The 57,258-nt window shown below is 38.9% G+C and carries 54 protein-coding genes and 1 pseudogene; 21 read left to right on the forward strand and 34 right to left on the reverse strand.

Features of this window, described 5'->3' with window-relative positions; genetic code table 11:
- Positions 1-357 precede the first annotated feature (357 nt).
- Positions 358-1,044 (forward strand): inovirus Gp2 family protein, encoded by a 687-nt coding sequence (locus MT391_RS14805; protein WP_016786709.1) that lies wholly within the window; start codon positions 358-360, stop codon positions 1,042-1,044.
- A 28-nt stretch (positions 1,045-1,072) separates the two neighbouring features.
- On the opposite strand, the gene MT391_RS14810 is transcribed toward MT391_RS14805, so the two are convergent.
- From MT391_RS14810 to radC, 5 genes are all read right to left on the reverse strand, one after another.
- Positions 1,073-1,564: a lecithin retinol acyltransferase family protein gene (locus tag MT391_RS14810; RefSeq protein WP_028868134.1), complete on the reverse strand. Its 492-nt coding sequence runs from the start codon at positions 1,562-1,564 to the stop codon at positions 1,073-1,075.
- 101 nt (positions 1,565-1,665) lie between these two features.
- Positions 1,666-2,226, reverse strand: coding sequence for a tyrosine-type recombinase/integrase (locus MT391_RS14815; RefSeq protein ID WP_028868135.1), 561 nt, complete (start codon positions 2,224-2,226; stop codon positions 1,666-1,668).
- A 211-nt stretch (positions 2,227-2,437) separates the two neighbouring features.
- On the reverse strand, positions 2,438-2,866 hold the full coding sequence (locus MT391_RS14820) for a DUF2787 family protein (protein ID WP_028868136.1): 429 nt from the start codon (positions 2,864-2,866) through the stop codon (positions 2,438-2,440).
- A gap of 26 nt (positions 2,867-2,892) precedes the next feature.
- Positions 2,893-3,318, reverse strand: a complete 426-nt coding sequence (locus MT391_RS14825; RefSeq protein WP_028868137.1) for a DUF2787 family protein — start codon at positions 3,316-3,318, stop codon at positions 2,893-2,895.
- Positions 3,315-3,791: a RadC family protein gene (gene radC / locus MT391_RS14830; RefSeq protein ID WP_028868138.1), complete on the reverse strand. Its 477-nt coding sequence runs from the start codon at positions 3,789-3,791 to the stop codon at positions 3,315-3,317. The genes MT391_RS14825 and radC overlap by 4 nt, the downstream gene beginning before the upstream one ends.
- 219 nt (positions 3,792-4,010) lie before the next feature.
- On the opposite strand from radC, the gene MT391_RS14835 reads away from it, so the two are divergent.
- From MT391_RS14835 to MT391_RS14850, 4 genes and pseudogenes are all read left to right on the forward strand, one after another.
- Positions 4,011-4,448: an RNase H family protein gene (locus MT391_RS14835; RefSeq protein ID WP_028868139.1), complete on the forward strand. Its 438-nt coding sequence runs from the start codon at positions 4,011-4,013 to the stop codon at positions 4,446-4,448.
- A gap of 606 nt (positions 4,449-5,054) precedes the next feature.
- Positions 5,055-6,347 carry a group II intron reverse transcriptase/maturase gene (ltrA, locus tag MT391_RS14840; RefSeq protein WP_028868141.1) on the forward strand — a complete coding sequence of 431 codons (1,293 nt, stop codon included), beginning with the start codon at positions 5,055-5,057 and terminating at the stop codon, positions 6,345-6,347.
- A 150-nt stretch (positions 6,348-6,497) separates the two neighbouring features.
- Positions 6,498-6,680, forward strand: coding sequence for an AlpA family phage regulatory protein (locus MT391_RS14845; RefSeq protein ID WP_028868142.1), 183 nt, complete (start codon positions 6,498-6,500; stop codon positions 6,678-6,680).
- Positions 6,681-7,072: 392 nt separating this feature from the next.
- Positions 7,073-7,701 (forward strand): annotated as a pseudogene (locus tag MT391_RS14850) (IS5 family transposase); the annotation flags it as partial.
- Between the two features lie 214 nt (positions 7,702-7,915).
- Here MT391_RS14850 and MT391_RS14855 read toward each other — a convergent pair.
- Positions 7,916-8,971 (reverse strand): SDR family oxidoreductase, encoded by a 1,056-nt coding sequence (locus MT391_RS14855; RefSeq protein WP_211235636.1) that lies wholly within the window; start codon positions 8,969-8,971, stop codon positions 7,916-7,918.
- Positions 8,972-9,055: 84 nt separating this feature from the next.
- Positions 9,056-9,811 (reverse strand): SDR family oxidoreductase, encoded by a 756-nt coding sequence (locus tag MT391_RS14860; protein ID WP_025651574.1) that lies wholly within the window; start codon positions 9,809-9,811, stop codon positions 9,056-9,058.
- 99 nt (positions 9,812-9,910) lie between these two features.
- On the opposite strand from MT391_RS14860, the gene MT391_RS14865 reads away from it, so the two are divergent.
- Both MT391_RS14865 and MT391_RS14870 read left to right on the forward strand, forming a co-directional pair.
- Positions 9,911-10,795: a LysR family transcriptional regulator gene (locus tag MT391_RS14865; RefSeq protein ID WP_037071204.1), complete on the forward strand. Its 885-nt coding sequence runs from the start codon at positions 9,911-9,913 to the stop codon at positions 10,793-10,795.
- Between the two features lie 76 nt (positions 10,796-10,871).
- Complete coding sequence (locus MT391_RS14870; RefSeq protein ID WP_028868147.1) at positions 10,872-11,348, forward strand: hypothetical protein; 477 nt, start codon at positions 10,872-10,874, stop codon at positions 11,346-11,348.
- Here MT391_RS14870 and MT391_RS14875 read toward each other — a convergent pair.
- Together MT391_RS14875 and MT391_RS14880 are read right to left on the reverse strand one after the other, a co-directional pair.
- Entirely contained in the window at positions 11,345-12,574 is a 1,230-nt protein-coding gene (locus MT391_RS14875; protein WP_028868148.1) for a tyrosine-type recombinase/integrase, read from the reverse strand. The two genes, MT391_RS14870 and MT391_RS14875, sit on opposite strands and share 4 nt — an antisense overlap.
- A gap of 201 nt (positions 12,575-12,775) precedes the next feature.
- Positions 12,776-13,639, reverse strand: a complete 864-nt coding sequence (locus MT391_RS14880; protein ID WP_028868149.1) for a YicC/YloC family endoribonuclease — start codon at positions 13,637-13,639, stop codon at positions 12,776-12,778.
- Between the two features lie 85 nt (positions 13,640-13,724).
- On the opposite strand from MT391_RS14880, the gene MT391_RS14885 reads away from it, so the two are divergent.
- Entirely contained in the window at positions 13,725-14,300 is a 576-nt protein-coding gene (locus MT391_RS14885) for a GTP-binding protein (protein ID WP_037071205.1), read from the forward strand.
- A gap of 69 nt (positions 14,301-14,369) precedes the next feature.
- On the opposite strand, the gene MT391_RS14890 is transcribed toward MT391_RS14885, so the two are convergent.
- On the reverse strand, positions 14,370-15,200 hold the full coding sequence (locus MT391_RS14890) for an HDOD domain-containing protein (RefSeq protein ID WP_028868150.1): 831 nt from the start codon (positions 15,198-15,200) through the stop codon (positions 14,370-14,372).
- Between the two features lie 217 nt (positions 15,201-15,417).
- Positions 15,418-17,760, reverse strand: coding sequence for a fatty acid cis/trans isomerase (locus tag MT391_RS14895; RefSeq protein ID WP_499498783.1), 2,343 nt, complete (start codon positions 17,758-17,760; stop codon positions 15,418-15,420).
- 201 nt (positions 17,761-17,961) lie between these two features.
- Here MT391_RS14895 and MT391_RS14900 point away from each other — a divergent pair, with 201 nt between their 5' ends.
- From MT391_RS14900 to dapB, 3 genes are read left to right on the forward strand one after another with little or no spacing between them, the layout of a single operon-like run.
- On the forward strand, positions 17,962-18,183 hold the full coding sequence (locus MT391_RS14900; RefSeq protein ID WP_499498785.1) for a DUF1289 domain-containing protein: 222 nt from the start codon (positions 17,962-17,964) through the stop codon (positions 18,181-18,183).
- On the forward strand, positions 18,176-18,502 hold the full coding sequence (locus tag MT391_RS14905; RefSeq protein WP_182690450.1) for a DUF2956 domain-containing protein: 327 nt from the start codon (positions 18,176-18,178) through the stop codon (positions 18,500-18,502). Before MT391_RS14900 ends, MT391_RS14905 begins: the two co-directional genes overlap by 8 nt.
- A 19-nt stretch (positions 18,503-18,521) precedes the next feature.
- Positions 18,522-19,253 carry a 4-hydroxy-tetrahydrodipicolinate reductase gene (gene dapB, locus MT391_RS14910; RefSeq protein ID WP_028868154.1) on the forward strand — a complete coding sequence of 244 codons (732 nt, stop codon included), beginning with the start codon at positions 18,522-18,524 and terminating at the stop codon, positions 19,251-19,253.
- Positions 19,254-19,409: 156 nt separating this feature from the next.
- Here the strand turns inward: dapB and MT391_RS14915 are convergent, their stop codons facing one another.
- From MT391_RS14915 to MT391_RS14960, 10 genes are all read right to left on the reverse strand, one after another.
- On the reverse strand, positions 19,410-21,020 hold the full coding sequence (locus tag MT391_RS14915) for a methyl-accepting chemotaxis protein (protein ID WP_028868155.1): 1,611 nt from the start codon (positions 21,018-21,020) through the stop codon (positions 19,410-19,412).
- Between the two features lie 109 nt (positions 21,021-21,129).
- Positions 21,130-22,311 carry an MFS transporter gene (locus tag MT391_RS14920; protein ID WP_051369059.1) on the reverse strand — a complete coding sequence of 394 codons (1,182 nt, stop codon included), beginning with the start codon at positions 22,309-22,311 and terminating at the stop codon, positions 21,130-21,132.
- Positions 22,312-23,217, reverse strand: coding sequence for a cyanophycin synthetase (locus MT391_RS14925; protein WP_037071207.1), 906 nt, complete (start codon positions 23,215-23,217; stop codon positions 22,312-22,314).
- Positions 23,217-24,065, reverse strand: a complete 849-nt coding sequence (locus MT391_RS14930) for a hypothetical protein (RefSeq protein WP_028868157.1) — start codon at positions 24,063-24,065, stop codon at positions 23,217-23,219. Before MT391_RS14930 ends, MT391_RS14925 begins: the two co-directional genes overlap by 1 nt.
- A gap of 9 nt (positions 24,066-24,074) precedes the next feature.
- On the reverse strand, positions 24,075-24,575 hold the full coding sequence (locus tag MT391_RS14935) for a hypothetical protein (protein WP_037071208.1): 501 nt from the start codon (positions 24,573-24,575) through the stop codon (positions 24,075-24,077).
- Positions 24,576-24,577: 2 nt separating this feature from the next.
- Positions 24,578-25,033: a YHS domain-containing (seleno)protein gene (locus tag MT391_RS14940; RefSeq protein ID WP_028868159.1), complete on the reverse strand. Its 456-nt coding sequence runs from the start codon at positions 25,031-25,033 to the stop codon at positions 24,578-24,580.
- A 292-nt stretch (positions 25,034-25,325) separates the two neighbouring features.
- Positions 25,326-26,819, reverse strand: coding sequence for a sodium/proline symporter PutP (gene putP, locus MT391_RS14945; RefSeq protein ID WP_028868160.1), 1,494 nt, complete (start codon positions 26,817-26,819; stop codon positions 25,326-25,328).
- Between the two features lie 251 nt (positions 26,820-27,070).
- On the reverse strand, positions 27,071-28,063 hold the full coding sequence (locus MT391_RS14950) for a DUF2860 domain-containing protein (protein WP_499498786.1): 993 nt from the start codon (positions 28,061-28,063) through the stop codon (positions 27,071-27,073).
- A gap of 143 nt (positions 28,064-28,206) precedes the next feature.
- On the reverse strand, positions 28,207-28,422 hold the full coding sequence (locus MT391_RS14955) for a DUF3820 family protein (protein WP_028868162.1): 216 nt from the start codon (positions 28,420-28,422) through the stop codon (positions 28,207-28,209).
- A gap of 1 nt (position 28,423) precedes the next feature.
- Positions 28,424-29,824: an aminotransferase-like domain-containing protein gene (locus tag MT391_RS14960; protein ID WP_499498788.1), complete on the reverse strand. Its 1,401-nt coding sequence runs from the start codon at positions 29,822-29,824 to the stop codon at positions 28,424-28,426.
- Positions 29,825-29,928: 104 nt separating this feature from the next.
- Here MT391_RS14960 and MT391_RS14965 point away from each other — a divergent pair, with 104 nt between their 5' ends.
- A complete protein-coding gene (locus MT391_RS14965; protein WP_499498790.1) occupies positions 29,929-30,816 on the forward strand; it encodes an EamA family transporter in 888 nt (295 codons plus the stop codon).
- Positions 30,817-31,187: 371 nt separating this feature from the next.
- Entirely contained in the window at positions 31,188-31,850 is a 663-nt protein-coding gene (locus MT391_RS14970; RefSeq protein WP_499498792.1) for an HAD family hydrolase, read from the forward strand.
- 74 nt (positions 31,851-31,924) lie between these two features.
- On the opposite strand, the gene MT391_RS14975 is transcribed toward MT391_RS14970, so the two are convergent.
- The gene (locus tag MT391_RS14975; protein WP_499498793.1) at positions 31,925-32,452 is read right to left on the reverse strand and encodes a lipocalin family protein; all 528 of its coding nucleotides are present in this window, start codon (positions 32,450-32,452) and stop codon (positions 31,925-31,927) included.
- Between the two features lie 126 nt (positions 32,453-32,578).
- On the reverse strand, positions 32,579-33,574 hold the full coding sequence (locus MT391_RS14980) for a helix-turn-helix transcriptional regulator (RefSeq protein WP_499498794.1): 996 nt from the start codon (positions 33,572-33,574) through the stop codon (positions 32,579-32,581).
- A 204-nt stretch (positions 33,575-33,778) separates the two neighbouring features.
- Here MT391_RS14980 and MT391_RS14985 point away from each other — a divergent pair, with 204 nt between their 5' ends.
- From MT391_RS14985 to MT391_RS15015, 7 genes are all read left to right on the forward strand, one after another.
- A complete protein-coding gene (locus MT391_RS14985; protein WP_499498796.1) occupies positions 33,779-34,357 on the forward strand; it encodes a TetR/AcrR family transcriptional regulator in 579 nt (192 codons plus the stop codon).
- Positions 34,358-34,510: 153 nt separating this feature from the next.
- Positions 34,511-35,491, forward strand: a complete 981-nt coding sequence (trhO, locus tag MT391_RS14990; protein ID WP_499498798.1) for an oxygen-dependent tRNA uridine(34) hydroxylase TrhO — start codon at positions 34,511-34,513, stop codon at positions 35,489-35,491.
- Between the two features lie 539 nt (positions 35,492-36,030).
- Positions 36,031-39,360, forward strand: coding sequence for an MHYT domain-containing protein (locus MT391_RS14995; RefSeq protein ID WP_499498800.1), 3,330 nt, complete (start codon positions 36,031-36,033; stop codon positions 39,358-39,360).
- A 20-nt stretch (positions 39,361-39,380) separates the two neighbouring features.
- Positions 39,381-40,364: a response regulator gene (locus MT391_RS15000; protein WP_028868171.1), complete on the forward strand. Its 984-nt coding sequence runs from the start codon at positions 39,381-39,383 to the stop codon at positions 40,362-40,364.
- A 207-nt stretch (positions 40,365-40,571) separates the two neighbouring features.
- Positions 40,572-41,198: a guanylate kinase gene (gene gmk / locus MT391_RS15005; protein ID WP_028868172.1), complete on the forward strand. Its 627-nt coding sequence runs from the start codon at positions 40,572-40,574 to the stop codon at positions 41,196-41,198.
- A gap of 86 nt (positions 41,199-41,284) precedes the next feature.
- Positions 41,285-41,560, forward strand: a complete 276-nt coding sequence (gene rpoZ, locus MT391_RS15010; protein WP_025563521.1) for a DNA-directed RNA polymerase subunit omega — start codon at positions 41,285-41,287, stop codon at positions 41,558-41,560.
- Positions 41,561-41,818: 258 nt separating this feature from the next.
- Positions 41,819-42,808 (forward strand): calcium/sodium antiporter, encoded by a 990-nt coding sequence (locus tag MT391_RS15015; RefSeq protein WP_499498802.1) that lies wholly within the window; start codon positions 41,819-41,821, stop codon positions 42,806-42,808.
- Positions 42,809-43,444: 636 nt separating this feature from the next.
- Here MT391_RS15015 and MT391_RS15020 read toward each other — a convergent pair.
- The 5 genes from MT391_RS15020 to MT391_RS15040 form a co-directional block, all read right to left on the reverse strand.
- Entirely contained in the window at positions 43,445-44,311 is an 867-nt protein-coding gene (locus tag MT391_RS15020) for a formate/nitrite transporter family protein (RefSeq protein WP_037071212.1), read from the reverse strand.
- A 134-nt stretch (positions 44,312-44,445) separates the two neighbouring features.
- Positions 44,446-44,772, reverse strand: a complete 327-nt coding sequence (gene nirD, locus MT391_RS15025) for a nitrite reductase small subunit NirD (protein WP_028868176.1) — start codon at positions 44,770-44,772, stop codon at positions 44,446-44,448.
- Positions 44,772-47,318 (reverse strand): nitrite reductase large subunit NirB, encoded by a 2,547-nt coding sequence (nirB, locus tag MT391_RS15030; RefSeq protein WP_028868177.1) that lies wholly within the window; start codon positions 47,316-47,318, stop codon positions 44,772-44,774. The genes nirD and nirB overlap by 1 nt, the downstream gene beginning before the upstream one ends.
- Positions 47,319-47,575: 257 nt before the next feature.
- Positions 47,576-48,361, reverse strand: coding sequence for a Rossmann-fold NAD(P)-binding domain-containing protein (locus MT391_RS15035; protein WP_037071214.1), 786 nt, complete (start codon positions 48,359-48,361; stop codon positions 47,576-47,578).
- Positions 48,362-48,410: 49 nt separating this feature from the next.
- Entirely contained in the window at positions 48,411-48,596 is a 186-nt protein-coding gene (locus MT391_RS15040) for a DUF1289 domain-containing protein (protein WP_028868179.1), read from the reverse strand.
- Positions 48,597-48,698: 102 nt separating this feature from the next.
- On the opposite strand from MT391_RS15040, the gene MT391_RS15045 reads away from it, so the two are divergent.
- The gene (locus tag MT391_RS15045) at positions 48,699-49,055 is read left to right on the forward strand and encodes a glutathione S-transferase N-terminal domain-containing protein (RefSeq protein ID WP_028868180.1); all 357 of its coding nucleotides are present in this window, start codon (positions 48,699-48,701) and stop codon (positions 49,053-49,055) included.
- Positions 49,056-49,101: 46 nt separating this feature from the next.
- Here MT391_RS15045 and MT391_RS15050 read toward each other — a convergent pair whose 3' ends face one another.
- The 6 genes from MT391_RS15050 to hemC form a co-directional block, all read right to left on the reverse strand.
- Positions 49,102-51,309, reverse strand: a complete 2,208-nt coding sequence (locus MT391_RS15050) for a permease (protein ID WP_028868181.1) — start codon at positions 51,307-51,309, stop codon at positions 49,102-49,104.
- 80 nt (positions 51,310-51,389) lie between these two features.
- Positions 51,390-51,902 carry a phosphatase domain-containing putative toxin gene (locus MT391_RS15055; protein ID WP_028868182.1) on the reverse strand — a complete coding sequence of 171 codons (513 nt, stop codon included), beginning with the start codon at positions 51,900-51,902 and terminating at the stop codon, positions 51,390-51,392.
- 132 nt (positions 51,903-52,034) lie between these two features.
- Positions 52,035-53,249, reverse strand: coding sequence for a heme biosynthesis HemY N-terminal domain-containing protein (locus tag MT391_RS15060; protein ID WP_051369135.1), 1,215 nt, complete (start codon positions 53,247-53,249; stop codon positions 52,035-52,037).
- 5 nt (positions 53,250-53,254) lie between these two features.
- On the reverse strand, positions 53,255-54,382 hold the full coding sequence (locus tag MT391_RS15065) for a uroporphyrinogen-III C-methyltransferase (protein WP_051369134.1): 1,128 nt from the start codon (positions 54,380-54,382) through the stop codon (positions 53,255-53,257).
- An 18-nt stretch (positions 54,383-54,400) separates the two neighbouring features.
- Positions 54,401-55,159 carry a uroporphyrinogen-III synthase gene (locus tag MT391_RS15070; RefSeq protein ID WP_028868865.1) on the reverse strand — a complete coding sequence of 253 codons (759 nt, stop codon included), beginning with the start codon at positions 55,157-55,159 and terminating at the stop codon, positions 54,401-54,403.
- On the reverse strand, positions 55,156-56,088 hold the full coding sequence (gene hemC, locus MT391_RS15075) for a hydroxymethylbilane synthase (RefSeq protein WP_499498807.1): 933 nt from the start codon (positions 56,086-56,088) through the stop codon (positions 55,156-55,158). Before hemC ends, MT391_RS15070 begins: the two co-directional genes overlap by 4 nt.
- Positions 56,089-57,258: the final 1,170 nt, after the last annotated feature.

Consider the following 57,258-nt stretch of genomic DNA (forward strand, 5'->3'; position numbering starts at 1 on the left):
AAAAAAATACAGTTTTATTGCTTTAAAAGTAATGGTGACTTTTTCGTTGTTTCGAATGCGAATAAGTCATTTGAAGGCGAGCTAGAATGGACAGCTAAAACAACCATTAACTTTCAAGGTACAGGTGTTTCTTGGGAGTTACACAAGTAATATAACTTTACAGTGGTTTTAAAGCACTATTCACATACATGGCGGTGTTTAGCGGTACGTTTTATATTCTGTCTGTTTAATATACCAATATCACATCTCAGTTATTACACCCATTAGGTAGCTAAAACCACTGTAGTCGTTAAGCAATAAATCTATAAAAAATAACCTCAATAGCCTTTCTATGAATCAAACATAGGAAGGCTTAAAGTGCATCATAACCATCAACGTTCTAAACAAAATAAAAACTTAAAACTAACTACTAAAAAAACATTCAGGGGAATGCCTATACTTACAAGCCATGGTGCGCTGTGTATTCCATACTTAGATAAAATCTATAATACGATTGAAATAGCTTTAGATAACTCCCCTAGGTTAATGGCTATACGTGTAGACCTAAGGTTTCCTAAGTTAAAAGCGCATCAAGAGTGGGGTAATGTCATTCAGCTGTTTATCCGCTCGTTACAGTCGCAAATCGATTGCACTACCCGAAGAAAGCAAAGGCTTAGGGAAATGGTTCATCCATGTAAAGTTCGCTATGTATGGGTAAAAGAGCGTTCTACATCGATAGCAGATCATTATCACTTGCTGCTACTTTTGAATAAGGACCGATTTAATTGGATAGGTTCAACCAAAAATAAAAGTAATAACTTGAGTTCATTAATAGTTGAGGCGTGGGCCCGTGTGGTGGGTATTGATTACAACGAAGCTATTGGTCTAGTGTTTTTCTCTAAAGATAAGGAAACGAAAAGTGTTGTTATCCATCGACTTGATAGTAGTTCAAATAGCTTTGATGATGACTTTGAAGAATTGTTTAAACACGTGAGCTATTTGGCAAAAGAAAAAACAAAACACTATGGCGAAGGTAGTCGTTGTTTTGGCGCCAGTATTCGATAAGCACAATAGGGGCCATGAGGCCCCTTACTTATCGTTTAGTTAAATCCCATGCTCGCCACTGACTCGCTTTAATATACTCACGCGCATCACGTTTGAGTTGGACTAAAGTAAAGGTATTGGTATGTATACTCCCTGTAATGCAGTAGCTACAAAACTGATGACAGTTTTTACTTAATACAGAATAAGCTTGTTGAGTACCAAGCAGTGCTTCAGCATCGTTAGCAATATCATCAAATCCAACAGAGGTTCCATTAGCATCACAACTTATATAAATGGTTATGGCACTGGTTCCTGCTAAAAACTGGCACACGGAAACAGTTTCAATTAATCCCTTGGCATTTTTATGGATAATTTTATTGTTGCCTAAGTAAATGCCTGAATGCTCAGCAACACCAAAGGCTAAGTCACAGTACACAATGCTCCCTCTAACAGGACCATCGGTTTTCCAAAATAGGTTATGCGCTAAGCTTTTCGATAAGCTGCCTACAACAAAGCTCCCTATTGCGTGATATGGATTCATGTTATTTACTCTCAAATGTGATGATAACGAAACTCAAAAGGGCTCTGAGCTTAATGTTTATAAGGGATTAGCGGTCCCGCCCCCTGAGTAAATGATTAGGTTTAAAGTTCAAGAGAAACGAAGTCCTTATCAACCTCATCTTGAGTGATACCGATATAGCGAAGCGTCACGCCTTCTGAAGTATGGCGAAGCATTTTCATGACACGGCCTATATCTTTTGTGGATTGATAAAGAAAGTAACCTCGGGTCTTTCTCATCGAATGAGTACCTAAAGCGATATTTAGCTCTTGCCCTACTTGTTGAAACGCCATGGACACAGCGCGTCGCGAGATTGGCTGGGGTGGTTTGTTTTTCAGCTGTTGGCATCGGTGGGATTGAAACAAGTAGATGTGGTCAGGATGTTGCTCTCTCAATCTAACAATGTGCTGCTGCGCTTTGGTATTGAGTTGAATGTTGGCGAGCTTTCCGGTTTTACTCTCACGAATAATGACTCGGTCGCCATGAATGTCTTCAAAGCGAATCGACAACAAATCAGAAATCCTCAGTGCTAGGTTTAATCCGATATGCCATACATCGGCCATTTGTGGATGACAACGAATACTCAATAAGTGACCAACCATACGTATGGTGTCATCGTCTTTAATTGCTTGGACTTCAGCCATAGTCTGCTTCCTTTTTTGTCTGTAGAAGGGTGTTTTGGGAAGCACAGAGCAGACGATATTAAAGAACCCTTATACAGCAAGGGATGGAAGCTTCCCGTTTTAACAATATGGGAAGCAGCCTCGTTTTAGCTCTGTGCTGGTGGTTGTGTTGAATATTTGTAATATGAAGTGGAGCGGGACGGTTAGTGGATAGGGTTGCTACGAGTGATGATTAACTGTACTCAACCTGAACTTGGTCGTAGGCGTTCATGTCTACATAAGCTAGAAAGTTACACTCCCACATCTCATATAGCTCGGTTGTTTCTTGCAGGTACATACCAAGCCATCCGCTGAAACGAGCGAAAGCGACGTTGTTAGCAAAATCAAAAGCCAAGTCAGGAACGAGCTCTGGTGTACCGGTTCCCACATAAACAAGGTCAGTGATTTCAATAAGAGCGATATGGCTATCTTTGATATCTACCGTAATAGAGACAGGGTGAAAGCCGCCGTCTTTCGGGTGGTAATTGGTATCTTGAAAACAGATGGTCATTTTTCCTCGGTAATTAACATCATCAATAGAGCGTTTGATTAGGTCTTTCAGTTGATGTGAAGGCTTAGCTCGCTTGCACGCGAACATAGCCAGATTGGCAGCTTGATTCATAGGGACCTCTTTGAAGTAAGTTAGGATTAACGAACGGATGTGATGTTGATTGAGATAGCAGGTTGCGTGGTGAGAGTGTGAGTGATGGCTTTAAGCCAGCTAGCAAGTAAGGCTTGTACTTCTGGCCGCTGTAAGTTGCACTGCTTAATCTCTGGGTGGTAGAACCAACACCCTGCGAAGTTGAAATACAGCGATAACTCTTTTTGTTGCTTACCAGCAACCATCACATCAAAGGTGGCAATAAAGCGAAGTTGCCAAGGTGTTTTGCTTGATGTTCGCTCTAATTGAATTTCGATTGGTTGAAAGCGACTATTGATATCTTTAGAGCGTATGTTTAACGCTACCCGCTCGACTGTATTCGGGATGACGTTTTCAGACATAAGTGCTTCAAGAAAACAATGCATGGGACTAACGAGTTCATCATTTACCCCTGAAATAACAAACTTATTCATACCCACCCCTTTTCTGCAAATGACACACAAGCCTCACCCACAACGATGTGGTCCAACACTCGGATATCCACCAGCTTGAGAGCATCTACTAAACGCTGTGTAATGCGTCTATCTGCTTGAGAGGGCTCAGAAATACCTGAAGGATGGTTATGAGCAAAAACGACGGCAGCAGCGTTATGGTTTAGTGCTGCTTTGAGTACCTCGCGTGGGTAAATAGAGGCAGCATCGATAGTGCCAAAGAACAACTCTTCAAAACTGATCAATTGATGTTGATTATCAAGAAACATCACGGCGAACACTTCGCGGTCATGAGCCCCTAACTTGAGCTTTAAATATTCCTTAACATTAGTTGGGTTAGTGAACGTGCCTTCTCGCTTGTATTTCGCAGCCAGTGCGTCGGCTGCACGCTCTAGCAGTTCATTTAACTCTGAAGTTTTGAATGGGTAATCGTGTTGGTTGTTGGCGTTACGCATAAGAGCTCCTTGGATTATCTGTTTGGTTATGCGTACTGATGAAATATATCTGAGAGCGTTTTGAATCAGGGTGTGAAGGAGAGTATTTCCAGAGACAGGTAAAAAATAACTCTCTTGCCGTTGTTATGTAGCAATCGCAATAGAGCGACGAATGAACAATCAACACAATCAGCTGGTGCAAAGGATGTATCGGCTTTTTAGTCTCTGGAGAGTATAAAAATGAAAAAAGAAATTTATGTAGAAGCAGCCATCGTAGAGAAGCGAAGAGGACGACTCTCTGCTGGGGTAGGGCAGGTTGTATTCGATGACTATGAAAGAATAGCGGGTGAAGACTGGTTGTTCCTTGATAGCATCGTAGACCGTAATTACGCAGAGTTATCAGCACTTGCTTTTGGGCTAGAGCGTGCTTGTGATGGCGATGTTATTTATTCAAGCAGTGACTATTGCGTTGATGGCTTTAATGAGTGGCTTGATGGTTGGAAACGTCGAAATTGGCGTAAAGCAAATAAAAAGCCGATAGCTCATCAAGACCTTTGGGAGCTAGTGGATAAACGAAGGGCAGACAAGCAAGTTGAGGTGAGGAAAGTCGCTGCTTGCTCCGCAGGAAAAGATGCTGCTTATAGATACGCTCTTGCAGCGGCGAATCGTCAATTGTAATAAGAATGAATCACTTGCTGGTACTGCCAGCAAGTGATTCTGTTTAGTGCGCCGAGCATGGCGTTGATCTAGGAGGTGAAAGTCCTCTACGGGCTCAGTCGAGCGGGAACCGTTAGCCTATGCAAGGGTGTTCATCGTGAGGTGAAATCTGAAGGAAGCAAATGGCAAAACGTGGTGATGACGAACAGAAACCTGATAGTAGGCTATGTCGACTTGGGTAACCTAGCTATAGATAGAATAGCCCAACGACTCGACGGGAAGTGCGACGTAGTAAATCAGGCATGACCACGGGAAAGAGCAACGTCTTACCTCGGGAGATCTTACCGCTTGTCTTCGAAAGACTCAGATCCCAGTGATGAGATCCTAAGAGCAGTAAGAAGTCAGCAGAAGGCATAGTACCTTGAGGAAGTACAACTTAAGGGAAGGCCTGAACTGAATATATCAAGAAGCAGTCACTAGACACTCAATCATGTGGAGTCACAGCAAGATGAAATTTATCTCTCCGTTCCAACAGGCGATACCGCAAGTAAAGCGTGAGGACACGAAGAGTGACAAGCATGGTCGGCGTAGACAGGAGGACGAGTCTTGGTGAATCCAACTCAGTTGATGGAGCAAATCTGCTCACCAACGAACTTGAATCAAGCCCTTAGGCGAGTGAAGAAGAATAAAGGTTGTGCGGGAGTCGACCGGCTCGATATCACCGCGACAATCGAAAAGCTTCGCCACTCCTCGAATGGGTTAGGGCTTCGCCAGAGTCTTCTGGATGAAAGCTATCAACCCCAACCCGTTCTTGGTGTAGAAATCCCGAAAGCGAGTGGAGGAACGAGGCAATTGGGCATCCCAACGGTTCTGGACAGGATAGTGCAACAAGCTATCACTTCAGTACTAACGGAAATCTATGAGCCGAAGTTCTCTGACAGCAGTTACGGGTTTAGGCCGAACCGTAGTGCTCATCATGCCTTATCGGCGGCGAGCCGCTACATAAGAGAAGGACGAGGTTATGTGGTGGATATAGACCTAGCCAAGTACTTCGATACCGTTAATCACGACAGACTGATGTACAGGTTGTCTCAGGATATAGCGGATAAACGAGTGTTGAGGTTAATCAGGTCATATCTCCAGGCAGGACTAATGCGAAACGGTTTAGTGGAGCGCAGACAAAAAGGCACCCCACAGGGGGGGCCTCTGTCTCCTCTGCTATCCAATATCGTGTTAGATGAGCTTGATAAAGAGTTAGATCGTAGAGGGCACAAGTTCTGCCGATATGCAGATGACTGTCAAATCTACGTGAGTAGCGAGGAGGCAGCGGCACGAGTCAAAGACTCGATAACGGAGTTCTTAGAGCAAAAGCTAAAGCTGACGGTAAACCGTGAGAAAAGCGCCGCGACAAGAGTGAAGGAACGCAGCTACCTGAGCCACCGCTTTGAGACAGACGGAAGAATCCGTTTATCAAAGGCAGCACAAACTCAGATGAAGAAGCGCGTGCGCCAGATAACAAAGCGAAACCGAGGAGTAGAGTTAGATATCGTAATACGAGAATTAACGCAATACTTACGAGGTTGGCAACACTACTTCAAACTGGCTCTGCGGAAAGGGATGATGTCGGACTTAGACAGCTGGATAAGGCGGCGTCTGAGAAGCTATCGTCTGAAGCAACGCAAACGGAAATACAGCATAGCGATGTGGCTACGCCAACGAGGTGTGTCAGAGAGTAATGCTTGGAAGTTGGCGATGTCAGATAAAGGTTGGTGGCATCTGGCCCGAACCCCGCAATCAAATCATGCCATGCCGAACGAATGGTTCAAAGAGTTGGGTCTGTACTCGCTATTAGAGGGGTACGAGTCACTAAAAGTATATTCGGAACCGCCGTATGCGACCCACGCTTGTACGGTGGTGTGAGAGGACGGAGGCCGTGAGGCCTCCTCCTACTCGATTGTGCTGTTCTAAATATGTGTTGTTAGTCGTCCCTTCGGAGTAGGCGATCAGGGGAAAGTAAAAAATAACGCAGCGGCCTTTGTTATGAGTTGAACTACATAACAAGGTTTCAAAATGAAATTTCTTAAACTACAACAAGTCATGGACAAAACAACACTTTGCCGTAGCAGCATTTACAACCTAATCAAAGCGGGTGATTTCCCTAAGAACGTGACAGTAATGGGTAAGCGTAAAGCTTGGCTGGAAAGTGAGGTAGAAGATTGGATGGTGAGTAAAATCGAGATCTCAGAACTTTAAATTTACTATAAAGCCAACGCTAAAGATGGATTGACCATCAGTTCGTCATACACAAAGAGTTGTGCCACAAGTCTACAACCCTCCATTATTATTTTCAGAGTGAAGACTTACCTGAGAGCTACCTTCTTGATGCTCATCTTTATTCTCTTTAAGGTTGGTCCGGCTCTCGTTATTTTGTTTTGTTCTAATACCATTCAATTCAAGGGCCGCTGCAAAAGCATGCTTATCAGGCATACTAATATGGTTTTCATTTTCTAATGGCCTATCTCTTTCAGATAAATGAGCAACTGATAACAGTTGATCGTTTTTTTGCTGGTCTTTAGTATTGAAAGTATCTACTAGGGCGTGTCTTCAATTGGATAAGCCCTAAATAATAGTTACAATACCGCATCACAGGGGCGCCTTGGTGTGACATACCTGAAGAATTATGTTCGTGGAAAACAGCCTATAGTCGTTTCAACCGCTGGTCGAAAACTGGCTTATGGGCGGATTTTTTTTTGGCTTACGAAAAGAAGTTGATACGGAATGGGTATTCACAGACGGAAGCTATGTTCGCTGTCATCAGCATGCAAGTGGAGCTCGGCGTGGTGAAGAGCGAGCAATTGGACAAAGCCGTGGCGGAGCAACTACAAAGATACACCTATCCTGTGATGCCGATGGATATCCGCTCCATTTTAAAATCACTGGGGGTGACGTCCACGACAGTCAAATTGCAGGTGAATTGATTGAGATGATTGGACAGGCAGATTACTTTATCGCTGATAAAGGCTATGACTCAGAGTGTATCAGAGACAAAGCTCGCAGCCATAATATGATACCTGTCGTTCCTAAAAGGAAGAATGCCAAACAGCCTAATCCAGAGTTTGATAGCTATTTGTACAAGCTGCGTCATCTTGTTGAAAATATGTTTGCAAGGCTTAAACACTTTCGTAGTATCGCCACTCGCTATGAGAAGTTAGCGCGTAATTTTAAGTCAATGCTTTATCTGGCGTGTACTATCGTTCATTGTAAGATGAATTGAAGACACGCCCTAGAGATTTATTTAACAAAAAACACCCAACCAAGTTGAGTGTTTTTTTATTCATCTCTTTCAGTTACATCAAAGCTTAAAGCGTACTGATAATCTCATTCAGCTTGTGATTAAACGTCTCGTCCGTGACGACACCAGCTTCTTGATACCCAGCAACTTTTTTAATCTAATGATGACTTTCAAAAAAATTTGAGAAAAACAATCATTACATAGTTTGGGGATTGGGAATTAATCCATCTTTTACCATGTTGTCTAAATGCTCAATGATTTCATTATCTGTACGCAAACTCATTTCATTGAATCCAGCCTGACGAGCTTTCGTCACATCAAATATCCCATCGGTTTCGACATGAAAAAGGAAGTCACCAAAACTGCCTTGAGCAATACGATTAATATCAGGCTCTCGCAAGTCATATCGAGTTGCAATATTCTTCCATTCGGAATCTGATGCCTGATTCAAACGTTGCTGAAGATTAATTGGCTGTGGCTCGCCGACATCCAGTCCGAACCATTCCGCCACTTTTGGCCAGAGATACTTCCAGCGACATACATCACCGTTGGTAACGTTATAAGCACCATCCTTTTCGTTGTCGGCCGCCCACACGACCGCCTCACCCAATAAACTCGCAGTCGTAAAGTTGATCAATACACTATAAGCCGCTGCAGAACCCGGAAATTGCATAGCAACGCCAAAGTGTTTACACAACGTACCATAGAGACCAATCAAGTTCCCCATATTCATAGCAGAACCAAGCGAATGACCAATCATGATATCCGGTCGCAAAGCGGTCCACCTGATACCTTTACTCTCTAACGTGCGAGCATAGTCTTCGTGTTCAAAATATAGGTTTGGTGGATAATGACGGCTATCATCCTCTCGAGCTGGCGTTTTATACACACCAAGATGAGCACCATAAACCTTGCCCCCTTGCAGAAATATCACCCGCTTCAAATCCGCCCCAGCGGCTATCACACTTTCGATGATATTCTTAAACATCAAGCTATTTTCTTCCGCTTCTGTCTTTGCATCATCGGAGGGTTTGATTGCTGCATAAAAAATATGAGTCACATGGGCCAGACTGTCTGAATGCTTCTGTAGTGAAGCTCTATCAAGTAAATCAGCAGATAAATGTGCTGTCTCATGGGGAGGCTCAATCGCTCTTGAAAGAGTTGTTACCTTCCACTCAGCATCTTGTAATGCGACAATAGCCCCGTTTCCGGTCACACCTGAACCACCTACGACAAGCATATGAGGTTGCATTATATCTCCTTAGGTAACGTCAACTTTTTTGATAGAAACCAGCCACTAGCAGTGGCTGGTATCAAAAATTAATTGTCTTACAGGTTAGGCGATACGACCACCGCCGTCAACATTGACCACGGTGCCATTAATAAAGCCATTTTCAAGAATAGCCAATGCTGCGTGAGAGAGGTCTTTCGTTTGACCAACTCGTCCAACAGGAAGCGATTGAGCGACATCATTAAAGAGAGCAGCTTTATCTTCATCATTGAGCATATCCCAAGTTGCGCTATCGACGACTCCGGGAGAAATAACATTAAAACGTTTTGGTTTCATTTCAATGGCTAAATTAGCCACAAGGCTTTCTAATGCGATGTTTACAACACCAACAATAGACGAGCCTACTCCTTGTCGATAAGCGGCAAGGCCTGAATAAAATAACACAGATCCTGAATTTGTCAGGTGCTTATCAGCGCTACGCGCTAAGTTGATCGGACCGTAAAGCTTGCTGGCAACCATACTTTGAATCTCCATATCCGACAACTCTAAAAATGGCTTAAACACCAGATCAGCAGCGGTCGATACAATATGATCGTATGGCGCCTGCTCTGCAAGTGCTACATCAACTTGCTTCGCATCACTAATATCTAGCGCATAAGTACCTAATACACTGTCACCCAGTTCTGCTGCAACCTTATCCAACTTATCTTGCTTTCGCCCAGCTAAGGCCACTTTGGCGCCACGAGCGACCGCCATCGTTGCAAGCGACGCCCCCATTCCTGAGCCTGCACCAACAATAAAAATTTTTCTGCCTTTCAGTGAGCCTTGACCATCATTGCTCTGTATCAGTGGTGTTGTCATTTTATTCTGCCTAAATTGTTAATTGGTCTTTATGATACAATATTTAAATCAACTAATAATTAACTATATAAAGAATAGTTTATTCAGGAATATTGAATAATGGACAGACTTGACTTAATGCAGATATATGTGGATATTCACGATATCGGCTCCATGGCTGGAGTAGCCAGACAAAGGAACATCGCTCCCTCAGCAGTCACGCAAGCATTACAAAAATTAGAGCAGTACGTAGGCGTAACACTGATTATGCGTACTACTCGGCGCATGTACTTTACACCGGAGGGAGAGCAGTTTCTGCATCACTGCCGCTCCATACTCGGAAAAATAAAAGAAGCGCTTGATCATGTTAATCAAAATGGACCACTACAAGGAACCATTCGTTTTACAGCAACCAATGATTTTGGTCGTACTCGATTACCATTGATCATTGATGAATTTCTAGAGTTACACCCACAAATAAAAGTGGATCTTCATCTATCGGATGGTGTCGTGGATCTGATCGGTGAACGCTTTGATTTCGCCATTCGAACCGGACCTCTGGTCGATTCAGAGTTCAAAGCACGCCGATTAATGAGTCAAAAGCGCTACGTATGTGCAGCCCCGATTTATTGGGCAAACAACGGGAAGCCCACGCATCCTAGAGAGCTCTTACAGCATAACTGTCTGGTTTTAGCTCGTCCCAACGCTTCGCAATCGGAATGGCACTTTATCGAACAAGGAAAATCATTTGCAGTTAAAATATCCGGCAACAGATTGGCCAATGATGGAGGTGTACTACGCCAATGGGCTATTAATGGTGCAGGTGTGGTTGTAAAAGGTGAATTCGACATTGAGGAAGACCTTAAAGCAGGACGTTTAGAGTGTGTGCTTACTTCTTTTACACATCAGCTGATCAATCTCTATGCGGTCTACCCCGGACATCGCCCATCGCCAAACCGAGTACTGGCGATGATAGATTTTATCGTTGACAGGCTAAAAGTGTAGTGGTCAACTAATTTAGGACAGCTGATAAGTGAGCTATGCTGAAAGAAGGGTATGGTCAACTTCAGGCAGTAGGATAATGATAAATACAAATTTGCAAAAGGCTATTGAATGCCTACGCATATCAGATCTGTATGTTAGAAACTTAGAATCAAAATGTAATGAAGGTTTTGATCCTAAACATTCTGATATGGAAGATTTAATTATTCAAACAAAGCATATGGTAACAAAATCTGAAATTCTTCAGAGTGATGAGGAAGAAAAACTATTCAGGGTTTGTGTTGAAGTAGGAGTTAGGTGGGCTAGAGAAGCTAAAGATACTAGTAATCCACTACTATTCATTGAAGCAGAGTTTGTAGCTGAATATAGTGTTACGGATGATTTACCTGAAGAATGCTTTAACGAATTCGCGTTAAAGAATGTTAGTTATCATGTATGGCCGTATTGGAGAGAACTATTAACGTCTCAATGCGATAGAATGAGGATGCCTCGCCTCCTTCTTCCTATGACACAAGTAGCGCATAATTCCGGTCATGGTGAAAAGATAAATAATTAATTGTTTATCGTTACAATTGAATTAATGTTATTCGCTAGTTCTATTAATGCTTCTCTCCGCTCTTCCAAATAATCATACTGATCATAGATACCTTCAACACCCTTTAACTTGTGATTTAAGCACCTCTCGGCCACATGGCCGGGGGTGCCTTGTTTTGCCAGTAGCGTACGGCAAGTGCGGCGCAGGTCATGTACCGTAAAGTGCGGCATGTCGCCCATCAAGTTAGGCGGTTGTTTCTTCTTACCGGCTTCATGACCAAATAGCTTAGTAATCGCTCTGTTAAGCGTGTCGGGGCCCATATGAGGGCTCTTGCTGGCTCGTCGGCTAGGTAACACGTACTCAGAACCAAAACCTCTTACCTTTAATTCCTCAAGCCACTCCAACACTTCTGGTGCTAATGAAATAGTAAAACCCACATTGGTTTTACTACGCTCCTTTGGTAAGTGCCATAAGCCATTCTCTAGCTCAAATTCTTCCCATTTAGCTTCACACAATTCAGATTTACGCACACCTAAACAAACCAATAATGCACAAGCTAGGTAGTTATCGCGGCTAAAGTTAGTGCTGTTCTCTCTAGCGATACTAAAGAACTGTTTCAATTCATCTTCAGTCAAGAAACGATCTTTACTTTGTTCTATGCCGCCAGCATCCCTCACAGTAAATGCAGAGGCCGGATTACCTTGAAGAAGATCTAGCTTCATCCCGTGATTAAATAACTGTTTACAGTGACCTAGAGCATCATTGGCTATAGTCGGACGACCAGAGTCATTAATCGCAGTGATTGTTGTGCGAATATCACGTGCGGTAATCTTATCGAGATGAATGTCTCCTATGTGTGGTGCTATATCTTTAGTGTAAACACGTTTGGGGATATTAGGGTGTTTAAGGCGCTTAACTAAGGTGGGGTACCAATCTTCGAATAAGTCATTAACGGTTTTAATGCTTTCCTGCTCGGCACGTTTGCGTTGTATGAGGGGATCAAAGCCTTCTCTCACTTGTTTCATTTTAGTGGCGGCTTCGAGGCGAGCGTTAGATAAGGAAAGGTCATTGACCTTACCAAGCGTCATTTCACGGCGCTTTTTATTAGAGGTAAAGCGTAGCATCCAGCTTGCAGTACCTGACGCTGGAACCACTAGGTATAAGCCTTCACCATCAGCATGGCGTTGTGTTCTCTCGCCACCAGCCTTAATGAGCGCTTCTACTTTCTTTACGGACAACTTAGCCATAACTCACCTCTAATCGTACCTGATCTTGGTGAATACTTTCTTACCCACCACCTATCTTGATGGTAAGTCTATCATACCCACCACATTAACCACCAGTTAGTGGTGGTTAATAGTGTATTAAAGAATACAGTGGTAGAAAGTGTTTTTATCTAAGTTGTTGTATTTTAATGATATAAATACAGTTAAATACAAGTGTAACTATTATTCAATATTCTGTACCTGCTCGCGCATTTGTTCAATCAAAACTTTACATTCAACCGCTGCTGCAGTGATGTCTGTGTTGATTGCTTTTGAACCTAGCGTATTGGCTTCACGGTTAAACTCTTGCATCATGAAGTCTAAACGACGGCCTACTGCACCGCCCTTCTTGAGAACATTACGCGCTTCTGATATGTGAGAATCTAAACGGTCTAGTTCTTCTGCTACGTCTGATTTTTGTGCTAATAATACGAGCTCTTGTTCAACACGAGTGCTGTCCAAATCGACTTTAGCATCTTCGAATTTTTTCAGAATACGCGCTTTTTGCCATGCATGTACTGCTGGCATAAATTCACGTACTTTAGCGGCTTGTTCGCTAATACCCACTAAGCGTTGGTCAATAAACACGGCTAAGTTAGCGCCCTCTGCAGCACGAGACTCAACAAATTCATTTAAAGTCGTTTGGAAACCAGCCATTAATTCAGCACTTACTGCATCAACATCTTGCTCTGGTGCTTGCATAACACCAGGCCATTTTAGAATATCAACAGGGTTAACTTGTCCTGAACCCATTTGATCAACAACCCATTGTGCATTTTGCATCAATTGCATTGCTAACTCTTGGTTCATACTTAATGAAGTACTACTCGTTGAATTTGCTTCAAAACGTAAGCTACATTCAATTTTCCCACGCTCTAGACGTTGTCGAAATGTTTCTTTTAATTTTGTTTCTAAACCACGAAATTGTTCAGGTAAACGAAAATATGTTTCAAGATAACGCTGGTTCACTGAGCGAATTTCCCAAACTGCAGTACCCCAATCACCTTTTAATTGTTTGCGTGCAAACGCCGTCATGCTGTAAATCATATTTTCCCCTTTAAATTTGAATCGAGAGTATAACTGACTACGCACTAAACATGCTACGATGTGAGTCAATTTGGAGTCTTTTTTAATGCAACAAAAAATAATTTGTCACTTGATCGCAGGTTTTTTAGGATCTGGAAAAACACATTTAATTCAACAGTTAGTTAGTTACAAGCCGGTTAATGAGCGCTGGGTTATTTTAGTTAATGAGGTAGGGCAACAAGATTATCCAATGGAGCAGCTAAAGGCACACCATGTTGCGGTGAAAACCGTGCTCGGTGGTTGTTTATGCTGTACTGCAGGTATGCCTTTTCGGGTCGCTTTAAACGACATGATTAAACAACATAGACCTGATCGTATTTTTATCGAGCCCGCTGGAGCAGGTCATTTAGATAATATTAAAACATTATTACAAGGGCAGTTTTACCAACCTATTATTCGTATTGCTGCTACGCAATGCTTATTAAATAACAAGCATTTAAACGACCCAAGTTTTGCTGAGCATGAAAATTACTTGCAACTTATCGAGCAGGCTGATGCTTTGTTAGTTTACGCAGGGGAGGCCGTTATTAAGGCGAAAGAGGTGTCTAAACGCTATACCAAGCCATTAACTGTTTTACAGGGTAATAGGCAAGATGCTCATCTGTTAATAGACTCTTATTAGTACTTGGATGATAGCCTCATACTAACAGGCCCTTTTAAATTAAGGGCCCTGTGTAGATGTTGAAGTCGATTAATTAGCGATCAAACGACCTAATTCTTGACCATCTTCAATCATGCCTTGAAACTCTTCAACTAAACCATCTTTATTCAGTTGTATTGCCGCGACTAAAGGTTCAGGAAAGCGACCAACGATCATTTCTGGCGATAAGTTTGCACCCCATGCAAAACCCGCAAATACCGATAAGCGGATTAGAATAGCACCTTCTGACGGGTGTTCGAAAGATAATGGATCTAATTGCTGTTCAATGGCATCACAAAACACTGTTGAGAAGTCCCAATGTTTTGCTAACTCAGCACCCACTTGGGTGTAATCAAAACCAAATATTTCACGCTGTACAGCCAAACGAGGGTCACCAGACTCAACAGCTAGTGCCACCAAGGCACATTCATCAGGTTTTAAAATTTGCAATAATAGTTCACCGATATTATGCATCATTGCGCATGTAAAGGCGGTTTCACTATTTACTTTAGTATGTTTAGCCAACGCTTTTGCAATACTGGCAGTAGTGAAGGTATCAGTCCAAAATTTGTTTTTATCAAACCCTGGAATATCAGGAAAAGTATTAGATAAAGTCGCAGCGACAACAATACTTCTAACTTGATTAAGTCCTAAACGAATAACCGCTTGCTCAATTGATTCTACCTCTTTACCACGACGATAAGCTACAGAGTTAGCCATTCGAATGACTTTTGCACTGATTGATTGATCCATTGCTACTTTTTTAGCAATGTCTTCTACTCTTGCTTCTTGATCAGAAAAACTTTCCATTAACTCAAGTAATAAAACGGGTAAAACAGGTAATTTTTTTGCTTCATTAAAAAGTTGTTTAATTTCGAGCATAAACCACCCTTATATATTGATTGTTAGACTACCAAACATAGTTTGGATTGTTATAAAATCAAATCCTAACAGCTTGTTTCTTAAATTACTTCAAAAGTAATAGTTTTTGAATATTTAGTTTCACATGCTGAGCATCAACAATAGCGACTGCGCACAACTCAAATACCGAGCTCATAATATGAATGATTTTTATTTAATAACAAAAGTTACAAAAAAGTTACTTATTAACCAGTCTATTATAATCAAAAAGACCATATTCAATAGGATCTTGCTGTAAATATAATTGGTGTAATCGGTCACTCACAGACCAGAATGCAGGATTACTTCTACGCACGCCATAACGGGTCATTAACGCTTGAAATTTTTGAATAGTATTAGCTTGAATGAATGCGCTAACAAAATGGCTTTTATCACGTGCTGATACTTTAAAAATTAAACCAGGATAAGTGCCAAGAAAGCCTTTTATTAACTCAGCCGTATCCTGCAAAGGTAATCGATTTGCTCTTTCATTCAATAAGCTAGAAACATTTTTATGTTCATTGTGACGTAATAATGTATACACCCTATCTCCCTGCTCTTGATCCTCGATAAGCACAAAGGAAACTTGAGGCAGTGCTAATACCACTTCATTATCCAATATGCTCAATCGTTTTAATTCAATATCGTCTTCTGAGATCCTATATTGTTGATTTTTTTTCTGTAGCATCGGAGCTTCATACACATATTGCTTAAGACGAGTTAATAACTCTTCTTTTGGAAATTGTGTTTCAAAATCGATACCTGAAGGGCGATTGTAAAATAAGTTTTTATCTTCTAAATAATCACTCAACTCCTTAGTCGAACCTAAATACCAGCTTGCTAAGGTCGACTTTCTAAATTCAGTAGGAATAAAAGAGATAAAGTTTGTTTCGGATTCAATGCGTAAAAAGTCCATGTACAATCGAGTGGTCAATTGATGGCCAACATTGCCATAAACGTCAAAACCAGCCACTAATAAATAGTGAATACGCTCTAAAATAGGGTAATCAATTATCCAAGCTGTTTTAGGCTGTTTGCCAACCGCGCCTTTTAACACCGTTGCACTGTCGATATGCCTAAAAATAGTCAATGCTGCGTTCTCATCACCTGACCAAATATCATCTAATGTCAGGCCTTTTTCGTGGTCCATATTTTGGTGAATATAGTTACTCTTGGCTTTAAAATACGCAGTATTCCCTTCTGCATAAGATAACCATTCTGTCAGTGACAAATTGGTACTACTTGATTCAGCAGGTAACCTTAAATTCTTAGCTTGTTCGTATACAAAGTCATCTATTCGTGGGTTTTCATTTATGTTTGGGTTAACAAAGAACACCCAGAATTTATCATTAATCACATTTACCGCAACTTGACCACGACAAACAGGACCTTTTATAAACCCGCTAATCGTGAAATGAGCCTCTTTAAGCATAAACTCATAACGCGCGCTAACAGGGATATCTTTAAATACTAAAAATGGATTAAAGTTTTGATAGTCAGGTAAAGTTTTCACTGTAAATTTCGCGCTATAGAATAATTTATCCCATTTTTTTTCTAGTTTTTCATTAAAAACATAGGGTAAATTAGTTTTAGCTAATGTGGTTGCTCTATCCAGTACCAAGCGATAATAAACACGTTCAACTTTTGGGTCGTCATAGGGGCGTCGTGTGGGAATGATTTTTACCGGTTCACCAGAAGGCGTATATGAACGGATCAATTTAAAGAAACGTGGCGGGCTTTGTGCACTGATCGGTTGTGCATCAAAATAAACATGTGCTAAAAAGAGATGTTCGTAAATATAACGCGCGACTAACTGTTCTTTCAACGAGTTACCATTTAACTTTCTCTCCCAATGCTCAACTAACGCAAGATGCTGTGCTGACAGCGGTAATGGGGCTGACATTGGAGCACCTCGCCCAATCCACTGTTCCAGCGTTTTAAATTCATCATTACTTAGATTAGGTAAACCATAGGGCATGCCTGCTAATGGAAAGTCTTCTTTATAGTCCTCTACTTGATTAATATCAGGACACTGGTCTTGACGATTTAATCCGTAATTAAATTCTGCGGGTAAAATACCTTGAGGCTGTGGATGTTGCTCTTTTTGTAATAGCAATTTGTACATAACACTACCTTGCAAGTTGGCAAGTAGTGTTTGATCTCGTTCATTTAATACGGAACTAAAGCCTTGTTTTCTCCATTCATCTGTCTCATGGGCGTCTACAAATAAACGCGAAGGCTGGGCGCCCAATAGGCGTTCGCCATTGTACACCTTATGCTTACTGGTTCCACGATCAATACCTTCAGGCGATGACAACTTTAATTGGCAAGGTGCATCATAACAACCATGACAAACAACACATCGACTTTCAAGAATAGGCATTACCTGTTCACGATATTGCTGAGCTAAAGTATCCTCAACGGGTAACTGTCTTGGTCTTGTTTTATCGCTACCGTAATCTTTTTCGAGTTGATCCGACGCATCGGAACAAGCACTCACAAGAACGCTAGTTAGTAGGATAATTAATACTTTAAAAGTCATGAATACGTTCTCTAAAATTGTTAGTATGTGTCATTAATTGATCAAAACTGATGTTAGCAATTATCCGATCGACTAGACAGATCGGTAGAGTATCAATGCTAAATAACCTCAGTTTCGGATAAGCAGAGTAGTATAACACAGCGATTTCCGCGAATATCTAGGTTAAACCATCTACCAATAGCTAGAGACAGGATACAAAGAATGAAATTTAGCCCATGCACCAGCGACTGCACTACTGACGAAGACAAATGCTACGGATGTGGCAGAAGCCGCGATGAAATACGTGAAACACAAGCGCTCACAAAATTATTAGTCGAGCATTTAGTCAAATACGACTATGACGATCCTGAAAATTTTTTAGAGAATATTAAAAATAAAGTAATCAAACGCTCTACAAAAATCAAAGAAGAAAATAATGGTTAAAAAGCATAAACATCAGGTCTCACCAGAAACCCAAGATGAAGCGCTTGCGATGGCAAAGAAAGTACAGAAGCCAGGACAAACTAAAGAGCAAACTAAATTAATTGCTTTAGGGATCCAAAAAGGCATCGCTGAATATAAAAAGCTTGCCAAAAGTAAGCAACGTGAAGCAGATAAAGCTAAAAAGAAAAAAGCCTCCAACAATGAGACAGAGTCTGATCTCGATAGCAATGATGATAGGCCTGCGACCTACTGGTTGCCTTGGGGTTTATTAGCACTAAGTTGGGTTGGGTTTATTGGTTATCATTTTTTAACACTATAAATGTAGTAAAGGAAGAATCATGGTTAAAGTAATTGTAAACGGCGCAAAAGGTCGTATGGGTGGTGAAGCAGTTAAAGCCGTTAATAATGACAGCGAATTAGAATTAGTTGCAGCGTGTGACTTTGGTGATGACTTAGCTGCATTGATTAAACAAACAGGCGCGCAGGTTGTTGTTGATTTAACAGCTGCTTCTGCAGGGTTTAATAATACCCAAACGATTCTTAATGCGGGTGCTTGTCCGGTTATTGGTACCAGTGGTTTCCTTGAGCATCAAGTAGAAGAGTTGCAAGCACTTGCAAAAGAAAAGCAATTGGGTGGATTGATTGCACCTAATTTTTCACTAGGTGCGGTCTTAATGATGAAGTTTGCCGTACAAGCTGCTAAATACTTACCTGATGTAGAAGTCATTGAAGCACATAGTCCACAAAAAGAAGAAAGCCCATCTGGCACAGGTATTCGTACTGCAGAATTAATTGCAGCTGCGCGCACCAAAGCAGCTACACCTTGCAGCGATAAAGAATTACTTGAAGGCGCACGTGGCGCTGAATTAAATGGTGTTAAATTACATTCAATTCGGTTACCGGGTGTGGTTGCACAACAAACTGTCTTTTTTGGCGGATTAAGCGAAACATTAAAAATTGAACATAATTCTCAGCATCGTGAATCTTTTATGCCAGGTATTTGTTTAGCCTGTAAAGAAGTCGTTAAACGTTCTGAGTTGGTTTATGGCTTAGAATATTTAATGGACTAAAGACACTAGATGATACCGTCTGACTTAGGCTACTCGAATGTGGCTTAGCTGAAGTAAGTGAGATAAGCCATATAAATAATAACAAAATGCCCTTTAAACTACTTGTTTAAAGGGCATTTTTTATTGCTAGATCCACTTTAAGTCAACATAACATTTCTAATGTTGAAATACCGATAACGTTTGATCAACGCGTTTTGCGGTTGCTAATAACTCATCACTCTTGCTCATTAGACGATCACTCGCAAGTTCGTTCTGACGAGCAATATTCATTATCTCAGTCGCATTGTTAGCAACTAAGTCACTTTCCTGTGACTGATGGATAGTTAGGTCAGCTAATGAACGCAAGCTTTGCTTAGACTGTTCAGCTTCTTGCTGCATGTTTTCTAAAGGTACGATAATACTTTCAATTAATAACACACCTTTTTCAATCCGCGATTCACTCTCAGTAATTTCAGTTTCTACTTGATTCGTTTGTTTCTTCATGGTGCTGATCACTTCATCAATATTCATCGTCACTTCAGCAGTTCGGCTAGCGAGTACGCGCACTTCGTCAGCCACAACCGAGAAACCTCGACCAAATTCTCCTGCACGTGCAGCTTCAATAGAAGCATTTAACGCCAGCAAGTTAGTTTGGTCGGCAATTTCTCGAATATGATTAATCGCATTAGAAACTTGAAGTGAACTCTCACTAAGTCGGGCGACTGAAGCGGTAGATTGCGAAATAGAAACGGCAATATCTTTAATAGAGTGGCTAGCCTCAGTGACCGATTTCACTCCTTGCTCAGAAAGTTGCTGCGTTTTCTCAGCTTGTGATTCGATGTGTTTCACATCTTCTGAGGTTTGTTTAATACCTACGGATAAAGAAACAATACTGTCATTGATGTGACCTGAACGCTGACATTGCTCAGTCAGTGCACTTTTCATATCGGCAGCTTGTAATAAAATATCGTTAGCATTGTCATGCACCAATTTTGCATCACTATCAACATCAGAGATCATCGATTTGAGCTGATTTTGCATATGCGACATACTTGATAATAAATGACCAAATTCATTGTTATCTCCCTGCGGGATCGACTTTGAAAGGTCTCCGGCAGCAATACTGGCAATAGCGGTTACCGATTGATTTAAAGGTAAGGTAACGCTACTGATAATTTTGTAAGTCATCAACACTCCAACCAATAATGCTGCACCACCTAATAGCAACATAATAAATAGCGCATTCTCAGTCATTGTTAAGATGCTCTCTTGGCGGTCATTCATCGATTTTTGTTGTTTTTGTTTAAACGATGACATTGCTGATAATAAGGCATTAAGCGCATCACGTGTTGAGCCCGCCATCATCGAACGAGCTTGCTCTGGGTCGCCAAACTCAATTTCATCTACCGTGGCAAAAAACTGATGGTGGTACTCTTTTCTCAGATCCATAATGGTACTGAGCGAGGTTTTATCCGTTTCTGAAATTAATAATGCTTCAATTTTTTGTATTACTTCATCTATCTGCTTATTTTTTCTATCGATATCTTTGTATACTTTGGTTCGCAGAGACTGTTCTTCTAATATAAACAGCAGTAATAAGCTCCCTGCAACACTTTCAGCCTGAATATTAACTTCTCCTGCTAACTCGGCACGCAACACATCACCTTCAACAATGTTGCGAACTTGAGAAGCTGTATGATCAAAACGAACACCAGAAAAGACTAGCATGCCGAGCATAAAAATAAGAATCATTGAGTGGCTTAATATCAGTCGATATTTAATAGGCATGTTCATTCCTTAAAAAGATAAAAATTATTTCCAACTATCAGGATAGTCTATTTAAATCAAAATGCTGAAAATTAATCATTAGCTGATCAATATCTACTCAGGTTTTATATTAATGAATATTCAGGCTTGATATGGCTTTATGGCGGCCATATAGAAAATAGATAAATACGAGAGGAATGGACAAGTAATACAGCGTTTGCAATTGATTTACAGCGTTATCTTCAAGAGGAACAAATAATGCAATTAAGCTGAAAAACAAGATCAACATAAATTGCGAGTAATAACTTTTACAAATGATGTAATAAGTGGGTTGATGTTGACGAGCAATATCATAAAAGCGCTTATTAAACGCAAGTCGGAAAAAGTTACTCAAAAAGGCCACTAATAATAAGCCTATATACAACATTACATTATTTATATCTTGGCTTAGCTCCGCTCTAATAAACCAAGAACAGGCATATCCAATAACGGCAAAGCTATAGATTAGCTGAGTATTTACACGATCAATCTGTTTTTTTATAAAGAAAAAAATCAGTGCTAATAACAAACTCAGTGCCACAATAATTAAACCTAACCGCATTACATTAGCTTGCGTCAGCAAATAAATCGTTAACACCCAAAAATAACTTTCTAAAAATAGAAATAAACCATCAACGACAAAAATAAGTGCCGATTTATTCGTGTCTTTGAATTGAATTATTTGTTTTAACGTAAATGCGGGGACTTGCTTTAAGGAATATAACTGACGGTTACTTTGTAGACTTTTATTAACCCAATAAAAACCTATTAATGATAAGACAAAAGATAGGGTTAGCAAACCAGCAAAATATGCCATGCCAAGCAAATAACTGCCCACTAACACGCCAATTTTTAATGCAAAAACGACAAGTATTTGAAAGTTACCAAACGTATTGCCTGTATTTTTATCTTCCGTAATAGCTTGAAATAAAAGACGCTGAGTGGACCAATAAAAGCAGCCCGCCATGCCATTAATGAATGCACCCAACGTCACCAGTAAGTTTTGTTGATCCCACACTAGTAGCGCAACAAAGCACCCCTGAAAAATAAACGAGCAGCTTATTAGCTTACGCCACTGGTGCTTTGCACGTAATCTATCCCAGTAATATAATGCGCATAAAAACCCCACCGAGGTCAGCGCCACAAAATACGCAATATCACTAATGGTTAAGCCTTTATCCCATAAAATAACAGGAATGAATAAAGGCAATAACCCTAATAAAAAGGAATGAAAACCAGTAAATAGATAAAATGTTCGTGCTAAAGACGACATTTAAAAGGTATCAGACTGTTTAATCTCTAGCGCATCTAATTGAGAGAATTGTTCACTTAAGTCTTCGGCCTTACCATACCGAGGATAAGCATGCATTTTTAAATAAGGGCGCGAATTGACTTCAAGGAAAATACACTTCTGTTGGCGGTAATCGTATTCAATTCCCTTTTCTAAAATCACATCAATACCTAAAATATTGGCATCAAATAAAGTCAGAACTTGTTTAAATAATTGATTATTAGCTTCAGGTAGTAACTGTTTATTAATCACTTCCACCACACCGCCCGGTGCTAATGAGATGCGATAAAATAAAGTAACACGTTGCTCTGCAGCAGGCACAGACTCAAAGTTTAAACCTTGTTTCGCTAAAAAACCTTTAGTTTGCACACTTTCTTTTAGCGGGTAAATAACCGGGTATAGCTGCATTTGTTCACGAATTGCATTTTCTTTTTGCATTAATTCACGAATAGTCGACGTACCGTCGCCTTTGACTGCAGGAGCGTAGCGTTGTAATACAGAGACTATTTCGCCGTTAGCGACAACAACACGATAGTTACTGCCTTCAAGGTATTGCTCAACAACCGTAAATGGCCACCAAAGTTTAGCTAAAAAAATAGCTTTCCATAATTCTTTGTAATCGCGAATGGGAAAATGACTACCTCGAGAAAAGCCACTCACATTAGGTTTAATCACAAGCGGAAAGCCATATTGCTTAGCGAAACGTATTGCCGCAAAAGGGTTTAAAAAGATCAAACCTTGCGCATGAGGGATGTTACCTTGCTTAAATTTATCACGCGCTTGCTCTTTACTACGGCAGCCTCTTCGTACTTCTAAGCTATTATAATTACTGCAACCACCCATGAATTTTTTGCTGATCCATGCATATATTATTTTTTTAAGGTTCATTAAGAAAGCTCTTTTTTTGTACTTGATTTCAATAATCGAGCACATTGTAATTTTTGAAAGAAAACCGATTTTATAGCTTGAGAAGCTGGAATGTCTTTAGTCACTAAAGCCAATTGCTTCATGCTTGAAAATACAAATTTTAACTGCGCCTTAAAACTCAGCTCATCCGTTAATAAGATGAGCGGCATAGGCACATAAACATTAATTTCAACAATAGAAAATTGCCCATCAAGTAATGCTTCTATCGAGTCAGCTCTAGCGCAATAACGTGCAATTCTAAAAGGCCCTATTGCAGCAAACATCGATTCTATTTTTTGTACTTGATGTGTATTTAATAACGGCATACAAGATTTATAAAAAGTATCCTTATTATAAATACCATTAACAGGCATCTCATCACCACTGTTATTGCAGGTTTCAGTGACCGAAATAATAGCAGCTGAATGATTGGTTTTAGCGCCAGGGATATAAAATATCTCAAACTCGCGCTTACCTTTTGCCGCTGCTTGTATTAAGTAACGAGGACCATTTTCTGTACGCTGCTCACGGTGTTCTTTCAAGGCTTGCTGATTATCAACACGACAAACGCCCTGTGAGTTCTGCCCCCATTCCGGTTTAAGGAATACGGGGTATTGCTCTGGTTGTTTATTGCCTTGTTCCGCACCTTGATCAACAAACTGTGTGAGTCGCCATTTTTCAGGTATCAACAGGTCCATATCTAATTTAGAAAAGAGATGGCGATGCTCATTAAAATAATTAGCATTGAGTTGAAAGTACTTCCACGGCGCGATCAAAAATCGACAGCACCATAAAATATAAGAAAGTACCAGCAGTATACGTATTAACAATGTGGTCCCTTATTGAGTTATTTTACTTTTATAATCACGGTAATTAGCCACAAAAAGAACAAAACCTAATATTAAAATAGAAACAGCAGCATAAAATAAACTACCACCATCACTCTGTCCTTCATGAATAACTTCAATACCTAATGGGGTAAATAAGTGGAAGAAAGCAGCGCCCCCCATGACACCCGAGGCCATCAATCCGCCAAGCGCATGTAATAAACTTCTGCTAGGTGCACATTGTAATAGTTTAACTTTTTTCAGTAACCAAAAAACAACCGGTAATAATAAAATAACTGAAGTAACCAGCTCAACAAAACCAACTGCATATGAGCCATAGTTTGCAAACCATGTGCCTATCGAGTCCCCTAGAATACCTTGCATCCAAGCACCAATCATTCCGAAAATATGTTGTGTATCAGGATGTAATGTAAACTTGTAGGGTAGCGATAATAAAAAAACTTTTGCAATCCACAGCACCACTATCCAGCTAAAAACAGGTAAAATTCTCATTATTATTCCTTGTCCAATTTAGCCCAGTTAAGATCGGCTTGTTTAATAAAATTGTCTTTATCAGCAGCCCATGAATCTTGCACAGACTGATCATAATTTAAATACAGTTTATCATTATAAACGGTCCAAAATGGTGGGTTGCCCGGTGCAGTTTCATTACCTGCTATCGCCCATGCACAATAACCACCATATTGTGGTGCATACTTTTCTGGATCACCTTTAAACAAAGCTAAATTTTCTTGGCTTGAAAAGTACCAATCCGCGCCTTTATATTCAAGCTGGTACTTACTGCTACCTTCTACCGGTTTTTGCTCAGTAAAATAAGCAACAACATCATATCCCGAGACCGCTTTATTACTAAAGAATCCAGTATGTATTGCATCAGCAGCATTCGCACTTTGAAAAAGAGCAAAGCTCATTAATGTGATAACTTGTAAGATTGAGAGTATTTTTTTCATATTCAGTTCCACCCTTTTAAAAATAATATAATCTACAAGACCTGAAAGACCCTAATTTTATTGCTTCTTTTATTAAAAAAATACAAATTATATGAATGGCATGCATAAAAAGGTAAACATTTATGGCTTTTACGAACATTCATTTAATTAACTCTAGTTATTAATCAATACGTTAACACCAAAAACTACAATCAATAGTTTTTCTAAAAGTAACAGAAAAAAAAGCCCACTTAATTGCTTAAGTGGGCTTTCGAGTCATAAACGCTATATTATGTTTAAATTAATCTTACACTTATAACACTGATAACTTATCTTTCATTTCTTGGTGTTTAGCTAACATAGTTGTACTCGGTGCAGCTGTCATTAAACTAGCTACCACGATTGAAATAGTAGCAAAAATAATACCAGGGACAATCTCGTAAACGTCAAACCAACCGCCACTTAATTGTTTCCAGACCACAATTGTTACACCACCTACAACAATACCCGCTAGCGCGCCTAAACGATTCATGCGAGACCAGAATAAACTTAATACAATCACAGGACCAAATGCGGCACCAAAACCAGCCCATGCATATGACACTAAACCAAGTACTGAGCTTTCAGGGTTAAAGGCTAAAGCTAATGCAATAAGCGATAAACCAACGACACCTAAGCGCCCAACTAATACTATTTTTTCAGAGCTAGCTTCAGGATTAATATGCTGTTTATAGAAATCCTCCGCCAATGCAGAAGAAGAAACAAGTAACTGTGAATCCGCTGTACTCATAATAGCCGCTAGGATCGCCGCTAATAAAATACCCGCGATCACAGGGTGGAACATACCATTCACTAGAATCATAAAGATAGTTTCGCTATCTTCTAATACACCACCTAAATTCGCATCCACGTAGGTGATCCCAATCAAACCAACAGCAATAGCACCCATAATTGAAAGTGCAGTCCAAATCACTGAAATACGACGAGCGGTAGTTAACGATTTATTACTACTTGCTGCTTGGAAACGCGCTAAAATATGAGGTTGTCCAAAGTAACCTAAGCCCCATGCAACTAGTGAAATAATAGCGATGGCACTCATTGGTGTACCATCATTGTTAGTAAAAGCATCTAACAATTCAGGGTTCTTAGCCGTTAATGTTGCCGCTAAATCACTTACCGATCCATCTATTGCAAGAATAGGCACCAGCAGTAATGCCGCAGCCATCAATAGACCTTGCACTAAATCAGTCCAAGATACCGCTAAGAAACCACCAAACAAGGTATAAGAAACAACACAAACCGTACCGATAATTACAGCGAGCTGATAGTTGAGGTCAAAAACAGTTTGGAATAACTTACCGCCAGCTACTAAACCCGCGCTGGTGTAAAAAAGGAAAAATAGCAGAATAAAAAACGCAGACATCGTTTGTAATAATTTACTTTTATCTTCAAAGCGACGCGCAAAATAATCTGGTAAGGTTAATGAATCATTAGTAATAATGGTGTAGGTACGTAAACGCTTTGAACAAATAAGCCAATTTAACCAACTACCCACTAATAAACCACCAGCTAACCAAAGAGAGCCGTAACCAGCCACTAATGCATACCCAGGTAAACCTAACAACAACCAACCACTCATGTCAGATGCACCAGCAGATATTGCCGTTGGCCAAGGTCCGAGTTGACGTCCACCTAAAAAATAATCCGAAGAATTAACTGTTTTTCGAAAAGCCCAATAACCAATCCCCATCATCATCGCTAAATAAAGGATGAAGGTTCCAATCACTGCAAAATTTTGTTCTATCATAAGATTTAAACTCCTTAACACTTCCTGTGATAATTTGTATTTCCAAACAACTATCATTCCTTAAATGTTGTTTATAACAATACCTTAACAAATTAGCCTGTGAATAATTTACTTTAGTGAATTTAAACTCAGATTTAAGTAAAAATCAGCTCCTTGAAAGTTTTTTTTGTGATCTTGCGCAGATAATATAAAAATAATTTATTCAAACATATCATTATAAAATTAAACAATATGCTTGAAAAATAAGCATATTAATAGCGATAAACCATTCCCGTTGAAATAATAACGCCTTTGCTATCATAGAAAGCTATATCTGAATTTTCTTGATTATATCCAAGCATCATGGTCCAGCTCCAATGCTGCCAATCAAATGGACGCTGATAGGAATAAAGACTGAAAATGCCTGCATGTGTTAAATCTTGCTTATCATTAAAAATAGGATTTTCTTGTTTATAAAGACGCACACCGGCATTAATAGTGGTGATTAAAGTATGTCTTTGCTTGAATAATAAAAGCGACAGTTGACCCGTATATTGATCATAACTATTTGCATCTCCATCGGCATTTCGATTGGTATATTGAAAAGCCGGCTTCAGTAATACACCCTGAGATATAGGAAATGAGCTTCCTACCTCAACACGTTGATATAAGCTATCACGTTTTAACAACGCTATTTCAGAGGTATCACTTAATTGGCTCTGACCACTTAATTCATCGTCGATACTACTGCTTGCTATCGCGTATTTAAAAGTGAGCCCAGTACCTAAAATATTATCAACAGCAATTCGAGCACCACCGACTTTTTGATCAGTGGTTTGCCTTTTTGTATTAGTAACAAAAGGGTCTTCCCAAGTTTCATTGAATAAAGATAATTTAGGAAAAACGGCAACCGTTAATTTACTTTGATCTGCAAACTGATGGATCATGCCAAGTTCATATTGGAATTTTGCAGTACTAACTTGTTCGCGGCTATTGCCTAGATAGAATTGGGTGTTAAGGTTTTCTAAGGTGTATTGGATCCGCCCTAATGGATACACAAGTACTGATGAGTTAGATTGGCCACTATTATTTAAATCGTTAGTGATTTCATTATCATGATCAGTATCAAACTGTGATTCTCCTACGCTGTAGCCAGCATTAACGCTTAATGTAAACTCCCAGCCCGCTTCTTTACTGAGTGGTTGAGCGATAACAGAACAACTTATAAAAATACCCGCGGTTAAACCGCCTATTGCTTTTAACATTATCTTTATCCCCTATTGAAGTGTTTGCTTACTGTACTGCTTTATTAATATGTTTACCTGTAGCAATAAAACCAATACGTAATTTTTTTTAAATTAGCTCTTTTTTCATTACTTTAAAGAATCAAAACATGATCATGACGAAGTTATTTGATTAAGGGGGCAAGCATTTTTTCTAATCCATTTAATTTTACTTCGTACATTAACGCCAACTGCTCACCTAATTTACCTTCTGGAAAGCCTTTACCGTGAAACCACACTAAATAGGGCTCAGGTAAATGAATTAGCTTACGGCCTGCGTATTTACCAAATGGCATGGTTTGATTAATTGCATCACTTAATGCACGAGGGTTATCTAACATATTATTCCTTTGAGCAGGTGTTGACTAAGGTAATGAGTTGTTTTAATTTTAATTCAATCTCTGAAGCACTGATCTTAAAGCCAATATTTAGGCGAAAGCAATGCTTATATAAACCCAACGTACTAAAGCTTTCACCAATGCGTACATCTAATTGCTTTTCAATCGCTAGCTTTCTTAATCTAAACGTATTTAAATTGTCCACTTCAATCCATAAAACAAACCCACCAGCCGGTTGACTTATCTTACTATTAAGCGGCAAATTTTGTTGTAAATAGGTAGTAAACTGCAATGTTTGTTGAGCGAGGTGTAAGCGTATCTTTTTGAGATGGTTAAGGTAATCACCACGTTGAATAAAATTTGCTATTGCGAGTTGTAAAGGCGAAGTAATACCTTGATTCGCAAATAATCGTTGTTGTAAATAAGCTTGCAAATAACGACCTGGTAAGCACCACCCTAACCGGTAACCAGCCGCAATAGTTTTAGAAATAGATCCACACCATAGGATATACCCCTCTGTGTCCCAATGCTTTGCAGGCAAAGGAAGGACTTTTTTATAACCCAATTCGAGATACACATCATCTTCAATAATAGGAATTTTATAATGAGTCGCCAGCTCGACTAACCTTTGCTTTTGCAATGGTGTCATTGAGGTTCCCTGTGGATTCATATGTGAAGTGCAAAATAATCCCGCTTTTATTGACCCTAAATGCATTTGTTTCTGTAACTGATCAAGGTCTATCCCCTCTTGTACAGAAGGGATCTCAACAACTCGACGCTTCATAACGCCTAATAATTCCAATAAACCTGAGAAACAAGGCGAACTAATTGCGACGGCATCTCCCTCTTCAGTGATTATTTCAATTGCACTGCGTATAGCATCCAAACAACCGTGAGTGATCACACAATCTTCAGCAGAAAAATGAAAATCAATTCTTTTGAAATGATCACTTAAGCTTTCTCGCAATACCGGTTCTCCCTGCGGAGCAGGATAGTGACTGAGATGATTGCCTTGACGTTTCATTGCTCGCCGAAAAGATCCCTGTAATTTATCGATAGGAATTAACCCAGGATCGTAACGTGCAATACCTAAGGGGCAAGGATCAACAAAAGGATTATAGATAGCAGGTAAATGCGGTTTAGTAATACTACTCGTAAAAGATACAAAACTCGGCCTAGATGACTGGTCCATTAATGGTGATTGCTGCGCAACATGATATCCCGACTGAGCTTTAGCCACCAACCAGCCTAATGATTCAAGGTGTTGGTAACAGTTTAAAGCCGTCGTCATACTCACATTGTGTAACTGTTTAAATTTACGTAATGACGGCATTTTAGCATGTAATGCTAATTGCCCAGATTCGATCTGCTGCACACACTGTGTCGCTAATTGTATATAACGCATAAAACTGTACCGCCCATAAAATTGAAATTTGTATCTGTTATCTTTTTTAGTTTGTTTGATAATACTCACAAGCGCAAGCACACCTCATTTAAAATAAAGGGTCGATGATGAAAAAAAATGATTTGATACTAGGTATCTTAGTAATGATTGTCTGGGGATTAAATTTCTCTGTAATCAAATTGGGTGTCAGTGAAATTGATCCTTTATTATTAACCGCATTAAGGTTCACACTAGCAACATTACCGGCTATATTTTTTGTTAAAAAACCAAATGTTTCATGGTGGTATCTGATCATTTATGGATGGTTATTCGCAATTGGTATTTGGGGTATGGCGACATGGTCTATCGAAGCGGGTTTAAGTGCTGGTATGGCATCAGTATTGCTACAAATGAATGTAGTATTCGGTTTATTCTTAGGTTATTTTTTACTAAAAGAACCGCTGCCAATTAATAAAGTCATTGGCAGCGGTATTGCTTTAGCAGGGTTATTATTAAGCTTAACCGTCACTGACGGTTCAGTAACTCAACTAGGGTTAATGTTAATATTATTCGCTGCTATATCGTGGAGTTTAGCGAGCATCACAGTCAAAAAAGCGGCAACCAAACAAATCTTTGCCTTTAGTTTATGGGCGATGGCTTTTGCACCTGCTCCTTTGTTTCTTATCGTCTATTTACAATCAGGTAGCGATGTTTTTGTACAACTGCCAGAACAACTCAATGAACGGGTCATTTTCTCTGTATTATTTCAAGCGTATCCGGTTACTTTATTAGGGTATTGGATTTGGAATCGTTTATTAGTGACTTATCCATTAACAACGGTTGCTCCCCTCACTTTATTAGTGCCCGTGTTTGGATTATTAGGGGGGGTATTGTTTTACCAAGAGACGGTAGGTCTGATTAAGTTGATTGCTTTTTTATGTGTGATCAGCGGAATTTTAATTAGTTTTGTTAATACTAAATTGATCACTAAACTGAAATCGCGATACATTTGAGTTACTTAACCTCAACCCGGGGTAATAAATACAAAATTAATATCATAATCAATTAGTTATAATTTCTCACAATACAGTTTTGTGTAGTTCAAGGCAAATCAGCATAGCAATAACTGATTATTGATAGCTGATTTAACACAGAAATACACGGAAATAGCTGCGCGGTATCGGTTGGATGATCCCGAGCTGAGGTTGCTTATTAAAGTAGTGAGTTGAAACAGAATATTGAAGCATTTTACTGACTAAAATATACGACCAGTGGGATAACACTTTTATCGACGTCTGATGCATTAAAGAATTAACGGATTTACTATAAAAAACAGGTAAACTAGATCCGCTTTATCACCTTATTAATATGACAGAGATACTTTATGCCCTACCAAGCTGCTATTTTCGATATGGATGGTCTATTACTGGATACTGAACGAGTTTGCATGCAAGCCTTCGAAAAGGCCTGCCAACAGTTATCACTGCCTTTTGTGAAAAGCGCTTACTTAAAAATTATTGGTCGTAATGCTCAAGGTATTGAAGCAGCGATCATGTCGCATTATGCACAGTATATTGAGTATGCACCATTACGTAAGGCTTGGATGGATGGTTATTGGCCGATTGTTGAGCACCAAGCTATTCCGGTTAAATCAGGTGTGATCAATTTGCTTGAATGGCTTAAATCACAAAATATCCCTGTTGGCGTCGCCACATCAACACATAATAAATTAGCGGCAACAAAATTAAAGTTGGCGGGACTTGATCATTATTTTCAACATATTAGTAGTGGTTGCGAAGTTACTCGTGGTAAACCTGATCCCGAGATATTCTTACTCGCTGCACAACGCTTAAATGTTGCCCCTGAGCAGTGTTTAGCCTTTGAAGACTCAAGTAATGGTGTTATCTCTGCCATAGCCGCAAAAATGCAAGTCTTTCAAGTACCTGATCTGGTTATTCCAGATCAACAAGTGATTGCATTAGGTCACCATATAGCATCTTCACTAGATCATGTGTTAACGCACCTTAAACAGCAAAACAACAAGTAAATACTTAACCTTTTTTTTTGTTAACGCACATCAATACTCATTGATGTGCGTTGCTTTTTATCTAAAGCGACATTTTAATCCACAGCTATTTCTTGATCTACAAAGATAAGCTCTTGAGTGGCGAAACCATACTTAGCAGCAGTATTAATAAAGTCCTGTTTCACGGTATCACTCACTTGTGGAGTTCGTGACAACAACCATAAATAATCATGATTATAACTACTGATAAAAGCATATTGATAGTCCACTTTATCCATCTTAAAGATAATATAAGACCCGTAAAATGGACCAAAAAAAGAAACTTTTAAATGCCCTGTATTTTTATCATCAACAAAATAAGCTTTTCCAACCGCTTCTTGCCATTCATTATCTTCTTTCGAGTAACCTCTATTAATGACTTTAATACCGCCATCTTCACGCATTGAATAAGTGGCAGAAACTTGATCCAGACCTCGTTCAAAAGAATGGTCTAAACGCGCTATTTCATACCAAGTACCTAAATAACGATCACTTTCAAAGTGTTTAACTGCCTGCATACCTTCGGGTACACCAGTACATGCTGTTTGTAACAAAATGGCCGTCAGTAATAATAAAATTTTCATTTTGATCCCTCATTTACGCTCGTTTTTGTAGCTAAGGATGAGCCACATAAAACAGTCTGGTGTTATACGCCATTAAAGTAAACAAAGATCATTCAGTATTTTAGTAGATGAATTTTCTCCCCGCTGTTATGACAGATCACGATTACGAAGGCGAATAAATTCACGCGGCGTAATGCCACTCCAACGCTTAAAAGCACGTACAAAGTTATTAGGGTGCGTATACATCAGCTTTTCCGCTAATATTTCATATTCATACACATTTTGATCAATAAGTTCACAAGCCTGCTGAAAACGCACTTCATCGAAAACCTGGCGCAAAGACGAGCCCTGCCCCTGCAGTTTTCTTTTTAAAGTACGAACACTTATATCTAATGAAGCAGAAATATTCTCCGCTAACCAATCCTGACCAAAATACCCCTGTTTTAATAAAAGCTTGAAGGCTTGTAAAAAATCATTAGGTATAGGGTCAATCTCAGCTAACTGCGGTAAATCAATAGCTGGGTTGTGTTTATTTAATAAACGTCGATCTATCGCGATTGCCGAATAGCTGTGCCCTAATTTAATATCGGTACCTTTAAAGAATCGAGAGTGTTCAATTCCAACTGCCTCTGTATCTTTTAATTTAATCTGTTTAGGTTGCCAGCCATGCCCTAAATAATGTTCAACTAACAAACAGATAAAAGTGAGCACGTGCTGTTCAACTTGCCAAGCTCCTTGTTTGACATGCCGAGAGTGCGGCTGGCAGATCCAAATATTTTGCTTGTCTTCCTTTAGCAAAAAAATGTTATTACTATTGTGAAGACTAATGTGACGAGTTAATAACAGTAAAGCTTGATGAAGATTATCAGCATTCACCAAACATTTAGTAAATTCACCATACTGTGATAAATCACTTTGCTCTGTTAACCAAGTCGCCAAATGCGGCATATTGGTATAATCAGCAGCAAGCTTTAAAAAGTGCCAAATTTTCTTTTCTATAATCAGTTCGTTAGGCTGAATTGGGGTAGCAAAATATAGCCCTGCTTTTTCCAATAAAGATTCAACGGGAAGCGATAATGCGTGCAGGTTTTGAATCACTGCATTTAAGTGACTTGCTCTAATTAAATGTAGACTTGTGGGCATCTATAACACCTCATATTGATAAAATGATGTACTTACTTTTAATAAAAAAACCTAAAGTAATCAAAATAGTATATGCACAGATAAAATTTATGCGCGAAAAAATACCTCAAAAAGAGTACTTAATTCAAGATTTTTACAAAATCAATGAGACCGATTGTTCTTCATGTATGATAATTTGTATTTTTTGTAGGAGTGTGTAGGAAAATGAGCAATATAAAACAACAACAAATAATAGAAGCTGCCTTTGCACTTTTTTATCAAAAGGGGTTTCATGCCGTTGGTATCAATGAAATTATCAAGCAATCACAAGTTGCAAAGAAGACACTCTATAATCATTTTAAAAATAAAGATGCACTAATTCTTGCTACGTTAGAATGGCATCATCAACAAATCATAGAGCACTTACAAAAAAGTATTACCTTAGCAGTACCGGGCAAAGATAGTATCTTGGTTATTTTTGAGCAGTTAGATGCTTGGCTTAATGGGAAAGTGACACAATTACCGACCTTCAATGGTTGTTACTTCACTCAAGCACATAAAGAATTTTCTATGCTAAATCCCGAGATAACTGCATCCTGCTTACACCATAAACAAACCTTTCAGAATATTTTTAAAAAACAGGTAGAAGATTTCGAAAAAGATGCTCAAAAAAATCGCTTGATTGTTGATTTATTGACCTTGTTAAAAGAAGGTGTCATCGCAAACGAGCAAATATTCCAACAAAAATTTAGCGCTCAACAGGCCATCTTTTACATTGAAAATATGTTACGTTTCAAGCGTTAATATAAGTACGCCCTAAGTAACAAGCTTACAGAGCATAGTAATTGCTAACTAATAAGTAATATAAAAATTGCTTAAATGATTTCTATTCGTATAATGCCCCGCACAATTAATGCGCTGAATTTACGTTTCAGTTAGCAAACAGAGGAATAAAAAATGCAAAATACAGTGGTTTGTGCGCTATACCGATTTGTTGACCTAGCAAATTATGAAGAAATTCAAACACCATTACTTAACATAATGAATGCGAATCAAGTAAAAGGTACTTTGTTATTAGCAAGCGAAGGTATCAACGGCACTATTGCTGGTGATCAAGAGGGTATTGATAATGTACTTAATTGGTTAAAATCAAACCCTTCTTTAACCGATTTAACAGCAAAATTTTCATTTGATACAGAAAACCCATTTTACCGCACAAAAGTAAAACTAAAAAAAGAAATTGTAACTTTGGGTGTTGAAGGTATTGATCCGAATCGTGTCGTAGGGACTTACGTTAAACCTAAAGATTGGAATGCCCTGATCAGTGATCCAGAGGTATTATTGGTCGATACTCGAAATGATTATGAAATTAGCATTGGTACTTTTAAAAATGCTGTCGATCCAAAAACAACTAATTTCCGTGAATTTCCACAATACGTTAAAGAAAATTTAGACCCTAAAAAACATAAAAAAATTGCTATGTTTTGTACCGGTGGAATTCGTTGTGAAAAATCAACTGCTTACTTAAAAGAGCAAGGTTTTGGTGAAGTTTATCACCTTGAAGGTGGTGTACTTAAATATCTTGAAGAAGTGCCAGAATCAGAAACCATGTGGGAAGGTGAGTGCTTTGTCTTTGATAATCGCGTATCAGTAAACCACCAGCTTGAAAAAGGTCAATATGACCAATGCCATGGTTGCCGTTTACCGATCACTGAAGAAGACAAAAAATCAGAAAAGTATATGCAAGGCGTAAGTTGTCATCAATGCCATGACAGTTTATCTGAGCAACAAAAATTGCGTTTTTTAGAGCGTGAAAAGCAAATTCGTCTTTCGCAGGGGCGTGGTCAAGCACATATTGGCTCGGATGCTTTAACACAATTAGAAGAAAATAGAGCAAAAAAACAAGCAGTAAAAATGCAGCAACGCTGCAGCTTATAAGATTACGATCAACAATATCAACGGCGAGTGATCGCTGTTGATATCAATTTATTCAGATTTAAAGCCCCTGCCACAATAACTCAATCACTTTCTTTTTAATATCTATCGCTTAAAAACTACGTTTTAATTAAATAGCCATAAGAAAAGCGTTTCCTCCGAGTAAACAAAGTTGATCTTTGAGTTGATACCACTCGTACTCTTTGATTTGATAGTATGTATTTTCTTTCCATTAACACGGCTCACATTGCGCAATAAACAGTCAATAAAAGTGTTATGTGAACCTAAGAATTAGTTAAAGTACAAAAAAACACACAAAGGCCCTACTAAATTATTGAAAGGTGCTAAGGTTAAATGAGTATTTTATTGAGCAACTTACAAACAATTTTAAATCAAAAAGATACATCACCATTACTGTTAATGTGCAAATCCTTAACTATCAGTAAAATAATTAAACTTTAATTAACACTTGCCGATATAGACAAATCAACCTGTACTTAAAAGTACGCTATTTACCCTCTTCAAAGCAGTGTTTAATATATATGCAACAACAAATTTCAACGTTTTTTCAATATAGTGATTATAATTTATTCATTGTTTCTACGCACAACCCAATATTAGTCATTTTATCAATATTGATCGCTATCCTTGCTTCTTTTATGGGGTTTCAAGTTGCATCTCAAGCAAAGCATACAACGCCCGCCCGTAAAAGTTTATTACTACTAATTGGCAGTATTGCTTTAGGAGGTGGTGTCTGGTCAATGCACTTTATTGGCATGCTCGCTCTGGAGTTATGTACTAGTGTTTCCTATCAGTTTGAGTTAACGACGCTCTCTATTTTACCTGCAGTAGCCGCTTCTTGGGTGGCACTTAATTTACTTACAAACCACCAAATTCAAAGGAAGCAGTTAGTCTATAGCGGTGTTCTGGTTGGTTCAGGTATTGGAACTATGCACTATGTCGGTATGGCGGCGATGGAGATGGCCCCTTTACTTCGTTATGACCTACCTTTGTTTATCCTCTCTATTATTGTCGCTATCAGCTTGGCAATATTAGCACTGTGGATAAGCTTTGGTTTAGATAAAAAGGCATCATTGCAATACAGTAAAAATACAAAACTAACCATTTCAAGTTGTGTTATGGGAGCGGCCATTGCTGGTATGCATTACACAGGTATGCTTGCAGCTCGTTTTGTATTGCCACCCGGCATCGAGCTATCACAACAAAGCAGCAATGTATCAACGTTATTGGCACTGGGAGTCACAACCATTACCGTAGTGATCATTTTTCTAGTGTTAGGCATAAATTTAATTATTCGCTATAAAGATATTTCAGCCACTGCAACCAATAATGAAAGACGACTGCTTGCCACTATGGACACTGCTATCGATGGCATTATTACGATTGATGCTGAGCGTATTATTATTAGCGTCAATAATGCAGTATCAACATTATTAGGATGGCAACCAGAAGAGTTAATTGGCAATAATGTCAAAATGTTAGTGCCTGTACCTTTTCAGCATAATCATGATCAATATGTGGATAATTACCTACAAACTAGAGAAGCAAAAATAATCGGCAAAGGCCGTGAAGTAGAAGCGCTTTGTAAAAGCGGTGAAAAAATCCCAGTACGTTTAGGAATTGGGCATGTAGAACTGAATAACCAACATATGTTCGTGGCCTTTATTTCTGACTTACGTGAGCGTAAAGCCATGGAAAACACACTGCGAAAAAAAGAATCTAAGATCCGTTCCTTGGTCACTAATATTCCCGGTATTGCTTATCGTTGTATCGATAGACCGGGTTGGCCAAATATTTTTATTAATGATGAAGTTGAAAAAATATTGGGTTACCCAGCTGAAGACTTCTTATTACCTTACCCTAAACGTAGTATTGCAGACTTTGTACATCCAGAAGATATGCCAACTATCGCACAGACTAATTTTCGACACACAAACGGCTTTAAGCTTGAATTTAGAGTTATTGACCGTAACAGCAAAGTAAAATGGGTACTGGGTCACGGTCGCTCATCAAAGGATGAAAACTCAGAAGATTATTTTCTTGATGGTTTCATCATGGACATTACAGACCGTAAAAAAATGGAATCAGCTTTAATTGCAGAAAAAGAAAAAGCTGAGCAAGCCGCGGCAACTAGAGCTGCTTTTTTAGCAAATATGAGCCATGAAATTCGCACTCCAATGAATGCCATTATTGGTTTTAGTGATATTTTATTGGATGAAGAACTCAGTATTCATCAAAGAAAACAACTCAATACTATTAATCAATCAGCTAAGTCCTTATTGCATATTCTAAATGACATTTTGGATAGTGCGAAACTGGATAAAGGTAAATTTCAGCTCGAATATCGGGATTTTTCGCTAGTCGAAGAAGTCGATTCAGTGGTATCAACATTATGGTTGCAAGCCCAACATAAAAATTTAGATATTAATCTTAATATAGAAAAAAATATTCAACGCTTCTACCATGGTGCACCTGATCGATTAAGGCAAGTACTCACTAACCTGGTTGGAAATGCAATCAAATTCACCGAACAAGGGCATGTTGATATTGCTATAAAAAGTGAAGCTGATGGTTTTTTAACCTTTGCTATTACAGACACTGGCATCGGTATGACTCAGCAACAACTAGCCGCTATTTTTGATGCATTTGCACAAGCAGATGAATCCATGAGTCGCCGTTTTGGAGGCACCGGGTTAGGTACCACTATCAGCAAACAGCTAGTTGAATTAATGGGAGGCACAATTTCGGTGAGTAGCGAGTTTGGCAAAGGCTCTACTTTTACTTTTACGCTTCCTGTAAAAATTGCGATAGCATCTACAGCAGCAGACAAAAAACAAGATCAAGTTCTCCTACCACAACTGAGTGTATTGATTGTCGATGATATTGAGCAAAATATTGATTTATTAAGCTTGATCTTAAAACGACACGGACATGTAATTTCCGTTGCAAGAAATGGTGAGCAAGCACTATTAAAAATGGAAAGCGAAGGGTTTGATGTCGTCTTGATGGATATACAAATGCCAGTAATGGACGGTTTGACAGCTACAGAACAAAGACGAACCTATGAAGCAGAAAATGGGCTGGCACGATTACCAATCATAGCCTTAACAGCGAGCGTGCTGCCTCAAGATAAAAAATCTGCACAACTTGCAGGAATGGATGGTTTTGCCAGCAAACCCATCGATATTCGGCAGTTAATAGGTGAAATTGCGAAGACTATTATTATTGAGCAAGTAGACACTTCACCCAAACAGCCAGTTTCAACACAAAAAGCAACGATTGACCTTGAGAAGGGCATTGATTTGTGGGGATCGAAAACAAATTTATTTCATGAAATCATAAACTTTTTAAACAAGTCAGAACATGAACTCTGTTCACTAGTGTCATTAGTACAAAGTAATGATTGGTCCAAGCTAGAAGATATTGCACATAAATATAAGGGTGTTGCTGGTAATTTAGCACTGAATCAACTGATGCTGGCGTTTACTGAGTTAGAGCAAATAACCCGTAAACACAAACAAAGCGATGCTTTATTATTGATTGAGACGGTTCAAGATGAAGTTGATGCCATTAGTAAATGCGCGCAGAAAATGAGCAGTAAAACGCATAAAAAAGTACAAAGTAAACTTAAGGCAATATCTAAAGAACAGTTACTTAATACTTTATTAACCTTACAGAAATACGTTACCAATAATGAATTCGATGATGACTTATTAGATACACTTCAAGCCAATGCTGCGGGGTACGATAAACAAGTTACGCCTATCATCATTGCATGTAATGACTTTGATTTTGATTTAGCTTCAAGCCATATCAAGGCGTTTATCGACTCGTTACGATCCAATATTTAAATGATTAATAGGTGAATTGAATGCCAAATAGTAAACAGAATGTGCTTGTTATCGATGACGAGCCTATTAACTTAAAAGTATTGAACAATATCCTGAAGGATACCTATAAACTGACTTTTGCAAAAAGTGGTGCGGAAGCATTACGCTTAATAGAAAAAGAACAACCTGATTTAATATTACTTGATGTAATGATGCCAGAAATGACAGGCTATCAGGTATGTGAGCACTTAAAACAAACTACTTTATATAAGTCTATTCCTATTATTTTTGTCACTGCTTTAAACGATGCCGTTGATGAAGCCAAAGGTTTGAATATGGGGGCTGTAGACTATATTTCAAAACCTGTAACACCTGCGGTAGTGAAAGCTCGTGTAAAAACACACCTATCATTGGTTGATGTTAATGAATTAAAGCGTACTCGATTACAAATAATACAACGTTTAGGTCGAGCTGCAGAATACAAAGATAATGAAACAGGTATGCATGTGATGCGCATGAGCCATTACTCTAAAATAATTTCTTTGGCTTATGGCCATTCAATGAAAGAAGCGGATGCTTTATTTCATGCCGCACCGATGCATGATATTGGAAAAATAGGCATTCCTGACAGCATCATGCTTAAACCGGGTAAATTAACTAGCGAAGAATTCAGCATCATGCAAAAACATCCGGAAATAGGCGCTGAAATACTCGGAGAGTCTGATTCTGATTTAATTGAGTTAGCTAAAGTCGTTTCTATGACACACCATGAGAAATGGGATGGAACAGGCTACCCTAAGCAATTAAAGGGAGAAAACATTCCTATTGAAGGACGTATCGTCGCCCTAGCAGATGTTTTTGATGCATTAACCAGTGTGCGCCCTTATAAAGAGGCTTGGACGGTTGAAAAAGCCGTTGAGTTTATTACTTCGCAAAAAAATAAACACTTTGACCCAGAGCTAGTTGACTTATTTGTAAGTAAGCTGGACAAAATTGTAGAGATAAAAAATCGCTGGAAAGATTAGATTATGAAAGTCTTTTGATAAGCGATAGCGCCTTTCAGCCCTAACAATAAAGCTTGTTAAACGAGGTTATTATTTAAAAAATAATCGAACAATAAACAGACTTCATGAACAAAATAGGCGATAATCCGCGCTTACAAAATTTCAGGTGCTCAAAAATTCACCAGCCTAGCACCCATTTATAAAAATATAGTTTCAGGAAATTTATTTATGTCCCAAGTTGGCACTCTTTTTATTGTATCTGCCCCAAGTGGCGCAGGGAAATCTAGCCTTATTAAGGCATTATTAGCAGAAAATAGCGATCACCCTGCTCAAGTATCAATTTCACATACCACACGTTTACCGCGTCCAGGTGAAGTAGATGGTGAACATTACCATTTTGTTAGTAAAGCAGAGTTTGAACAGTTAATTTCAGAAAATGCATTTTTTGAATGGGCTGAAGTGTTTGGTAACTATTACGGAACCTCTCGCATCACTATTGAAGAGTCCTTGCAACAAGGCATCGATATCATGCTAGATATTGATTGGCAAGGTGCTCGTCAGGTACATCAAGTTATGCCAAACGCTAAAGGTATTTTCATCTTACCTCCGAGCCGCGCAGAGTTAGAAGCGCGCTTGAACAAGCGTGGCCAAGATAGTGCTGAAGTCATTGCGCAACGTATGGAAAAAGCACAATCAGAAATGTCACACTATAATGAATATGATTATTTAATCGTCAATGACGATTTTGATACAGCTATACGCGAGTTTTCTGCTATTGTACGCGCACTGCGTAATGAGCAAGAAAAACAAGCGATAAAACACAGTAAAACCATCAAAGAGTTATTAGAAGTATAAACTCTATACTAAGGTGCTGGATCAATTCGTATTTTGCACATATAATAACCGCCCTTTTTTATGTAATTAACTTTTGGAGTTCAACAATGGCACGAGTAACCGTTGAAGATGCAGTAAATGTAGTAGGCAACCGTTTTGATCTAATCTTAATGGCTTCTCGCCGAGCTCGTCAGCTTGCTACTGGAGGTAAAACACCTTTAGTTGATCCAGAGAATGACAAACCAACCGTGATTGCTTTACGTGAAATTGAAGAAAACTTAATTACTAATGAGTTAATGGATATTCAAGATCGTCAAGAAAGACATGAAAAACAAGCTGCTGAATTAGCTGCTGTTGCTGCAATTGCTGAAGGTCGTGGTTAAATACTAACTGACCTTATAAAAATGAAAAAGCGCTGATCATGTAAATGTTCAGCGTTTTTTTATGGCTAAAAAAATACTATCGATTGTATTAAATAGGTGGCTTAAATTTGCTGCTGGAAAATGAATTAGGTTGAGCATAGATTGATGTAAAGGTTATTTCCTTTAACGAACTTACAATAAAAAATACCTAATTTTAACCCGCGAAATAATCCACTTAATTATTCTAATTGATGTAATTAGTATAATCAGGAAAAAATTTTGTTTACTTTATTACTCCCCGCTCTCGCTATTATTATCGGTTTTGTGTTGCTTATCTGGAGTGCTGATAAGTTTGTCTTAGGCGCGTCTAATACTGCACGCAGCTTTTCTATATCTCCTCTCATAGTCGGTGTTGTTATTGTTGGCTTAGGCACCTCTGCCCCTGAGATGCTAGTATCTGCAATGGCTGCCGCTGATGGCAATACCGGTTTATCAATTGGTAATGCTATCGGTTCTAATATCACTAATATTGGTTTAATGTTAGGGATCACTGCAATGCTTTATCCATTGCAAATTCACTCAAAACTACTCAAACGTGAGATGCCCGTTTTACTCGCTATTATTACCTTAAGCTATTTTATTCTCTGGGATAGGGAACTCAGTTTTGCGAATGGTTTATTATTGCTAACACTTATGTTTTTGATGTTAGCTTTCACTATTTGGGAAGCTAAAAATCAACCTGACGATGCCCTGTCACAGGAAATATTAGAGGAGCTACCGGAACAGGTTAGTAAAGGAGAAGCCATTAAATGGTTGTTGATAGGCATCTTTATTTTGATCGCATCTTCTCGAATTTTAGTCTGGGGTGCCGTTGAAATTGCAGAATACTTTCAAGTCAGTGATTTGATTATTGGATTAACCATTGTGGCCATTGGCACCAGTCTGCCTGAGTTAGCTGCAACGATTACCGCAGCGCGTAAAAAAGAATATGACCTCGCACTGGGTAATATTATTGGGTCTAATATATTCAATATACTCGGCGTAATGGCATTACCAGGACTTATTCGTCCAGGCACATTTGATAGCGTTGTATTAACCCGAGACTATCCAGTGATGTTAGGTTTAACCATCGCCTTACTGATATTCTCTATTGCTTGGCGTAAAGGCACAACTGGCGTTTTAGCGCGCGTTGAAGGTGGTTTATTATTAGCCGCTTATATCGGTTATATGTTTTGGTTATACACTGGCCTAATTGAAACGGTTGTTTAGTGTTAATTTAATTACAACAAAAAAATAAAAATTTAAAGGTGCTAAAGATATACTTTAGCGCCTTTTTTCTTTTAAAAAGTAAAACCCATAAATTGCAATAAATTGTCTATGATTAATAAAACACTTGTCGGCTTCAATATTGAAGTGCATAAGGACTAAGCAGCACCAAGCAGCAAAAAGTACCCGCCCTCCTATTAAGACAATAGGTCCAAGTGTTCTGGCGGCGAGGCGTATAAATAAATAAGAGTGATCCTTCCTAGATAGCAACGAGTATTATTTACAGGGTCTAGCCGTATAAAACTTGCTAAGCCCATTTTTAATTCCTCAATCAATAATTGTGGTGTATAGCTAATAATTACTCCCTCTAATTGTTGTGCACTTTTATTATTCATACCATTCCACTTAATTAAATGGTTAAAAATTACGAAGGAAAAATCAATGAGGGCAAGGCGTTTGATTGAGTAATAGCTAGCTATTGGAATTGAGAACTACGGATTGAAAACAACAAAGTGTTCGTTAATTTTAATCAGCAATATTGATCAGGTTTTTATGCAGAATTGTATCATTTAGATAGCAGGTATAAAAAAGCCCAGCGTGTTAACACTAGGCTATTTATTCCAAAATAAAAATTAATTTTTATTTTGCGTTTAATACTTCTTCTGAAAAAGCTTCATTTGTTGCCTTCACTTCAGATGCAACATTTACTGGTGCTGTATTTTTTCTATGTGTTAAATAAAGTGGGATGGTTGCAAATACTACTCCACCTACAATGTTACCCAAAATGGTAGGGATCAAGTTAAAGTTTAACCATGTTGCAATACCAAAATCAGCACCTAAAATCATACCGAGAGGGAAAAGGAACATGTTTACCACTGTATGTTCAAATACTAACGCGAAGAAGATAAAGATAGGTAGCCACATAGCGGCCACTTTACCTGCAACAGAGCGTGATGTCATACCACCAATAACACCTAAACAGACCATCAGGTTACAAAAAATAGCGCGTACAAAACAAGTTATCCAGCCATCCATGCCTAGGTTTTCAAAACCAACGGTACGTGCTGTTGAGACTGCAATAAATTTCTGTGCCACAGCATTAGGGTCAATTGAAAAATTCATAGTTAATGAAATCGCAATCAAGTAAGCCACGATTAATGAACCAATTAAATTACCTAATCCAATCAGTCCCCAACAACGAAAAATACTCGCCCATGAAACACCTGGACGGTTATCAAATTTAGCCAACGGCGCTAAACCAAAAGCACCTGTTACTAAGTCAAAACCCATCAGGCTTAAAATACAAAAGCCAACTGGAAAGACAAGTGCACCAACAAGGCCAACGCCTGTTTGTACAATAGCTGTGATAGCAACAACAACGGCAAGTGACAAAATAATGCCTGCCATGGTGCCACGTAAAAGCAGATCGCCAGTACTCGTTTTTGTTTTAGCTTCGCCAGCATCGATCATGGTTTTTACGAAGTCAGTAGGTTTAATGTAAGACATAATATTGTCCCTATTGGTTAAAGTTTAAAGTTAAAATTGAATAGTAAAAGGCTTCCTACTTACCTCATGAATCACGATCATCACGTCCATAAGTAAGAAGCATTTGAGCTATTTAATCTTTACAGTTGAGCTTTTTATAACTGAACCTCGATGTTGCCTTCTTTGACTCGTGTTTTATAAGTCGCCACTGATACTTGATCACTTTCTAAACATGAACCATCGATTAAGTTAAAACGTTGTTTTTTAAGTGGCGAAGCAACCCACAACTGCTCTTTGTGTTCGCAAATAATGCCGCGAGACAATACATTTGAACGAGAAAATGGGTCCATATTATCAATGGCAAAGACCTGTTCTTTTTCGCTTGGACGAAATATGGCAATTTGCTTACCTTCAATTAGTGCACAAACACCGGTTCCTATATAGATGTTGTTAAACGCACAAACTGGGATCCATTTACTCATTACACTTCCTCCAAATTGATTTTGTATGTTGGGGCTTTTTCTTCAATGAATGCAGGACGTTTTTGATCGCGTATCGGCGTAAATACAACATTTTCATCGTGTAAATCGCTGTTAATAAAATGCGCAAAACGTTTTAATTGATTATCATCAGAGAGTGTTTCTGTCCACTCACACTTATAGCGACCAATTGCTGCAGCCATATCCATTTCAAGTTGATCATTAATACCTAGTTTATTGTCGATAATCACTTTTTTCAGATAATCTATACCGCCATCTAGGTTCTCTAACCAAACTGAAGTACGTGTCGCTTTATCTGCAGTACGCACATAGAACATGACAAAACGGTCTAGGTATTTAAGCATTGTTTCTTTATCAAGATCAGTGGCGAATAGATCTCCGTGGCGCGGCTTCATACCACCATTACCACACACGTACATGTTCCAACCACTATCGGTTGCGATAAAACCAACATCTTTACCCTGTGCTTCTGAACACTCTCGCGTACAACCTGAAACACCAAATTTCATTTTATGTGGCGTACGTAACCCTTTATAACGGTTTTCCAGTTCAACACCGAGGCCAATACTGTCCTGCACACCAAAACGACACCAAGTATTACCTACACAGCTTTTCACCATACGCAGTGCTTTGGCATAGGCTTGACCCGTTTCAAAACCAGCTGCGATTAATTGCGACCAAATATCAGGTAAATCACCTTTATGCGCACCGAATAAAGCGATACGTTGTGCGCCTGTTACTTTAGTATAAAGCTCATACTGATCCGCCACACTTGCCAAAGCAGACAAAGCTTTAGGCGTCACTTCACCGCCGGGCATACGTGGGATAACCGAGTACGTACCATCTTTTTGCATATTACCGAGGAAAATATCATGGGTATCATGCAGACCATTATTATCGCTAGAAAGAATGTACTCACTCCAACAAGACGCAAGAATAGATCCTACCGTTGGTTTACAGACTTCACAGCCGTAACCGCTACCGTATTTTGCTAATAACTCAGAGAAGGTTTTAATGCCTTCAACGCGTATCAGATGGAATAACTCTTGACGAGAATAAGCAAAATGCTCACAAATATAATCATTAACTTCCACACCGAGTTTCGACAATTCAGAGTTTAATAGTTGAGTTACTAAAGGAATACAGCCACCACAACCTGTACCTGCACTGGTTTCCATTTTTATTGCATCAAGCGTGTGGTGACCCGCTGCAACTGCATCAGCAATATCACTTTTCTTAACATCAAAACATGAACAAATTTGTGCTGTATCAGGTAATGAATCAACACCCAATGATACTTTTTCACCACCAGCATGAGCAGGTAGGATCAACGTGTCTGGGTGCTTCGGTAGCTCAATCCCATTAAGTTTGTATTGCAGTAAATCGCTATAACTTTCTGTATCACCAACCAGTACTGCACCTAATAATGATTTACCATCTTCAGAAACAATAATACGTTTATAAACTGATGCGTTTTCATCAACGTAAACATAGCTTTTACAGTTCGGAGTACGTCCATTTGCGTCACCAATACTACCTACATCTACACCTAGTAATTTTAGTTTAGCGCTCATATCAGCGCCTTCGAATTCATTTTCGCGGCCAAGGATATTATCAACAGCCACTTTTGCCATGTTGTAACCTGGCGCTACTAAGCCAAAGAACTTGTCATTCCAAGAAGCACATTCACCAATAGCATAAACATCCGGATCAGAAGTCATACACTGGTTATTGATAGCTATCCCGCCGCGCGGTCCAATTTCAAAACCACATTGTCTAGAAAGCCTATCCTGTGGACGAATACCCGTTGAGAAAACTATAAAATCAACTTCTAATGAAGTGCCATCGGCAAATTTTAGCGTGTTACGCGCCGTTTCACCCGATGCTATAATCTCCTGCGTATTTTTGCCCGTATGAACATTAACGCCAATACTTTCAATTTTTTGGCGTAACATCTGTCCGCCTTGTTGATCGAGTTGCTCAGCCATCAATACAGGTGCAAATTCGATAACATGCGTTTCTACGCCAAGTGCTTTTAATGCACCTGCAGCTTCTAAACCTAATAAACCACCACCGACAACAACACCGCTTTTACTGCGTTTTGCAGTTGCTTCAATTGCATTTAGATCTTCAATGGTACGATAAACAAAACAATCTTGGCTTTCATTACCTTTAATCGTAGGTACCCAAGGGTAAGAGCCCGTTGCCATTACTAATTTATCGTAAGCAACTTCACGCCCAGTTTGAGAAAGAACTATTTTTTTCTGACGATCAATGGTTAAAGCTCGTTCACCAATTAAAACTTCAATATTATGTTTTTCGTAGAAACCTTCTTTCACTAAAGAAAGTTCTTCGGCTGTATGATGAGAAAAGTAAGAAGATAAATGCACGCGATCATAGGCAACGCGTGGTTCTTCACAAAAAGCTGTAATGGAAAATTTTTCAAGATCAGCCTTTTCAACAAAATCTTCAATAAAACGGTGGCCAACCATCCCGTTACCAATAATTACTAATTTTTGTTTACTCATAATTTCCTCATTCACCAGCTAAAACTAAATTCCAGTGAAAGATAACCTAACTTCATAAATGGAACTTGATAGATATCAAGAGAAGTTGCATAAGTGTTAAAAATGAAAATTTAAAAGTAGTTTTTTTAAAAAAATCAACAAAAACCATTATTATTTTAAGGTTATTGTGGCTTTTGTCGTATTTTTATAGTGAATGAGGAGGGAATTAAACAATTAGCCATGATCATGCCATGGCTAAGGTTATTAATAATAGGAAGCTAGCAGATGACTTTATAGATATCTGGAAAGATAAATTGATAGTTTAACTGTACTTTAACTTTTTCATTACATACAATTTTACTAACCGCGTTATCAGAAAATTGACAATTTGGTTCAGGATAACCCAGTGACTTTGCCATTGTAGAATAATAGTCACTTTTACTAGGATGGTTATCTGCACAACCATTAAAAATTTCTCCCCATGCGCCTTGTGCTATCACAACTTTAACCAGCTTAATACAATCAAGTTGGTGAATGAGATTAACCTTTGCATCACCATCTCTAATACTTTTTCCCGATGCAAAAAAACGTCCCGGATGACGCTTGGGGCCAATTAATCCGGCAAAACGAATCACCGAACAATCAAAAGCAGGGTTATCTGTAAACAGTTTTTCAATAAGCCGTAAGTTTGTTTCATGCGTTAACGTATCACTCTCTTTACACCACCCCTGATCATTTGCATACACGGAGGTTGAGCTAACAAACAACACATGTTTGATAGGGCTTTTTTCTATTTCAGCAACGAGAGCCTGATAAGCAGTGAATTGTTTACTGGTGATATTGATAATCAGTGTTTCAGCTTGTAAAAAAGGTAAAACATCCGTTAGTTCATTCTCAATATCAACAACATATGACTTTAAGTTTTGCTCACTTAATTGTTTGGCTTTAGCCTGTGACCGAGTGGATACGCGAATGTTTTTTCCATCTTGCTGTAAGCTTTTTGCGAGCGGTAAACCTAACCAACCGCTACCTAATATACTAATAATGCTATTTTCATTACTCACTTTTATTTCCTTATTAATACACTTACCTGATTCTATAGGGCATAAAATATTAACGTAATACTGAAGCTTGTAACTGCTCACGACGTTGTTTAGTGCTAATAATAATCGTCTCTTTACGCGGACTGGATGCTTGCGACCACTCTTTAATTTCATCCAGACTACGGAAACATCCCATACAAATATCTTGATCATTTAAACAGCAATTACTAATACATGGAGAAGGAGGAATCTGCATCTTTTTTCCTTAGTTGATCATACGTTGCTTTATCATTTCTTTTCTGTCGCTTACGGATCGGTTACAATTTTGCCTTATTAATTTAATAACAAAGAGAAGTAAATGAAAATAATTCGCTGGCTATTAGGCCGTTTAATTTTAACGTTGAATTTCATTTTTGCACCCAAAAAACGTCAACGTACAGAAGATCAACAACAAAAAGTTGACCAAGAAACACAAAGCTTACAATTATATCAGTTTCAAGCTTGTCCTTTTTGCGTCAAAGTACGTCGAGCAATGCGCCGTAATGCACTCAATATTCAACTCGTTGATGCAAAACAAGCTGATAACCAACAACAATTAGCAGAACAAGGCGGAAAAGTTAAGGTGCCTTGTTTACGTATTGAAGAAGGTAACAAAGTCACTTGGATGTATGAATCTTCAGATATTATCCAGTATTTAGAGAATAGATTCGCCTAATAAAAAACCTCTCTTAAACTGTTGAGAGAGGTTTATATCATCAAGACTAATGATGATGGCCGTGATCATGATGATGGCGATGCGCTAATAAACTTTTAGGTAATAACTCCGCAATAAAAGCACGTGCACCTCGACGTAATAATGAAGCAAAATATAACACCAAGATAATAGCTAAACTTACGATATTCCACCAAGCAAAGTCAGAGTCTAATTCTCCTAACCATGGCAATGGAAAAGCATCAATATATTGATTTAATGATAACCCTATCAAGAAGGCTCCGACTAACATCACCATCGCGAAAGCAAAGGCTGCAAAGTATCCCTGTTGAAATCTTAATTGCTTTAATAAATCTAGACTAATACTTGGCCCAATTAACAAACAAGCCACGGCAGCACCTGGGGATAAACCAGCTATTAACATCACTGCAATAATGGGTGTCATACCTGTTGCACACAATGCAAAAGGGAAAGCAATCAAAACCATCACTAGTACCTGTAACCATAAAGCTTGCTCAAAGAATGCCCACGCAGGCGTCGCAGACAAGGTGGCAGCAAGTGCCCAACCAAATATAACCCACGGCGCTGTATGATCTAATTGGTGCTGGTAACCCTGTTTAATCGCGGTAATAAAGCGAGAAGTAGGTTTGCCACCCTGGCAACTTTGTGCAACCACGGCTGAAATTGGATTTTTGAAGTGTCGCCCTAGTAACCATGCAATTAACGTTGCAAATACCACCGCAAAAACAATGCGTAAAAGAACCAGCTGCTCGCCTAACAGAGGAATAGAAATTAAAATAGCATCAAACCCAATAATTGGTGTTGCAATTAAGAAGGCAGTAGCGAAGGTTTGGTTTGCACCTAACCCCAACAGTTGTTGATGCATTTTACTCGCCGCAGGAGAACAAACAGGAAGCGGCAAGCCATATACAACACCTTTGATGGCATCTCTAAAGTACGCTTTATTATCTTGTGTTGGTAATACGTTTAAGGTCGGCTTAAAGTAATGCATTAACCCGCTTAGAAGATAAGCCAATAGCAACATTGGAGCACTATATAAAGCTAATTTAGTAAAGTTAACTAATGTCAGTGCGGTATTGTGCTGTTGATGTAGCGCTTCACTCTCTTCATCATGTTCTTCGTGTGCAACCGTCGAGTACTCGTGGTTATGATCTTCGTGTTCAACGGCTAAATGCTGATCACTCGTATGTTGATCTGTTAAATGATCATGCTCGACAGCTAAGCGCTCATGTTCTTCATGTTCATCGGCTGAATGCTCATGGTTATGATCTTCATGCTCGACAGCTAAGTGATCATGTTCTTCATGTTCATCGGTTGAATGCTCATGGTTATGATCTTCATGTTCGACAGCTAAGTGCTCATGTTCTTCATGTTCATCGGTTGAATGTTGGTGGTTATGATCTTCATGCTCATCAGCCGAGTGTTGCTCTTGATGTGTATCGTGCTCAACACCTGAATGGTTGTGATCGGCAGGTAATTCGGTTATTGATGTTGCTTCAATACCGTGGTCATGATTATGCTGAATATAACCTAACCAATGGGGTAAGAGAACAAACCCCAGTACAACTAACCCAAGAAAGCTACCAATACCAGCAGCATACTTATGTTCTTTTACTTCACCAGTTTGATGTTTTTTATGGTGCTGCAAATAAGGGCGATGCAGTACAACGTGCATGATAGAGCCCATTACGAAAGCTTGGAACCATGCTAAATATTGACCATCCAGTTGTGCCATTGATAGTTCAGCATAAGAAGCACCAAGTAAAGTCGCAACAGCCATGCTAATTAACACCACAAAAGGTAATACGACGCCATATTGAGGACGTAATAACCACCAGATAGTTAACCCCACAGGGAAGCGATGTAATAAGACTCCTAATGCTAATAACCAACCGGTGTGGTTAGCTTGATCTGCCAATAAAACAGTACCATCGATACTGGCATGCAAGACTAAGCCTAATACACCAAGAAACAAGGTAGTGTTATGCGCTTTATCTGCAGCTTTGTGAAAATATTTCTCTATTAATGAAGGGGTTAATAAACCAAGACTAGTGAGCACTAAAACTAACAATCCCCCTTCAAAGAGCAGCTCAGGCAAAATGTGGAAGAGTACTAACCCTGAAATACTCACAAAAATGAAAGCATCTAATAGATCTAACCATCCAGGTTGACGTTGTAATAAACGATAAGTAACAGGACCTAAAAATAAGGCCAAAATGCTTAGAGTGAGTAACATAGAAAAACCAGCTAGCAAAAAATGTTATAATATAACAGCCAGAAACAACTCGCTATAAAAATAGCATAATAAAAATAATTTTATTCTTTTGCTAATCTAAGTTCGATTGATTCAATATACTCTCGCTGCTCCGCTAGATTAAAAGCATTAGGTCTTAATACTTGAATTTTTTTCATTACTTTATGCAACACCTCTCCCCGCTCTAATAATATTTGAGCTGCGATCATGCCAGTCCGTCCTGATCCGCCTTTGCAATGGATCGCAACACTCTTTTCGTTTTCTAATAGGCGATGGATAGCTGGACCAGCAGTTTCCCACAAGCAACTAAAATCTTTATCTGGGATTTGCTGATCACAGATCGGTAAATGAAACCATGACATACCTAAAGATTTAGTTGCGATGCAAATATCATTTAATAACAGTGCTTGTAACTCTTTTTCAGTCATCAATGTGATCACTGCATTGGCACCAAACTCCTTTAAAGCCTGTAAAGCCAATTTCAAGGAAAGCTCTTTAGCACCAGGGCATGGAGTTAATAACAACTTAGCATTGCTGTGTTCAACACTGAGAGGAAAGATGGGATGTAAACTCATTAAACTACCTACTAATATCCATCATAGTAATTAAGCTTATTAAAATAATTACTGTAAAAAGCAAAAATAAAAAAAGTAAGCCAAAACTTACTTTTAAAATATACTCGCTAATAATGACAAATTTATGATCTATCAACCATCAATAAGTATTAAATTTGTAGAGGTTGGCTTAGCAGCAAAGGTTAACCCTTCTCTATAACAAAGGTTAGCTTGCTCCTGCTTGCCTTCTTGTTCTAAAAGCGAAGCGAGTAATTTATAATCCGCAATATTTGGAAGCGATTTAAGACTTTCAGTCAAATGCTCAATAGCAGCTTCATTATGTCCTTCTTTTAGCTTTAAGTGCGCTAAAGCCTGATGGATATAATCGACATGTGCTGATTTCTTTAACTGCTTCTCAAGAAACATAATAATAGGATAATAATCGGTTGCTTGTATTTTTTGTAAATAAGGTAATAACGGCAATGAGAATTGACGATGCAATTTATCTAACAAAAACTCTTGTGCAACTTTTCCTCGATCATGTTCAACTAATGCGGCTAGCATCGCTTCTTGATAACTCAATTCTTTACGCATCCAACGAGCAACATCTTTATGCCAATAGTCATTAAGTAGCTGCCCACTCTCCTGTGCTAGTTGCTTAAATAATTGTTGATGCGCATGAAGCTCTAACTCGGCAAACTGTTGATCATTTAAGCCTGTTAATTTTCGTTGAGCATTAATTAATGTAATCAACTCTTGCCATTGATTAAGCGCTGGATATAGTGTCATATAGTGCTGTAACACTTGTTTATTCTTAGGGAAGTTTTGATTTAACTCGTTTAATGTTGCAGATGCGTTTTCATATTGTTTTGCATCAAGCTGTAACTCTGCCCAAACAAGTCCAACAGCTAATTTACAACCTGGGTGTGTATTAGCTAATTGTAAGTAATCATCACGTTGATTAAAGTCACCATTTTTGTGAGATGCACGAGCAGCTGCAATATAAGTCAATGCGGGTGCTTCACTTCGAGAGGCGGATTTAGATAATAACTTTTGAGCCTGTTTAGTATTTCCTTCTAACAAAGCAAGCATACCTAATAAACTATTTTTTTGTGCTTTACGTGTTTTACGTTGCCCAAACCACCCACGAGTAACACTGCTCATAGAAAGTAGTTTACGTAATATCCACTCCACAAAAAGCAGTAAAAAGTAAAAAATAACCGCAATAAGTGCCGCATTGATTATTGTTGTTTCATAGGTTGTATAGCTATCAAATGAAATTAAAATATAACCTTTATAAGCACTTATTTCAGGCGCAAAGATTAATGCGGCTAATAAGATAAGAACAATAATTAAAACTCGAATCATAATAATTACTCCGCACTTTCAATAGTAAATGACTTGCTAATGCGTTGTTTAAGAATACGAGAAAGCAACGGCGCACTTTTGAATTGATCTGGGTAAGTAATAGCAACTTTTTGCTTACTAAGTCTTTTAATTGAAGTGTGGAATTGTTCAGTTCCTTTATCTTCCATATCGTAATAAAGCTCGATTAGCTTCATTGCATTTGTCATAGACATATCGTAAATATCTTGCTGCTCTCTATAAACTGCGAATTCAGCTTTTGCGAGGTGATTTCTTAAATTTTCTTTTAAGTACCAAGCTTGCTCAGGCGCTAATAAAGCTTCAACAGGTTTGTCTCGATGAGAGATAACGATAAAACTAGCAACAAAATCATCCCAAGACTGGTTAATGTTTTGCTCCCAATCAGCGACATCTGAAGAGACTGCACCATCGGTTTCTTTATTTACTTCAGGCATATCCAAACCAACCATCACAAGTTGGTCAATACGTCGTTCTAAACTTGATAAAGCCAATACTACGCTATCAGGATCGCGTTGTGGTAAAGCTTCCAACATATTAATATCTTCAAGTACGGCGCGTCGTAATGGATTTAGACTTGGATCTCCCATTTCAACAATACGTTGATCAGCTGCATTTAACAGAGAAGTAGCAGTGGTCACATCATGTTCGAGCCATAATTTCCGTCCTGATAAATTGATCAAGTATTCCACTTCAGACAAGATCCAATCACTTGGATGACGAATATTTGTTTCCGCCATATTACGTTGTAACGCTTGCATGTCCGAACTAAATAATTTGCTTTTATTCTGTGCATCTAGCAACTGAATATTTAATTGTTCAACTTGTGTTTTAAAGCTATTATTTAATGATTTGCTTTGTTGAAATTGTTTGTCTTGCTGTTCCACTTGTTCTGCTAGTTGACTAGCTAACACTTCAATTTTTTCTTTGTATACATTGTTATTCACTGAGTTATTCTTATAAAGATACCAACCAAATACAATGATAAATAAAGACAGTAAAATAGAAATAACAACGAGGATCGCAACAAGTCGAGAGGACTTTTTGGGTTTATCATTGACAACTTCAGGCTCAACAGTCGCCGATATATTTTGAGTTTCAGTATTAGTATCAGTCATAACTTTCCTATTTAAAAACTAACGGGCTATACAGTTGCCATCATCTGCTTTGAAAAATTCTACTAGTTGCTCGGTACGTAGACTTGGTAAAAGAACAACATCTTTCGCACCTAACAAGGTAGCTTCCTCAGCGACTCGTTGGCTTGGAACATAAAAAACCAAACCCAATAACCAATCTTTATGATTCATTGGTACCAAAGCAAATAATTGATTTAAAATCTCTACACTACTGATAATAACACCATTTATACAGGCTTGTTGCCAATTATTAGCTAATTCGTGACCATCCAATACAATCTTGACACGTTTATATGTTTGTAAAAAATCTACTTTTGCACCACGTTCAATGAGGGCATTTTCTAATAACTCCCTTCCACCTTCACCACGTAAGATTAAAATATGCTTATTTTTAATTGATTGTAGTGCTGCCAGCTCTAATAAACCTTCACTATCAAATCTTGTTAAAGGACACATCACATCTTGCTTTGTCACTTCGCTCAATTGTATCTGTGTCGATTTACCAACAGCTAAATAAGTTGCTTTTGGCCAGTCATCATTAATTTGTTGTTGTGCATATTTAACAGCATTACCACTGACCACAATCACCAAGTCATAATAACCGCTTAAAAATATATCGAGAGCCTGACGCTCTTTTAATAGTGTTGTCATTAACAGAGGTTGAGCAATCGCAAAGCAATCAACATGACTTAAACGTTCAACCAACTCCTGTGCATGAGGTGCAAAACGAGTCACTAAAAGTCGTGGAGCAGGTTTCACTTATAAACTTCACTTAGAATTTCTTTTGCGCCAGCATCTAACAATTGCAGTGCTAATTGCTCACCTAACAGATGTGCATCATCAATATGCCCAATTAATTCTTTTCTAATGATATTCTTACCGTCAACACTGCCAACTAAACCACGTAAAAACACTTGGTCTTCTCCTTTTAACAAAGCAAAACTACCAATAGGAACTTGGCAGCCACCTTCAAGTGCTAAGTTCATTGCTCGTTCAGCAGTGACACGAATTCGAGTATCACGATGTTCTAATGGCGCAAGCAAAGCAATTGTCTCTGCATCATCTAGTCGACATTCGATACCAACTGCTCCTTGGCCAACAGCCGGTAAGCTAACTTCCGGTTCTATATAACTAGCAATACGCGACGCCATCTCTAAACGAATTAAACCAGCAGCAGCAAGAATAATCGCATCATATTCACCGTCATCTAGCTTACGCAAACGCGTGTTGACATTACCACGTAAGTCTTTAATTTTTATATCAGGTCTTAATTCACTAATTTGACATTGGCGTCTTAGACTACAAGTACCAACGATAGCGCCTTTGGGTAAATCAGATAATTGTTTGTAGTTATTAGAAACAAAAGCATCACGAGGATCTTCACGCTCACAAATAGTGGTTAACCCCAAACCTTTTGGAAAATCTACAGGAACATCTTTCATCGAATGCACAGCAATATCAGCACGCTTCTCAAGCATAGCGACTTCCAATTCTTTAACAAATAAACCTTTTCCACCGACTTTAGCTAATGGCGTATCTAAAATAATATCGCCCTTTGTTTTCATTGGTAATAATTCAACAGTTAAATCTTGATGATGCTTCAATAATTCGGCTTTAACAAAATTAGCCTGCCACATTGCTAATGGACTATGACGAGTTGCAATACGGATAATTTTTTTAGACATGATAATTTCTCTAACAAAGGGAGTTTTTATGCTATCAAAAACAAAACAATGATCCAGAGAAATATTTGATAATACGCCAAAGTTCGAGTTAAAGCATAAATTCTCTAACCTTGTTCAGTTAATTAATGCAATTGATACCCTAATTTAGCCAATGGTCAATATTCTTGGGGGGTAAGACTTATAGGTATTTGATGGCGATTTTCTGAGCAAGTATGCAGATTGATAAAATTCGAATCATTGGAATAGCGGTGATTAAGCTGTTGACGATGGAAAGTCGTCGCGAAACGTTTGAAAACTTAAAAGGATTGACCACCAAAAGCCCTAAACGAAAAAATCCCTGCTGACATAAGTCAACAGGGATTGTTCTGAATACTATGCAAGCTTGGCGATGGGTCGAGATTGCTCATGACCCATCGCTGTCGCGATATCACCAGGGCACACAGAACTTAGCCCGCTCATAAGACGATGCTGACCGCATCATTCCCCCCTATCTATCGCACTAAAGGATGGCCACTGCGCGGCGCTTTATTTATCCCCTGCTCAAGCAGGACATCACCACCAAAAGCCCTAATCGAAAAAAACCCTGTAGACAGAGTCTACAGGGATTGTTCTGAATACTATGCCAGCTTGGCGATGGAATGGTCGTCGCAGAGCTCCTCCTCTCGTCAACCTTGCCTGTCGGTAAACTCGCCCTACTTTCTGCGTAGCTCATAAATCAACACAATTAAAAAAGCCCCACCGGAACTAACCAGTGGGGCTATTTTAAATTAGGTGCTTGGCGATGGGAGGAGATTGCTCATGACCCATCGCTATCGCGATATTCGCCCTACTGCCGCACTAAAGGATGGCCACTGCGTGGCACTTTATTTATCCCCTGCTCAAGCAGGACATCGCCACCAAAAGCCCTAAACGAAAAAACCCCTGCTGACATAAGTCAACAGGGATTGTTCTGAATACTATGCCAGCTTGGCGATGGAACGGTCGTGGCAGAGCTCCTCCGCTCGTCAACCTTGCCTGTCGGCAAACTCGCCCTACTTTCTACGTAGCTCATAAATCAACGCAATTAAAAAAGCCCCACCGGAACTAACCAGTGGGGCTATTTTAAATTAGGTGCTTGGCGATGACCTACTTTCGCATGGGGAGACCCCACACTATCATCGGCGCAGCTGCGTT

This window comes from Vibrio sp. 1-Bac 57, assembly GCF_037546855.1.
GTDB lineage: Bacteria > Pseudomonadota > Gammaproteobacteria > Enterobacterales > Psychromonadaceae > Psychromonas.

Coding starts and splice junctions, on each gene's coding strand:
- MT391_RS14810 (WP_028868134.1), bottom strand. CDS start 1,564: ATGAATCCATATCACGCAATAGGGAGCTTTGTTGTAGGCAGCTTATCG.
- MT391_RS14815 (WP_028868135.1), bottom strand. CDS start 2,226: ATGGCTGAAGTCCAAGCAATTAAAGACGATGACACCATACGTATGGTT.
- MT391_RS14820 (WP_028868136.1), bottom strand. CDS start 2,866: ATGAATCAAGCTGCCAATCTGGCTATGTTCGCGTGCAAGCGAGCTAAG.
- MT391_RS14825 (WP_028868137.1), bottom strand. CDS start 3,318: ATGAATAAGTTTGTTATTTCAGGGGTAAATGATGAACTCGTTAGTCCC.
- radC (WP_028868138.1), bottom strand. CDS start 3,791: ATGCGTAACGCCAACAACCAACACGATTACCCATTCAAAACTTCAGAG.
- MT391_RS14835 (WP_028868139.1), top strand. CDS start 4,011: ATGAAAAAAGAAATTTATGTAGAAGCAGCCATCGTAGAGAAGCGAAGA.
- ltrA (WP_028868141.1), top strand. CDS start 5,055: ATGGAGCAAATCTGCTCACCAACGAACTTGAATCAAGCCCTTAGGCGA.
- MT391_RS14845 (WP_028868142.1), top strand. CDS start 6,498: ATGAAATTTCTTAAACTACAACAAGTCATGGACAAAACAACACTTTGC.
- MT391_RS14855 (WP_211235636.1), bottom strand. CDS start 8,971: ATGCAACCTCATATGCTTGTCGTAGGTGGTTCAGGTGTGACCGGAAAC.
- MT391_RS14860 (WP_025651574.1), bottom strand. CDS start 9,811: ATGACAACACCACTGATACAGAGCAATGATGGTCAAGGCTCACTGAAA.
- MT391_RS14865 (WP_037071204.1), top strand. CDS start 9,911: ATGGACAGACTTGACTTAATGCAGATATATGTGGATATTCACGATATC.
- MT391_RS14870 (WP_028868147.1), top strand. CDS start 10,872: ATGATAAATACAAATTTGCAAAAGGCTATTGAATGCCTACGCATATCA.
- MT391_RS14875 (WP_028868148.1), bottom strand. CDS start 12,574: ATGGCTAAGTTGTCCGTAAAGAAAGTAGAAGCGCTCATTAAGGCTGGT.
- MT391_RS14880 (WP_028868149.1), bottom strand. CDS start 13,639: ATGATTTACAGCATGACGGCGTTTGCACGCAAACAATTAAAAGGTGAT.
- MT391_RS14885 (WP_037071205.1), top strand. CDS start 13,725: ATGCAACAAAAAATAATTTGTCACTTGATCGCAGGTTTTTTAGGATCT.
- MT391_RS14890 (WP_028868150.1), bottom strand. CDS start 15,200: ATGCTCGAAATTAAACAACTTTTTAATGAAGCAAAAAAATTACCTGTT.
- MT391_RS14895 (WP_499498783.1), bottom strand. CDS start 17,760: ATGACTTTTAAAGTATTAATTATCCTACTAACTAGCGTTCTTGTGAGT.
- MT391_RS14900 (WP_499498785.1), top strand. CDS start 17,962: ATGAAATTTAGCCCATGCACCAGCGACTGCACTACTGACGAAGACAAA.
- MT391_RS14905 (WP_182690450.1), top strand. CDS start 18,176: ATGGTTAAAAAGCATAAACATCAGGTCTCACCAGAAACCCAAGATGAA.
- dapB (WP_028868154.1), top strand. CDS start 18,522: ATGGTTAAAGTAATTGTAAACGGCGCAAAAGGTCGTATGGGTGGTGAA.
- MT391_RS14915 (WP_028868155.1), bottom strand. CDS start 21,020: ATGCCTATTAAATATCGACTGATATTAAGCCACTCAATGATTCTTATT.
- MT391_RS14920 (WP_051369059.1), bottom strand. CDS start 22,311: ATGTCGTCTTTAGCACGAACATTTTATCTATTTACTGGTTTTCATTCC.
- MT391_RS14925 (WP_037071207.1), bottom strand. CDS start 23,217: ATGAACCTTAAAAAAATAATATATGCATGGATCAGCAAAAAATTCATG.
- MT391_RS14935 (WP_037071208.1), bottom strand. CDS start 24,575: ATGAGAATTTTACCTGTTTTTAGCTGGATAGTGGTGCTGTGGATTGCA.
- MT391_RS14940 (WP_028868159.1), bottom strand. CDS start 25,033: ATGAAAAAAATACTCTCAATCTTACAAGTTATCACATTAATGAGCTTT.
- putP (WP_028868160.1), bottom strand. CDS start 26,819: ATGATAGAACAAAATTTTGCAGTGATTGGAACCTTCATCCTTTATTTA.
- MT391_RS14950 (WP_499498786.1), bottom strand. CDS start 28,063: ATGTTAAAAGCAATAGGCGGTTTAACCGCGGGTATTTTTATAAGTTGT.
- MT391_RS14955 (WP_028868162.1), bottom strand. CDS start 28,422: ATGTTAGATAACCCTCGTGCATTAAGTGATGCAATTAATCAAACCATG.
- MT391_RS14960 (WP_499498788.1), bottom strand. CDS start 29,824: ATGCGTTATATACAATTAGCGACACAGTGTGTGCAGCAGATCGAATCT.
- MT391_RS14965 (WP_499498790.1), top strand. CDS start 29,929: ATGATGAAAAAAAATGATTTGATACTAGGTATCTTAGTAATGATTGTC.
- MT391_RS14970 (WP_499498792.1), top strand. CDS start 31,188: ATGCCCTACCAAGCTGCTATTTTCGATATGGATGGTCTATTACTGGAT.
- MT391_RS14975 (WP_499498793.1), bottom strand. CDS start 32,452: ATGAAAATTTTATTATTACTGACGGCCATTTTGTTACAAACAGCATGT.
- MT391_RS14980 (WP_499498794.1), bottom strand. CDS start 33,574: ATGCCCACAAGTCTACATTTAATTAGAGCAAGTCACTTAAATGCAGTG.
- MT391_RS14985 (WP_499498796.1), top strand. CDS start 33,779: ATGAGCAATATAAAACAACAACAAATAATAGAAGCTGCCTTTGCACTT.
- trhO (WP_499498798.1), top strand. CDS start 34,511: ATGCAAAATACAGTGGTTTGTGCGCTATACCGATTTGTTGACCTAGCA.
- MT391_RS14995 (WP_499498800.1), top strand. CDS start 36,031: ATGCAACAACAAATTTCAACGTTTTTTCAATATAGTGATTATAATTTA.
- MT391_RS15000 (WP_028868171.1), top strand. CDS start 39,381: ATGCCAAATAGTAAACAGAATGTGCTTGTTATCGATGACGAGCCTATT.
- gmk (WP_028868172.1), top strand. CDS start 40,572: ATGTCCCAAGTTGGCACTCTTTTTATTGTATCTGCCCCAAGTGGCGCA.
- rpoZ (WP_025563521.1), top strand. CDS start 41,285: ATGGCACGAGTAACCGTTGAAGATGCAGTAAATGTAGTAGGCAACCGT.
- MT391_RS15020 (WP_037071212.1), bottom strand. CDS start 44,311: ATGTCTTACATTAAACCTACTGACTTCGTAAAAACCATGATCGATGCT.
- nirD (WP_028868176.1), bottom strand. CDS start 44,772: ATGAGTAAATGGATCCCAGTTTGTGCGTTTAACAACATCTATATAGGA.
- nirB (WP_028868177.1), bottom strand. CDS start 47,318: ATGAGTAAACAAAAATTAGTAATTATTGGTAACGGGATGGTTGGCCAC.
- MT391_RS15040 (WP_028868179.1), bottom strand. CDS start 48,596: ATGCAGATTCCTCCTTCTCCATGTATTAGTAATTGCTGTTTAAATGAT.
- MT391_RS15045 (WP_028868180.1), top strand. CDS start 48,699: ATGAAAATAATTCGCTGGCTATTAGGCCGTTTAATTTTAACGTTGAAT.
- MT391_RS15050 (WP_028868181.1), bottom strand. CDS start 51,309: ATGTTACTCACTCTAAGCATTTTGGCCTTATTTTTAGGTCCTGTTACT.
- MT391_RS15055 (WP_028868182.1), bottom strand. CDS start 51,902: ATGAGTTTACATCCCATCTTTCCTCTCAGTGTTGAACACAGCAATGCT.
- MT391_RS15060 (WP_051369135.1), bottom strand. CDS start 53,249: ATGATTCGAGTTTTAATTATTGTTCTTATCTTATTAGCCGCATTAATC.
- MT391_RS15065 (WP_051369134.1), bottom strand. CDS start 54,382: ATGACTGATACTAATACTGAAACTCAAAATATATCGGCGACTGTTGAG.